Source organism: Cupriavidus sp. R6-3, from assembly GCF_059772245.1.
Genome location: NZ_JCBAJO010000021.1, coordinates 1 through 42052, shown reverse-complemented (window position 1 = coordinate 42052; position 42052 = coordinate 1). Strand labels below are relative to the sequence as shown.

Sequence of the window (42052 nt, the reverse complement as noted above, 5' to 3'; positions counted from 1 at the left end):
GCTGCCGACAGTCTCTTCATCGACGCGGTCCTCGCGCAGACGTACCGGCATTTCTTCGGGCCGACCTCGCAGCCCGCGGTGCCGCCGCGGCAGCAGGTGATCTCCATCGCCGCCCTGATGGAGAAGCTCAATTACCTGAAGCCGGCGGACCAGGCCCTCGTCCGGGAGGCCTTCCAGTTTTCCGACGAAGCCCACCTCGGGCAGTACCGGCAGAGCGGCGAGCCGTACATCACGCATCCGGTGGCGGTCGCCGAGCTGTGCGCCGAGTGGAAGCTCGATGCGCAATCGATCATGGCGGCGCTGCTGCACGACGTGATCGAGGACCAGGGCATCACCAAGAGCGAGCTGGCCGAGAAGTTCGGTCCCAAGGTCGCCGAACTGGTCGATGGCCTGACCAAGCTGGACAAGCTCGAATTCCAGAGCCGCGAGCAGGCGCAGGCGGAGAGCTTCCGCAAGATGCTGCTGGCGATGGCGCGCGACGTGCGCGTGATCCTGGTCAAGCTGGCGGACCGCACGCACAACATGCGGACGCTGGACTTCGTGCCGCCGGAGAAGCGCCGGCGCATCGCGCTGGAAACGATGGAGATCTACGCGCCGATCGCGCATCGGCTCGGCCTGAACAGCACCTATCGCGAGCTGCAGGAACTGTCGTTCAAGGTCGGCTCGCCGTTCCGCTACGCCACGCTGGAGAAGGCCGTCAGGGCCGCGCGCGGCAATCGGCGCGAGGTGGTCTCGCGCATCCTCGAGGCCGCGCAGAGCGCGCTGGCCAACGCGGGCATCGTCGCCGAGCTGTCCGGCCGCGAGAAGACGCTGTACAGCATCTACCGCAAGATGCACGACAAGCAGCTGTCGTTCTCGCAGGTGCTCGACGTGTACGGCTTTCGCGTCGTGGTCGAGACGCAGATGCACTGCTACATGGCGCTCGGCGCGCTGCATGGGCTGTACAAGCCGATGCCGGGCAAGTTCAAGGACTACATCGCGATCCCGAAGATCAACGGCTACCAGTCGCTGCATACGACGCTGGTGGGTCCCTTCGGCACGCCGGTCGAATTCCAGATCCGCACGCGCGAGATGCACCAGATCGCCGAGGCCGGCGTCGCGGCGCACTGGATGTACAAGCACCACGCCGACCAGATCAACGACATCCAGCAGCAGGCGCACCAGTGGCTGCAGTCGCTGCTCGATATCCAGAGCCAGACCGGCGATTCGCAGGAATTCCTCGAGCACGTCAAGATCGACCTGTTCCCGGACGCGGTCTATGTGTTCACGCCGAAGGGCCATATCCGCGCGCTGCCGCGCGGCGCCACGGCGCTCGACTTCGCCTATGCGGTGCACAGCGACCTGGGCAACCAGTGCGTCGCGGTCAAGATCAACAACGAGCTGCTGCCGCTGCGCACGGAGCTCAAGAGCGGCGATATCGTCGAGGTCATCACCGCCCCGTATTCGAAGCCCAATCCTGCCTGGCTGTCGTTCGTGCGTACCGGCAAGGCGCGTGCGGCGATCCGCCACTATCTGAAGACCACCAAGCTCGACGAGGCGATCCAGCTCGGCGAGCGCCTGCTGGAGCAGGCCGCGCGCCAGCTCGGCATCGACCTGAAGGCGGTGCCGCAGCCGGTGTGGGAGCGGATGATCCAGTGGACCGGCAACAAGCAGCGCGACGACATCTTCGCCGACCTGGCGCTGGGACGGCGCGTGCCGGCAGTGGTCGCCAAGCGCATGGAGATCCTGCTGCAGGAGCTGTCGGGCGACTTCGATACCGCGCTGATGGCGGCGGTGCAGACCTTCGCCAGCGAGGACGCGCCCGCGGTGCCGATCACCGGCGACGAGGGCATGTCGATGATCTTCTCGGCGTGCTGCCGGCCGATTCCCGGCGACTCGATCGTCGGGTATCTCGGCAAGGGCGAAGGGCTGCAGATCCATGTGCAGGATTGCAAGGTGGCCAAGCGGCTGCACAGCAAGGATCCGGAGCACTGGATCGAGGTCATGTGGGCGAACAAGACCACGCGCGCCTTCGATGTCTCGATCAAGGTGCTGGTGCGCAACGTCAAGGGCATCGTCGCGCGGGTGGCCGCGGACCTGACCGCCGCCGACGCCAACGTCGCGCACGTCGCGATGGAGCACCAGGACAACGGGCGGCAGGAAGCGACCTACATGCAGTTCGTGATCCAGGTCCACGACCGCCTGCACCTGGCCAACGTGATGCGGGCCCTGCGCCGCAACACCGACGTCATCCGCATCTTCCGCGACCGCAACGACGGCTGACGCGCCGCCGGCAGCGGCGAGGCGCCAGGCCTCAGGCCTCAGGCCTCGCCGCGCTTCGGATAGCGGACTTCCAGAATATCGATCTGTTCGATGCCGTTGGGCGTGCGCAGCGGCACGGTATCGCCTTCGCGGGCCTTGATCAGCGCCTTGGCGATCGGCGAGATCCAGCTGACCCGGTGCGCGTCCAGATCGACCTCGTCCATGCCGACGATGGTGATGGTGTTTTCCTCGCCGGACTGGTTGGCGTAGGTCACCGTCGCGCCGAAGAAGATCTGGTCGTTGTCGCCCTGCAGCGAGGGGTCGACCACCTCGGCCTTGTCGAGCCGGCGGGTCAGGAAGCGGATGCGGCGATCGATCTCGCGCAGGCGCTTCTTGCCATAGAGATAGTCGCCGTTCTCGGAACGATCGCCGTTCGACGCGGCCCACGAGACGATCTGCACGATCTCGGGGCGCTCGACATCGATCAGGTGCATCAGCTCGTCGCGCAGCCGCTGGTAGCCCTGCGCCGTGATGTAGTTCTTGGTGCCGGCCGGCAGCGGCGTCGCGCCTTCCGGGAGGTCGTCGTCTTCGTCGTCCGACGGTTCTTTGACAAAAGCCTTGCTCATGGTACGGATCACTTCCAGGTGGGCAGACATTATAGGAACAGCGGCCGGCGAGGGTGACGCGGAAAAAGATGGTGCAGGGGCTTCCCAAAAACAAAAAACGCGATATAATCTCTTTCTCGCGTGCGGCTGTAGCTCAGTTGGATAGAGTACTTGGCTACGAACCAAGGGGTCGTGGGTTCGAATCCTGCCAGCCGCGCCACCTACATGCAGTACGAACGGCTTGGAGAGTTCTCTCTCCAAGCCGTTTTTGTTTTGGGGTGTCGGTGTCGGTGTCGGTGTCGGTGTCGGTGTCGGTGTCGGTGTCGGTGTCGGTGTCGGTGTCGGTGTCGGTGTCGGTGTCGGTGCTTGGATTCAGCGTAGATGCTTCGGTTCGGCATTGGCCCTTCATTTGGGCGTTGGCCCTTCGGCCGGGCGTCTCGGCACCTTCGCGCTCTGGCTTCTTGTCCCGGCGCTTCGGCTCCGCCATTCTCCGACAGCCACGTCAGTCTCCCTCGCATTGCGTGCACCGGATGGCCGGCCTAGCCTGAACCTGTGTACCCGAGCAATGCAGGAGGCGCGATGCATGACGACGACTGGCGTGTCGAGGACTATCGCGGCATGGACGTCTATGTGCTGGTGTCCGAGCGACAGGGCGGGGGGTCGCCTGGCTGGGCCTACGAGGTCCGCATCGGCCAGGAAGGAGGCGACCCGAGCGATGCCGGCGATGTCGAGATGATCTCCAGCGGCGACCAGGTCTTTGCGACCCGCCATGCCGCGGAGGTCGCGGCGTTCAGCGCGGGCTATGCGCGCGTGGATCGTATTCTTGGGCCGGAGTCCTGAAGCTGGCAGTCGCGGTCGCAGTCGCAGTCACGGTCACGGTCACGGTCACGGTCGCAGTGTGATCGTGGCCGTGGTCGTGGTAGTCGCGGCGCGGGCGATGCCGCCGATCATGTCACGTTGTGATGGATTGGCGCCTGGCGCCCGAGATTGACGCCGACAATAATGCTTGCAATGGCGGCGCGATTGCTGCATAATGTTGTTCTTCCAGACGCGGGGTGGAGCAGTCTGGCAGCTCGTCGGGCTCATAACCCGAAGGTCGCAGGTTCAAATCCTGCCCCCGCAACCAAATTCCCGAGATGTCGCCGTGATTCACGGCAAAACGCACGATCCCCGGTCCTTGAACCAGGTACCGTGCGGACATCTCAGCGGCACGCAGTATCTCTCACGCAGTACCCCCAGTACTCCCGCAATCATCCCCTCTCCGCAGTACCGCCTTCCGCGCAGTACCGTCTTCCGCGCCCGTCTTCCGATATCCCGGCAAACTCGGATATCACCGTTTCCGATCCGCTGGCGCCTTGCCGTGCCCGTGTTCCGCGCCTACCCCGCGGAACCGCCCGCCAGCGCCAGCGCCTGCTCGAAGGTCTCGCGTATCGCCGGCTGATCTTCGCGCTCAGCGGCTTCGGCGCGCTCGCGCAGCCGAGCGACCAGCACCTGCAGGTTGTTGCCGACCGGCGCGGTCTTGCTGGCGTCGCATTCGCTGACCGCCTCGGTCATCAACTGCTGCAGTTCCTCACCGACATCGGCGCCGTCGAACGCGCTGACCGACAGCGCCGAGATGCGCTCGAGGTAAAGGTTGACCAGCGCTTCGTCGTGTACCGGTTCGGGCATGTCCATCTCGGCCTCCGTGCTGTGGGTTGGCGGTGTGATGTCCATTCTAGTGGCGCCCCCCGGCAGGCTGCTGTCGGGACGTCGCCTACAGCGCGCCTGTCCGAGGGACGGTCCGGAGGTCATTGCGCGTCGTCAACCCTCGGGGCGGTCGCGCGCCGGAAAACCCGGCAGCGCGATGCGCGGGCGCGCGGCCTTCAGCGCGCGGGTGGGCCACAGCACGTAATTGGTATGCGGGTCGAGCGGCTTGCCGAAGTACGACACCCACACCTGCACGCCGTGCTCGGTCTCGGCGATGATCGCGGCCACCGCGCGCGCGGCGACCGACGGCGACTTCAGCAGTTCGGCCAGCGCCTCGACGCCCTGGACGACGTGGTGCTTGACTCCCTGGAACCATGCGTACTGCCGCATGGCGGACAACAAACGCTTTGTCATTGTCTGTGCGTCTCCGTTGGAAATGAGAATGAGAACCACGTGTCTGACTGTGGCGCTCGCGCTTCGTTCAGCCCGAATGTCGGGCGCTTTTCTATCGCCGGCCAGGATCGATTCGTGGCGCCAGGCGATGCCCGATGCGAACGGCGCCGTTCTCCCTGCGGCCCGCCGCGGAATTGACAGCCCGGCGCCGTTTGCCGTAGCTTCGGTCGCATGGGCGGCGCGCCCACGGCCGTCGCCGCCGGGTCCCCGAAGGGGCGACTCTCATCATCCCGCAAGGAGCTGCCGATGACCGAGGACATGCTGATGCAACTGATGGTGGAGGTCGAGAAGGAAGATCCGATCGACTATGCCAATCTGCCGTTCGACGACGGCGCGCTGCGCTCCCTGGTCTGCCGCCTGGTGGCCGAGCGCTCGCAGGCGATGGAAGCGGCCGGCATGCCGGTCGACGCGGTGCTGGCCACGATGTGGGCGTCGACCGCCAAGCTGGTCCTCGAGAACATGGTGCTGAACGCGCGCCTGCTGACCCTGCAGGGCGCGCCCGACGATGCCCGCGCGCTGATCGAGCGCATCGCCCGGCAGTCCCGCGGCAACCGCTGATTTCGCCTCTCCTGCGCCGGGCCTGCCGTTTAGGTAAACTACGGTCCTTCATACCTCATCGTGTGCCTTCGCCCGCACGGCGGCAGGCTCGCACGAGGCAGTTCAGGGAGAGTTCGAGGTGGTCAAGTGGATCATTGTCGCGGCCTATCTCGGCGCGATTCTGTATGTGCATTTCCGCGGCAAGGTGCGCCTGCGTATCTGGCGGCAGCTGCTGGATCATTCGGCGCTGGTGGCGCCGGTCAATTGCTTCATGTACGCCTTCTCGGGCGTCCCGCGCACCCCGTACATCCCGGTGGAGCGCTTCCCGGAGCTGGAGAAGCTGCGCGCCGCCTGGCCCGAGATCCGCGACGAGGGGCTGGCGCTGGCCGCGATGCGCAAGATCAAGGCCGCCGAGAAGAACGACGACGCCGGCTTCAATTCCTTCTTCAAATACGGATGGAAGCGCTTCTACCTGAAGTGGTACGAGGCGCATCACCCGTCGGCCGAGCAACTGTGCCCGCGCACGGTCGCGCTGCTGCGTGAGTTGCCGTTCGTCAAGGCCGCGATGTTCGCCGAGCTGCCGCCGGGCGGCAAGCTCAATCCCCACCGCGATCCCTTTGCCGGTTCGCTGCGCTACCACCTTGGGCTGGCGACGCCGAACGACGATCGCTGCTTCATCGAGGTCGACGGCGAGCGGCACAGCTGGCGCGATGGGCAGGGCGTGGTGTTCGACGAGACCTATCTGCACTGGGCCGAGAACCGCAGCGACCAGAACCGGCTGATCCTGTTCTGCGACATCGAGCGGCCGATGCGCTATGGCTGGGCCGGCAAGGTCAACCGCTGGCTGGGCCGCAAGGTCATGAGCGCGGCCAGTTCGCCGAACGACGAGAACGACCAGACCGGCATGATCAACAAGCTGTTCCGCATCGTCTGGCTGGGCGGGCAGTATCGCCGTCGCCTGAAGGCGTGGAACCGCCAGGTCTATTACGTGGTCAAGTTCGGCCTGATCGCCGCCGGCGTCGCGCTCATCGTCTTCCTGTAAGCCGGCAGGCTTGCAGGCCTTAAAGCCTGGAACAGCCCTGCAACAGGTCTGCAAGCCATCGCTGCACGGACTGCAAGGACTGCACGGACTGCACGGACTGCACGGACTGCACGGACTGCACGGACTGCACGGACGCGGTGCCCCCGGCACCGCGTTCCACCCCTCCCGCTAGCGCGGCTCCGGTCGCGCCACCCCCTGCGCCACCACCCGGGCCACCACGCCGGCCAGCTTCCGATACGCCTGTTCCAGTGCAGTCGAGCGGGGCGCGCCGATATTGATCCGCAGGCAATGGTCGAAGCGGCTCGAGTTGGAAAAGACCACGCCGGGCATCACCCGCACGCCGGCCTCGAGCGCCTGCTCGAACACCGCCTCCGACGACAGCCGGTCCGGCAATTCCACCCATAGATGCATGCCGCCCTGCGGCGCCGACAGCCGCGTGCCGGCCGGAAACAGGGCCGCGATCGTCTCGGCGGCCCAATGCCGCTGATGGCGCAGCCGCGCGCGCAGGCGCCGCAGGTGCCGGTCGACATCGCCCGATGCCATCAGTTCGGCCACGGCGATCTGCGACAGCAGCTCATTCGGCCGCGACTGGCTGAACTTCAGCATCTCGACCCGAGCCTGCCATTTGCCGGCGGCAATCCAGCCCAGCCGCATGCCGGGCGCCAGATTCTTGTGCAGCGACGCGCAGTAGATCACGTTGCCGCCGCGGTCCCACGCCTTGGCGGCGGCCAGCGGCGCATCGTCGTCGGCCAGCGTGGAGAAGCAGTCGTCCTCGATCAGCGCGATGCCGCGCGCCTCGCACCATTGCACCAGCCGGGCCTTGTTCGCGTCCGGCATGATGCTGCCCTGCGGATTCTGCAGGTTCGGCACCACCACCACCGCCCGAATGTTGTCGTAGGTCTGCGCCGCCAGCTCCAGCGCTTCCAGCGACAGGCCGGTCTGCGGACTGCACGGGACTTCGAGCGCGCGCATGCCCAGACTTTCGAGGATCTGCAGCAGCCCGTAATAGGTCGGCGATTCGACCGCAATGACATCGCCCGGGCCGGCGACCGCGCGCAAGGCCAGGTTCAGCGCCTCGGTGCAGCCGTGCGTGATGGCGATCTGCTCGGGGGCCAGCGTCATGCGGGCCTGAAGTGCCTGGCGCGCCAGCGCGGCGCGCAGTGCCGGATGCCCGTCGGGCTCGACCGCGCTGCCCAGCAGATTGGGATGGCGGCGCAGCGCACGGCCGGCTGCCTGGCGCAACGCTTCGACCGGATAGAGCTCGGGGGGCGCGCAGGCGCCGGCCAGATTGACCGCGTCGGGATACCGACGGCCGCGCGCGATGATGGCCGAGATACGGGCGTGGATGCCGACGTACTGCGCGGGATCGGGCAGCGAGGCCGAGGGTTCGGCGATCGGCGTGCCCTGCGGCGCCGGCGGCCGCACGAAGTAGCCGGAGCGCGGACGCGCTTCGAGCAGCCCTTGCGCCTCCATCTCCCGGCACGCCTGCAGCGCGGTCGACAGGCTGACGCCGTGGCGCTCCATCAGGGCCCGTATCGAGGGCATCCGCTCGCCTGGCAGCAGCGTGCCCGCGGCGATGGCTTGCCGATAGTGGCCGGCGAGTTGGCGGTACAGCGGGGCGGAGTCCATGCGGCATGGTGGCGCATCCGGCCGATGCGCAACAGATACAGAAAAGTTTCGGCCGTATCGTAACAGAGCGAAGGATGGGGCTCTGTTCTGCTGTCCGTTCCGGTGCGGTGTGCCTGCCGCGCCGCGACGGCGGCCGGTACGCTGCGTTCATTCGATTGCTGCGCTGACTTGCGCCACTGACCGCGCCACTGATCGCGCCACTGATCGCGGTACTGATCGCGGCACTGATCGCGGTACTCCCGATACCGGCCGGTCTTTCCCGCTGTGTCGGTGACACGCAGACGCAGCCGAACCTGCCGAGGCCATCATGTCCATCCTCTCCCTGCTGCCCCATCCCATCTACCTGCACCGCGCGCTGACGCTGCGCGCCGGGCAATCGTTCGCCTTCCATGCCAAAGCCGGCACCGAGCTGCATGTCACGGATGGCGACGTGGAATTGATCGAGCCGCCGCTGCTGCTGGCCGAGACGCTGCACTGGCCGCGGCGGCCGCTGCCGCCGGGCAGCGTGGTCGCGCTGTCCCGCTCCGGCTGGTTCACCCTGCGAGCGCGGCGCGATACCGCGGTGCGGCTGCGCCAGCGTACCCGGGTATTCTCGCGGACCCGTATCGCGCGCATACTTTCCGGCTGGCGCCGCCGGCGCCTCGCGCATTGAAGCCGAGCCGACACCTTTCCCTTCGAAGTTCGTACGTCTTTCCCTGCAAGGAGTGCTGTCCCATGACGCAATTGGCCATCTCGTTCACCGATGTCGTGGAGGCGCATCGCCGCATCAGTGGCGTCGCGCACCATACGCCGGTGCTGACTTCGGCCACCGCCGACGCGCAGACCGGCGCGCGGCTGTTCTTCAAGTGCGAGAACCTGCAGCGCATGGGCGCCTTCAAGTTTCGCGGCGGCTACAACGCGATCGCGCAGCTGTCCCCCGAGCAGCGCGCCGCCGGTGTCGCGGCGTTTTCTTCGGGCAACCACGCGCAGGCGATCGCGCTGTCGGCGCGGCTGTTCGGCACCCGCGCGGTGATCGTGATGCCCAAGGACGCGCCCGCAGCCAAGATCGCCGCGACGCGCGGCTATGGCGGCGAAGTCGTGCTGTACGACCGCTATACCGAGGACCGCCAGGAAATCAGCCAACGGCTGGCCCGCGAGCAGGGGCTGACGCTGATCCCGCCGTTCGACCATCCGCACGTGATGGCCGGGCAGGGCACCGCCGCCAAGGAGCTGTTCGAGCAGGCCGGCCCGCTCGACGTGCTGCTGGTGCCGCTGGGCGGCGGCGGGCTGCTGTCGGGCAGCGCAGTGGCCGCGCGGGCCATGCATCCCGGCTGCAAGATCATCGGCGTCGAGCCGGAAGCGGGCAACGACGGCCAACAGAGCCTGCGCGCCGGACGCATCGTCGAGATCCGCACGCCGGACACCATCGCGGACGGCGCGCAGACCCATCATCTGGGCCACTACACCTTCCCGGTGCTGCAGCAGCTGGTCGACGACATCGTCACGGTCAGCGATGCCCAGCTGGTGGAGGCGATGCGCTTCTTTGCCGGCCGCATGAAGCTGGTGGTCGAGCCCACCGGCTGCCTCGGCGCCGCCGCGGCCTTCGCGGGCAAGGCGCCGATCGCCGGCAAGCGGGTCGGCATCATCCTGTCCGGCGGCAATGTCGACATGGCGCGCTACGCCGCGCTGCTGGGGCAGGTGCCGGCGCAGGACTGACGATCTTCCGGGGCGGGGCGTGGCGGCCGCCGCAAGGGGCCGCCGCGGCCGAAAGGCTTTAGAATTGCGGTCCGGCCATCGGACCCGCCGTTCGGCCGCCGAATACATTGCCCCCCATGCTACGCCTCAGTGAACTCAAGCTCCCCCTCGACCATTCAGAAAGTGACCTGGAGGCCGCCGTCCGTGCGCGGCTGATCGAGATCGGGGTCAAGGGCGACGGCATGGTGTCCTTCACCGTGTTCCGCCGCGCGCACGACGCGCGCAAGCGTTCCGATATCAAGCTGACCTACATCGTCGATATCGAGGTAAAGGACGAGGAGGCGGCGCGCAAGCGCATGGCCGGCAAGCCGAACTGGAGCGTGACGCCGGACATGACGTACCGCTTCGTCGCGCAGGCGCCGCAGCATGCGACGACGCCGCGTCCGGTGGTGATCGGCATGGGCCCGTGCGGTCTGCTGGCCGGGCTGATCCTCGCGCAGATGGGCTTCCGCCCGATCATCCTGGAGCGCGGCAAGGAAGTGCGCGAGCGCACCCGCGACACCTTCGGGCTGTGGCGCAAGAGCGTGCTCAATCCCGAGTCCAACGTGCAGTTCGGCGAGGGCGGCGCCGGCACCTTCTCGGACGGCAAGCTCTACAGCCAGATCAAGGACCCGAAGCACTACGGCCGCAAGGTGCTGCACGAGTTCGTCAAGGCCGGCGCGCCGGAGGACATCCTGTTCAAGGCGCGGCCGCACATCGGCACGTTCCGGTTGGTCAAGATGGTGGAGAACATCCGCGCCGAGATCTTCGCGCTCGGCGGCGAGATCCGCTTCGGCACGCGCGTCGACGACATCGACATCGATGGCGGCCGCGTGCGCGGACTGCAGCTGTCCAATGGCGACTATCTGCCGTGCGAGCAGGTCGTGCTGGCGGTGGGTCACAGCGCGCGCGACACCTTCGAGATGCTGTACCGCCGCGGCGTGTTCATGGAGGCCAAGCCGTTCTCGCTGGGTTTCCGCATCGAACATCCGCAGGGCATGATCAACCGCAGCCGCTTCGGCAAATTCGCCGGCAACAAGCTGCTGGGCGCGGCCGACTACAAGATCGTCCACCACTGCAGCAACGGCCGTTCGGTATACAGCTTCTGCATGTGCCCGGGCGGCACCGTGGTGGCGGCCGCTTCCGAGCCGGGGCGTGTGGTGACCAACGGCATGAGCCAGTACAAGCGCGCCGAGCGCAATGCCAATGCCGGCATCGTCGTCGGCATCACGCCCGACGACTATCCGGGCGGACCGCTGGCCGGGATCGACTTCCAGCGCCATTGGGAGGAACGCGCCTTCGAACTGGGCGGGCGCAACTACTGCGCGCCGGGCCAGCTGGTCGGCGACTTCCTGGCGCGGCGGCCGTCGACCGCGCTCGGCACGGTCGAGCCGTCGTACAAGCCGGGCGTGACGCCGACCGATCTGAGCACCGCGCTGCCCGACTACGTGATCGAGGCGATTCGCGAGGCGCTGCCGGCGTTCGAGCGCCAGGTGCCCGGCTTCGCGATGGACGACGCCGTGCTGACCGGCGTCGAAACGCGGACCTCGTCGCCGCTGCGGATCCGCCGCAAGGACGACTACCAGAGTGTCAATGTCGCAGGCCTTTATCCGGCCGGCGAAGGCGCGGGCTACGCGGGCGGCATCTATTCCGCGGCGATCGACGGCATCGAGGTCGCCGAGGCGGTCGCGCTCGATATCGTCAGCCGGGTCGGCAAGGCGGCCTGAGCCATGTCGCCGTCGGAGCAGCAGGCGATCCTCGACGCCACGCGCCACTGGCTGACGCGCGCGGTGATCGGGCTCAATCTGTGCCCGTTCGCCAAGAGCGTCCACGTCAAGGAACAGATCCGCTACGTGGTCTGCGAGGCGGCCGATGCCGAGGCGCTGCTGGACACGCTGGAGGCCGAGCTGAAGGGGCTGGCGCAGGCCGATCCCGCGCGCATCGATACCACGCTGCTGATCGTCCCCCGGATGCTGGCGGACTTCGCCGACTACAACGATTTCCTCTATCTGGCCGAGCGCCTGCTCGACAGCCTCGGGCTGGCCGGCGTGCTGCAGATCGCCAGCTTCCACCCGCAATACCAGTTCGCCGGCACCGACGCCGACGATATCGAGAACTACACCAACCGCGCGCCGTATCCGATCCTGCATCTGCTGCGCGAAGACAGCATCGCGCGCGCGGTCGAGGCCTTTCCCGACGCGGCGGACATCTACGAGCGCAACGAGGAAACCATGCGCCGGCTCGGCCACGAAGGCTGGCGGCGCTGGATGGCGGGCGACGAGCCGCGGTAGGTGCGACGCGGTGGGTGCGGCGCGGCAGGTGTGACGCAATGTGTGACGCAACAACTGCGACACAGTGGGCGCGATGCCCAGATCCCAGATGCGAGTGAGCGCGCCCCGGTGAATCTCAGGCGGGCGTAAAGAACCGCTCGCGCATTTCCTCCAGCCCAAGCGTTTCGAGGACGTGGGCCAGCCGCTCGGCGGGCCGCCGGCGCGGCAGGTCCTTGTACTGGGCGACGATCAGCTCGTTCTTCATCGAGTGTTCCCACCCGACCAGCTCGGTCACCGTGACCTGATAGCCGTGCGCTTCCAGCTGCAGGCAGCGCAGCACGTTGGTGACCTGGCTGCCGAATTCGCGCGTATGCAGCGGATGGCGCCAGATCTCGGTCAGCGGATTGCCCAGCGTCTTTGACTTGTTCCTGCGCAGCACGGCGGCGACCTCGGCCTGGCAGCAGGGCACCACCACGATGTATTTGGCGCGCTTGGTCAGCGCGAAGCGGATCGCGTCGTCGGTCGCGGTATTGCAGGCATGCAGCGCCGTGACCATGTCGACCGTGGCGGGTAGCCGCTCCGAGGTGATCGACTCCGCCACCGACAGGTTCAGGAACGACATGCCCGGAAAACCGAGCCGCTCGGCGAGCGCGGTGGACGAGCGCACCAGTTCCTCGCGCGTTTCGATGCCGTAGATATGCGAGCGGTCCTGCTGCGTCTTGAAAAACAGATCGTAGAGGATGAAGCCGAGATACGACTTGCCGGCGCCATGGTCGACCAGCGTCAGGTCGGCATGGTCGCGCTTGAGGTCCTGCAGCAGCGGCTCGATGAACTGATAGAGGTGGTAGACCTGCTTCAGCTTGCGGCGGCTGTCCTGGTTCATCTTGCCGTCGCGGGTCAGGATATGGAGTTCCTTGAGCAGCTCGATCGACTGGCCGGGACGGATTTCGTGGGTGTTCGACATGGGATACGGCGGGGTTGGCCCGGGTCCCGAAGCGCCGCGTCTGGGGAGCGGCGAGGGCCCGGGCGGGCAGGGCGACAGTTTACCGGAAGGCGTCCCGAAAAAATTTTCCTAAAGTTTTGCCGAAATCCGCCGTAGGTGACGGACAGGCGGCATGCCGACTCGGGTGCCGCCCCGACAACAACGATAAATCAAAGGCAGACGGCTGGAGGACGCGATGGGCGACGTAGCAGCTTCGGTTGTACGGGTGTGGGTGGAGAACACGGACAAGTCCGTGCGGGCGCGGTACGAGCCGCCGGCGGAGGCCGATAGGGCCGATAGGGCCGATAGGGCCGATGGGGCCGATGGGGCCGATAGGGCCGATAGGGCCGATAGGGCCGATGGGGCCGGGGGGCCGCCCGATCGCGCTGCCTTGATGGCGGCCCTCGAGGCCCAGGGCTGGGCGCAAGCGAAGCTCGATGAGCAGGCTATCGCGGCCTTCCTGCTGACCTGCCATCGCGATGGCGCGCCGGCCGAGGCGGTGATCGGCGAGCTGGTCGACGGCTATTTCGAGATCGACATCGATGCCGATTCGCTGACGGTGCGGCTGACGCTATGGCCGCCGGAGGGCGGCCGCGCGGTGCAGCCCAACGACGTCCGTATCGTGCTGGCGGGGCGCGGCATCAAGCTGTCCGTCGACGAGCCGGCGCTGGCCGAGGCCTTCGCCGCGGGGCGTTGCGACGATCTGCCGATCGTGCACGGCACGGCGCCGACGCGCGGCACGCCGGCGCGCTTCATCAACCTGCTCGAGCCGCGCCGCGGCGGCGCCGAGGACGACCGCGCCCGCATCGATTTGCGCGACCTCGGCAACCTGTTGCTGGTGCAGCCCGGCACGCATCTGATGCGGCGTATCCCGGCGGTGCCGGGCACCGCGGGGCAGGACGTGTTCGGCCGCGTGTTGCCGGCTCCCGAGGTTGCCGACACGCCGTTCGCCGAACGCCTGAACGGCGTGGCCCAGGACGCAAACGACCCCAATCTGCTGGTGGCGACGGTGGCGGGCTTGCCGTCGGTGCGCGCGCGCGGCGTCAGCGTCAACCCGGTCGTCGCGGTGGACGCGGTCGACATGCACTCCGGCAACATTGCGTTCGAAGGCACGCTGCGCGTCAGCGGCGATATCAAGACCGGCATGTCGGTCCGCGTGGCCGGCGACGTGATCGTCGGCGGCACCATCGAGGCCGCCCATGTCGAGGCAGGCGGCAATGTGGTCGTCAGCGGCGGCATCATCGGCAAGTCCGAGGGACCCCACGATCCGGCCAGCGCCGTCGCGCGGATCCAGTGCAAGGGATCGGTGCATGCCCGCTTCATCGAAAACGCCGTGGTCGAAGCCGGCACCACGGTCACCGTCGACAGCGGCATTCGCCAGAGCGATGTCGCCGCGGGCGAGACCATCACTGCGGGCGATCCAGCCGTCGGCAGCGGCAATATCACCGGCGGCCGCTGCCGCGCCTGGCATGCGGTGCGCACCGGCACGCTCGGCGCGCCGGCCGGCACCGCCACCGCCATCCACGTCGGCCTGAACCCCTATGCCGACGCCGAAAAGGCCGCGCTCGAGGCGGACAAGCGCCGGCAGGAACAGGAGCAGGCCAAGATCCAGCAACTGATGGCCTTCTTCGCCAAGAACCCCGAGCGCGCCACGCCGGAACTGCGCGAGAAGGCGCGGGCCACCCTGTTCAAGTACACGCGCGACATGCTCGACACCGACGCCCATCTGGCCAGGCTGACCGAGCAACTGCACCCGCGCCCGGACGCCGCCGTGGTGGTCGGCAAGAAGGTGCACGGCGGGGTCAGCGTCACCATCGGCCAGAAGGCCATGCGCGTGATGGAGGACATGCCGAAGGTGGAACTTCGGCTGGTCGGCGAGGGGATCGGGGTGGTGCGGGAATAAAAAAAACGGCGCCGCGGCGCCGTTTTTCATCGAGTGGATGGCTTTCCGCGCTTGCCTTATTGCAGCGACGTTGCCGTCTGCACGTAGTGTCGGATATGGCCGGCCGGCTCGATGCCGGCATAGCTGTAGTTGAACTCGCACTTGACCGCGCGGCCAAGTTCGGTAGCCCACCAGCAGCGGTAGTCCATCCGATAGGCAGCATTGCCGGTGATGCCGTTGGACAGGGTGCCGTCGTTCGAATTGGTGAAGGCCACGTCATACTTGATGCGCAGCGTATCGAACGTGTCGCTGCCGACGGCGACTTGCTCGAAGGCTTCCACATTGGCTTGCAAGGCGGCGGTTTCGTGATACGCGCCACACTGATACTGCCAGCCCGAGGTCCAGGTCTTGCCGACGAACATCGGGTATTGGAAATGTTCGCGCTTCGGCGTGAACGTGCAGGTCTGGGTTGGATTGCTTGCCCGAATGCGGGCCGTACGGTTGCGGTCGGCGTCGTTGAGGAAGGTGTCGGTCAGCGTGCCGTCGATGCGATAGCGGTTCATCGTGAATCCACCCTGTGCATCGACCGCGTCCGTCGTATCCCGATAGGTGACGTCGATCGGGGATCCGTCGACAGTCGTTCCCTGCTCGCGCCAGAAGGTGGTTTCACCGACCTTGGCCGCCACCCGCGCATAGCGGTGCGGCGGCACCTCGATACGGATCGTCGCAAGCCTGGTCGCATCTGCAGCGGACTTCGCCACCAGCGTCACCGTGCCGCCTTCCGGGCTGATCAGCACGGCATCCCACACGGCGCTGTTCTGGCTCTTGGGCTGGATCGTGGTCTTTTCCATGCTGGCCGTCCACGTCACGCCGTTGCTGGCGCTCAGACGCACTTCCTGGCCCGACTCGATATTGAGCGTCGTGGTGCCACCATCCTTCAGCGCAAAACCACTGACCGGCGTGCCGTCCAGGCTGGCCGACAGCTGGAAGCCCGTGTCGTTGCCGCCATCATCCCCACCGCCGCCGCCGCATCCGCTCAGCACCATTGCCGCGAATACCGCTGCGGTAAATCCCGTCCAATTTCTCATCTCTTTTCCTTGTTATTCACCGTTGTTTTTATCGGCCGAAGCCGCGCGGGATATTAACAAGGCGTTCCCCAAAAGTGGGGGCCGCAAAGTGGGGTTGACCGGCGAAAGGTAGATGGGATAGGGGCGCCGCGCTTCCAACAAAACAGGTGCCCGGGGCACGGCTCCTAGGCCATCGGCCGCCAACGCCGATTCCGATTGATGGACGCGCAATGACCATCATCCAACGCCGCAAGAGCGCGCCGCAACCATCGCGCTTCGTCCAGCGTTACCGGATAGCGCTGTTCCACGTCGTCGATCGAGCCGAGGTCGAAATAATTTCGCAGCGTTTCGCCGTGGATCGTGACGCCCCAGCTGTCCATTTGCCGCAGGTCGGCGACGCGGAGCGTGACGAAGGCATCGGGATCGTTCGAGCCGGCGCTGCCAATCGCCTGATCCAATCGCATCGCCATCGCGCGCACTGCGGTGCAATCCGGCGGGCCGTTGTCGTCCGCCCAGGCAGTGGGCCTCGGCAACGGAGTGGTCCGAGGCAAGGAGGCAAAGCCGAAGACCTGCGACTGTTGGTGCGATCGGATTGGATTCATGGCGAGCTCAAGCAGGTGGGAAAGGTTCCACCTTAACCTGGGCCAGCGCGGTTTAATTTGAGCGAATTCCGAAAATACAAGAACCGTTTTGGCGCACGTCCCACAGACCCTAAGGACGGTGGACGGCCGCCATATCGGGGCCTGAGCGCGCTCGCAGCGCCTCATACAGCTGGGCCGGTCCCAGCAGGATGTCTTGCAGACCGTCCCGCACCTTCTCTGACGCTAGCGCCTGCGAACTCATTGTGCTGTGGGCCTCGAATGCGTCGATGATCGCTTGCATCAAAGCGTCCTTAAGATCAGGGGAGTTCGCGAACTGCTCCTTGCTGTTGCTCTGGGCTTGACGGACCAGCGTATCGTTCTCAAGGAGCTTGCCCTTGATGACGCCATTAACATACGTCAACTGATCATCATCGGTCAGTTCGCCATCGAACAACCCATTGACTTTTTCGATGATTTCGTCGAGCAGCGCCTTCTGTTTGTCCTGGACCGCGCCGGTGCCCACGCCGTCCATGGGCGGTAGCTTCGGCGCTTCGCCCGCGCTCAGGTTCAATGCCTGACGTCCACTGTTCTTCAACTTGTGGTGCGTCAGAGTAACCTTTGACAGATCCACGGTGTCACGCTCGCGCCCGAATTCCAGCAAGGGAATAAGACGCTTGAAGAACAGGAATCGCTTTTCGATGTCCGTATTGCCGTAGTCGAAAATCTGAGACAGGAACGCATACAGGCGATTGAAAGCCCCCATGTCATTGCGGAACAGCAGCAAAGCCTCAAGAGTATCCTTGGCGGCTTGTACCGCGGTGTCATCCTGCTGGGCAGTTGCATCGCGCAGCTCTTGTTGCGCCTTCTTGTACTGCTTCAGGAGTCGGTCTGCCACTGGCGCGATGGCCGTGCTCAGTTGGGCTTGGGTACTGTTCGGATCCGTCTCGACCTTAGCCACGCGATCGACTTCATAGTCATCGTAGTGACCGCTGGCGTCGAGTTTCGAGCGCAGGTCATAGACCAGATTCGGATCAGTGGTAGCCTCAAGTTGTGCCGTTTCGTAGTAGGTTTTGAATGCCTTCAGGATGTCAGCGGGCTCATTGACGAAATCGAGAATATAGGTTGTGTCCTTGCCGGGATGCGCGCGGTTCAGGCGCGATAGCGTCTGCACGGCCTGGATGCCGCCCAGCATCTTGTCCACGTACATGCCGCACAGCAGCGGCTGATCGAACCCGGTCTGGAATTTGTTGGCGACCAGCAGCAGGTGATAGGTCGGCTCAGCAAACGCCTCGCGGATGTCGCGGCCCTTCAAGCCGGGATTCAGATCCTTGCTTTGCTCGCTGACAGGTGCGGGATAGCTTTCCGGATCGTCGACCTCGCCGGAAAAGGCAGTCAGCACGCCCAATGGATAGTTCATCTTCTCGATGTACGCGCGGATCGCCTTTTGCCAGCGCACCGCTTCCTTGCGGCTGCCGACGACCACCATGGCCTTGGCCTTGCCTTCGAGCAGGGGCTGCACGTTCTCCCGGTAGTGCTCGACCACCACCTGCACCTTCTGTGCGATGTTGTAGGGGTGCAGTCGGACCCATTGCATGATGCCCTTCATCGCGGTGCTGCGCTCCACCTGCTTCTCGTCCAGCTCCTGACCGTTGTGGGCCAACTTGAACGCAAGTTTGTACGAGGTGTAGTTCTTCAGCACATCGAGGATGAAGCCTTCCTCGATGGCCTGGCGCATCGAATAGACGTGGAACGGCAGGGGCAGGCCGTCCGGCCCAGCGCGGCCGAACAGTTCCAGTGTCTTCTGCTTAGGCGTGGCGGTGAAGGCCACATAGGTCAGACCCTTTGCGCCGGTGCGAGCTTCCATTTGCGCCGCCAGCAATGCCTCGGTATCAATTTCCCCACCGTCCTGGAGCGCAGCCCATTCCTCTGCCGACAGCAACTGCTTGAGCTTGGCGGCCGATTCGCCAGTCTGCGAACTGTGCGCCTCGTCGGCGATCACGGCGAAACGTTTGCCCTGCGTGGCCGCCAGTTCCTGCACCGCTTGCAACGCGAAGGGGAAGGTCTGGATGGTGCAGACGATGATCTTCTTGCCGTCCTTCAACGCCTGGCCCAGCATGGCGCTCTTGCTGCCGTACTCACTAGTGATGCTGGCCACCACGCCAGTGGTGCGCTCGAAGTCGAAGATCGCTTCCTGTAGCTGCGCGTCGAGCACGGTGCGATCGGAGACCACCAGTACGCTGTCGAACAGCTTGTTGTGCTTGGCATCGTGCAAGTCGGCCAGAAAGTGCGCAGTCCAGGCGATCGAGTTGGTCTTGCCCGAACCGGCCGAATGCTGGATCAGATAGCGATGACCTGGGCCATTTGCCAGCACATCGGCGGCGATGCGGCGCGTGGCGTCGAGCTGGTGGTAGCGCGGGAAGATAACGCTCTTGAGCTGCTTCTTGTCATCGCGCTTGCCGATCAGATAGCGGTGCAGGATGTCGAGCCAACTGTCGCGGTCCCACACCTCCTCCCACAAATAGGAGGTGGAAAATCCCTCGGGATTCGGCGTATTGCCCGCGCCGCCATCATTGCCGCGGTTGAACGGCAGGAAATAGGTGTCGGGCCCGGCCAGCCGGGTGCTCATCATCACTTCGGCCTGGCTGACGGCAAAATGCACCAGCGCGCCGCCAGGGAAGGACAGCAATGGTTCGGCCATGCCGCCCTTCGGCTGCGGGTGGCGGTCGAAGCGATATTGGTCCACCGCGTCTTGCACGCTTTGGGTAAAGTCCGACTTCAGCTCCGCCGTGGCCACCGCAATGCCATTGACGAACAGCACCAGATCCACCGCATCGAGCGGGTTGTTCAGCGAATGCCGCACCTGGCGTACCACTCGGAGCCGGTTGGCAGCGTAGCGTTGTTGGATCGCGGGATTGATGGCCAGCGCCGGTTTGAACTGCACCAGCGACAACGGCTCCTTCAGACCCACCATTTCCACGCCACGGCGCAGTACGTCCAGCGTGCCGCGTTCGTTCAAGCTCTTGCGCAGCCGCTCGGCCAGCCGCTCATGCAGGGCCGGACCGTGGGTCTTGGTCAGTCGTTGCCAGCTGTCCGGCTGGGTCGCCTCAATCCAAGCCAGCAGGTCCGGCAGGAACAGCGCATGGGTGCGGTCGTAGTGCGCCGCATCGCCCTCCGAATAGAGCCAGCCGTTGCTGGTCAGCTGCTGGCAGATCTCTGCCTCGAAGTGGTGTTCCTGGTGCAGGTTACTCATGCGGGACCCGTTGGTATCTCGTTGTTCTGTGGGCTTGTTGGGAGCGGCATTGCCACTCAGTTTTCTGCGTAGCTGCGTTCCATCAGCGGTTTGGCGCGCTCAAGGTCGGCGGGGGTACGCAACGTCAGTTCAAGGTCGCCGGTTCCCCAATGTCCGAGCTGGCTCATGTCGCGACTGAATCCCTCTTCAAGCGTCACCGTGGCCGGATCGAGCTTGAGCATGACGATGAGGCGAAGCGGGTTCACGATTACGCAGGCGAAATTCTTCAGGCGGCGGAATGCTGCATAGACCTTCAGCCGCTTTTCTTGCACGTCGTCGCCGAGCGAATTCAGGTAGCTGGCAGTTTGGGCATACAGTTCCCGGATTTCCGCAGGAGCGAGTGCCAGTTGCTCTTCCAGCGATCTGTCCTTGCCTTCCTGCCGAGGCTTGGCTGGCGCCTGGGCTAGTTCATCTACTGTCGGTTGCACCTTGGTGGCATCTGGCACGCTAGCGGCATTGACCAGTTCCAGCAGTAGCAAGTCCTCGCCAAACAGCTTGTAGCGGATCAGTTCGATATTCCGCGGAATCTGCTGCACGGCGTATTGGTCGTAGCGCGTGAAATCGGCGGCGATGCAAAGCAGGCGGGTGCCGCTCCATTCGATGCGTTCCGCCACGTCCTTGCCCAGCTTCTCCATCACTAGCCAGCGGAACTCGGCCTGATGGTCCAGCAGCCAGTCCAGGTAGAACAGCCCCTGGTTGATGACGTTCTCGGTGCTGTGGCGCTTGTATTCGATGATGACGGGGCAGCCGTTCTCGTCGAGGCCCAGCGAATCGATACGGCCTTTGTGCGACTTGCCGGTCTGATATTCGGTGGCGAGGAAGCGCACGCCAAGGAAGGTCGGCATTTGCGCTTCAATCAGAGTCTGCAGGTGACGCTCCAGTGCGGCGGCGCGGCTGGGCAACTCGGTAGCGGCACCAGCCGTCAGGCGGAACAGCTGGATGTCGCTCATGCGGCCAGTTCCTCCGGCGCCGTATTGCGCACGTCGATCTTGCCGGTGGCGGCGGCGGTGATCAGGGCGCCGCGGCGTTCGCGGAGAAGTTCGATAGAGTGCGACGCAGCCTTTCGTAATTTGTCGATCTTTTCAGCTTCCGACGCAAGGAAAGTGACGATCTGGGTTTGCTCTTCTATTGGAGGCACGGGGATCCATACGGCCTTCAAGGACTCGCGATTTATCTTTGGCATTGCAACTCGCTCTGACTCGAGCACGGCAAGTGCGGAAAATGGCTCGGAAAGAATGAACCACAATAAGAACTCGTTGGACAGAGACTGATTCCCCCGCAGCGGGTACATATCGGCACTGCATAAACATGCCGTTGGCGCAAGGCACGCCTTCCGTAGATTAGGTCGAATCTTGCTGTATATGACGTCACCTGCCCGGCAAAGATACTTGCCACTCACCGCGCCTTGCTCTTCCGCTGTCTCTAAATCTATTAGTCTTCCCGTCCCTGGTTCGACATGGTTTGGGGCGATGAGCGGCATGGACCGATACGGCTCAACCTCGGGATCAACTTGGCCCTCTTCGATCGAAACGCAGCGCTGAAATGTTACTACGTTCCAGTGTGCTGGCACGTCACCCAGCCATGCCACGCCGGAATCCTTCAGTGGTACGTCAGGATTTAGGCCGCGGGTCACGGCACGTGAAATCGTCGCCTGCCGCTTTTCCGCCAGCAGTGCCAGCAGCTTTTCCTGCTCGGCAATCAACGCGTCGATCTTGGCGGTCTCGTAGTCGAGAAAGCTGACAATTGCTGCCTGCTCGTGGGGCGGAGCCACGGGCACTAACAACTGCCCGATCATGGTCCCATTCAAGTTGGCAAGTCCCGTCGTTGAGTTCGATAGCAAGTCGAACTGCACGCGAGCCAACTCGCTGTTCATGATGTACCACGCGAGCTTTGGGAGAATCGCAGGCCCTACCCGAATACGCTGCATGAAATTTGAGTAGCAACATTCGAGCGCGGCGACCTCCGGGGTGGTTAAGGTTGTCTTCCCGATGTGTAGGGCGCTGCCGCTCGACTTAGTTACTAACAAGTCGCCAACTTCAAGACGACCGACTTGTTTTTCATTGGGAGTCAGTTTTCGCAGCGCGGGTTCATCGATTTTCCAGCGGCCATCAACCGACTGTTCTGTGGAGCGCAGCACGATCGAGTCGTTGGCGCCATCCGGATCGTCGCCCCATACTCCGCCGTCATTTCGCAAAATTAGCCTCTTGAAAGAGAGACATTTCCAATGGCTCGGCAGATTTCCAAGCCAAACGGCTCCGCTTTCGGTGTATTCGGAATATGCACGTAGACTCATTCCGATAATTCCTCCAGCATGCGCATGATGTTGGCCGAGACCGCCTTCAACTCTTCGTCGATTGTGTGGAGGTCCCGGGGCGGCTCGAACACGTAGAAATGCCGGTTGAACGGAATCTCGTACCCCACCTTGCTCTTCTCGTCATCGATCCAGGCATCCGGCGCATGCGGTAGTACCTCGCGCGAGAAGTACGCCTCAATGCCCTCTGTCAACGGCACGTTCTCGGTATCGCGCAGCGCGCTGTCCGCCTGCGGCTTGCCCTTCTGCTTGCCCTTCGTCCCCAGCACAATTTGCCCTTGCTCGTCGCGCAGCGGGCGTTCCACCGTGATGGTCGTATAGCCGAACGCCTCATTGCGGAACAGGCGCGAGATCGGCGCGACCTTGACCCGGCCGCCGGCCGGCGCGTCCGGCGCGCGCTCGGTCGCGGTGATCACCTGGCGGGCGACTTCCTTGCCGTGGGCATCGAACACGGTCGCCAGTTCGGCCTCGGTGAAGTCGCCGAATAGCCGGGTAATGGTCGCGATGTGCTCGTCGCTGAGTTCCTTGCGCTTGCTGCCCAGGCTCTTGCGCATCTTCTGCCAGAAGCCTGAGGCGTCGATCAGTTGCACCCAGCCCTTGCGGTCGGCCGGCTTCTTGTTGGACAGGATCCAGATGTAGGTCGCGATGCCGGTGTTGTAGAACATGTCGGTGGGCAGGCCGACGATGGCTTCCACCAGATCGTTCTCTAGTAGGTAACGGCGGATCTCGCTCTCGCCCGAGCCGGCGCCCCCGGTGAAGAGCGGCGAGCCGTTAAGCACGATGCCGAAGCGGCTGCCGCCTTCCTGGGCAGGGCGCATCTTCGAGAGCAGATGCAGCAGGAACAGCATCGAGCCATCGGAGACGCGCGGCAGCCCGGGGCCGAATCGGCCGTTGAAGCCTCGCTGTTCGTGTTCCTGCCGAACGGCCTTCTCGACCTTCTTCCACTCGACGCCGAACGGCGGATTGGACAGCATGTAATCGAACTTGCGTGCCGCGTGGCCGTCGTCAGATAGCGTGTTGCCGGCGATGATGTTGCCCACATCCTGACCCTTGATCAGCATGTCGGCCTTGCAGATGGCGTAGGACTCGTCGTTGAGCTCCTGGCCGTACATGGTCAGCCGCGCGGCGGGGTTGTGCTCGCGCAGAAATTCGTCGGCCACCGAAAGCATGCCGCCCGTCCCGGCGGTCGGGTCATAGATGGTGCGCACGACGGCGTTGCCGGGGGTCAGCACGTCGTCATCCTCGATAAAAATCAGGTTGACCATCAGCCGGATCACTTCGCGTGGCGTGAAGTGTTCCCCTGCGGTTTCGTTCGAGATCTCGGCGAACTTGCGGATCAGTTCTTCGAACACCAGTCCCATCTGGGTGTTGTCGACCTTGTCGGGATGGAGGTCGATATTGGCGAACTTCTCCGTGACCAAGTACAGCAGGTCGGCCTTGGCGAGGCGCTCGACTTGGGTGTAGAAGTCGAACCGCTCGAAGATGTCACGCGCCGAAGCAGAGAATCCCTGAATATATGAATAAAGGTTCTGGCGGATGTTGTCCTGGTCGCCCAGCAGCTTCACCAGATCGAGCGGTGAAGTGTTGTAGAACGTGTGCCCGGACTTTCTCAGCAAAAACAGATCGGGGTTCAAGCCGGCCCGGGTCTTCGCTTCGAACTCGGCCAACACGGCCGGCTTGGTGGCTTCAAGCACGCAATCTAGCCGTCGCAGCACGGTAAAGGGCAGAATGACGCGACCGTATTCGGACTGCTTGTAGTCCCCGCGCAGCAGATCGGCGACAGACCAGATAAAGGACGATAGGGCTTGGTGATTCATGGCTCGACACGCAAATCCTGGCCTTGCTGCGATAGCAAGGGCAAGAAAATGGACTGCGGAAACACTTCCGCAACAAACGACGGATTCTACGACGTGAGGCGGTGGCTCGGTAACCCGAGAAGAGCGGGGATCGGGCAGGCGACAACAGCCGACGGGTGCACTGATTGGCGTTGTGCGGAAGCGGGGCGAGAAAGCTGGATATGCGGAGAAGACCGTGGGCGCGGTTTCGATAAGCGCCGGGCGCGGCAGGACAAGCGGGGGCAAAACGTGGTGCAACCGGCTACATGGTGGCTACACGGCCCCCAGAAACGACAAAGCCCAACCGCGCGGGCTGGGCTAAGTGTTTGATTCTGTTGGTGCCGAAGAGAGGAATCGAACCCCCGACCTTCTCATTACGAATGAGCTGCTCTACCGACTGAGCTACTTCGGCAACACTACCGGTTTGGAACCGGATAGAGCCCGCAATAATAGCAGCGGATCAGGCGGCTGTGAAGCCCCTCGGCGCACTTTTTTCACCACCCGTGTCGGCGCCGGTCAGCCGAAGGTGCGGTCGGCGGGAGAGGCCGTATTGGCGGGATCGGCGCGATTGGCGGGATTGGCGGCATCGGCGCGATGGGCGGGCATGGGCTCGTCGGGCCGTGTCAGGGTGGCGAGCATGGCGTCGATCGCGGCGACGAATTCGCGCAGGCGGACCAGCGTGACCGGAAAGACGGGGTCCGACGCGTCGATGGTCCACGGATAGAAGTACAACTCGCGCTCCTGGGCGCTGATCGGCACGCCCCAGTTGGCCAGCTGGCGCAGGTCGCAGACATGCAGGTCGATGCCGTCGCTCAGACCGTAATGCAGCGCGACGTCCAGCGTCTCGTGCAGCCGGATGGCGAGGGCCTGCACGGCTGCGCGTTCGAACGGGGCCTCGCCGCAGGGCGGGTTTGCCGGCGTGATGGCGGTGGCCGGCGGGTTGATCGGTGGGGTGATGGCGTAGCGGGCGCCGGCATCCGAGAGGGGGACCATCGCGGTTTCCTTGCTGCTTGTTGGGGGAGAAGTGTGGTGCAGAAAACAGCAGGGTAGGGACGCGTCGAGGCGGGGGAAATGAGCGGATTCTGATTTGCGCTGCCCAAAGAAAAAGGAGCCACCGCATTGCGGTTGGCTCCCATTCAGCGAGGCAAGGCGAGGACGGGCACGTCGAAGCCGGTCCGGATCAGACCGGCCTCTCCCGGAGGCCGGTCACCGTGCAGACACAAAGGCCGGTCCGCAGGCAGGCGCAACGGCCGGCCGCGGTGCAGCCAGGCGTATCAGCCGCCTGCCTGCGCTTCCCGGTGATAGCCGGTCACGCGCTCGACCTCGTTCTTCGAGCCCAGGATCACCGACACGCGCTGGTGCAGTTTTTCCGGCTGGACCTCGAGGATCCGCTGATGGCCGTTGGTGGCCGCGCCGCCGGCCTGTTCGACCAGCATCGCCATCGGGTTGGCCTCGTACATCAGGCGCAGCTTGCCCGGCTTCTCCGGCTCGCGCTTGTCCCACGGATACATGAAGATGCCGCCGCGCGTCAGGATGCGGTGCACGTCGGCGACCATCGAGGCGATCCAGCGCATGTTGAAGTTCTTGCCGCGCGGGCCTTCCTCGCCGGCCAGGCATTCGTCGATGTAGCGGCGCACGGGCGGAGCCCAATGCCGCATGTTCGACATGTTGATCGCGAATTCCTTGGTGTCCTCCGGGATCTTCACGTCCGACTGCGTCAGCACGAAGCTGCCCGCCTCGCGGTCCAGCGTGAACATATGGACGCCGTTGCCGACGGTCAGCACCAGCGTGGTCTGCGGGCCGTACACCGCGTAGCCGGCCGCGACCTGATGCGTGCCCGGCTGCAGGAAGTCGCTCTCGGTGACGGTCTGGCCCGGCTTGGGCATATGCAGCACCGAGAAGATGGTGCCGATCGACACGTTGACGTCGATGTTCGACGAGCCGTCGAGCGGATCGAACAGCAGCAGGTATTCGCCCTTCGGATAGCGGTTCGGGATCTCGTAGAACGAGTCCATTTCCTCCGACGCCATCGCGGCCAGGTGGCCGCCCCATTCGTTGGCGTCGAGCAGCACTTCGTTGGCGATCACGTCCAGCTTCTGCTGCGTTTCGCCCTGCACGTTGCCGGTGCCGGCCGAGCCGAGCACGCCGGCGAGCGCGCCCTTGCTGACGGCGTTGGAGATGGCCTTGCACGCGCGTGCGACCACCTCGATCAGCAGCCGCAATTCGGGCTGGATGGTGTTGTGCTTGCGTTGTTCCTCGACCAGATAGCGGGTCAGGCTGATGCGAGTCATGGGTTTCCTCCTTGAATGGCCGCCATTCTACAGGCCGGGGCGGGCGGCCCACCGATGCCGGTGGGCCTGGACCGCAATGGCCGGTTCGCTATCGCACCCAACTGGCACCCGCCCGAGACCTCCGGCGGGCACCCTGGCGGGCACCCAACCACGCCCCCCAACGGGGAGGCTAACCGCGCCCCCAAACCGGGCACGCGGCTGCGCCTCCAACCGCACCGCCATCGGCCCCAGCGGCCCGCATCACGCCGACAGCGCCTTGCCGACGATCTCGCGCACGTCGCGCGACAGCCTGTCGGCCGCGGCGACCCGCTCCAGCGCGGCGCGCATCCTGTCGCGCAGCGGCAGCGTGTACTTCTGCCAGCGGTCGAGCGCGCGCGCCAGGCGCGCCGCCACCTGGGGATTGATGGCGTCCAGCGCCAGCACCTGTTCGGCCCAGAACTCGTAGCCGGAACCGTCCTCGGCATGGAACTGCGCCGGGTTGCCCGAGCAGAAGCTGAAGATCAGCGCCCGCGCCCGGTTGGGGTTGCGCAGCGTGAAGGCGGGATGCTGCATCAGCGCCCGCACAGTGTCGATGGTGCGCTTGCCCGCATGCGGGCCGACTTCGCCGCGTTGCATGCCCTGCAGCGAGAACCATTTGTCGACCACCAGCGGATCGTGCTCGAAGCGCTGGTAGAAGTCGGCCAGCGCGGCCTCGCGGCCCGGCGCGAAGCTGTTGACCAGCGCGGTCAGCGCGGCGAAGCGGTCGGTCATGTTGTCGGCCTGCTGATACTGCTCGCCGGCCAGCGCATACATCGCGTCGTCGCCGACCTCGACCAGATAGCCGAGCGCGAGATTGCGCAGCGCGCGCTTGCCAGCCGACTCCGCGTCGGGACGATACGGACCGGTGGTCGCGCTGGTCTCGTAGGCCCCGAGCCAGTCGCTCTGCAGCGTGCGGGCGAGGCCGGCGCGCATGAACTGCCGCGCGCGATGGATCGCCGCCGGGTCGGCCACGCCCATGCGCTCGGCCAGATAGGCCTCGGCCGGCAGCATCAGCGCCTGCTCGCGGAACGCGGGGCTCAGCGAGGTGTCGGTCAGTACCGAGCGGAACGCGCCGATCAGCGCGTGGTCCAGCTCGAGCTCACGCCCGGCCTGCACGTCGGCGACCAGCTTCAGCAGCGCGCGCGTGGCCAGCCGCTGGCCGGCTTCCCAACGGTTGAACGGATCGCTGTCGTGCGCGAGCAGGAAGGTCAGCTCGTCATCGCTGTAGTCGACATCGACGATCACCGGCGCCGAGAAGTTGCGCAGCAGCGAGGGCAGCGGCGCGCGCGGACCCTTGGGCAGGTTGACGAAGCGGAAGGTCTGCCGCGCCTCGGTGAAGTTCAGCACGCGCGTGGTGTCGCCCGCGGCGGCCTCGCCGTCGAGCTGCAGCGGCAGGTCCTTGCCGTCGGCGCCGATCAGCCCGAGCGCGAACGGGATATGGAAGGGCAGCTTCTCCGGCGTGCCGGGCTGGGTCTCGATGCCCACCTTCGGGCATTGCTGCGTCAGCGTCAGCGTGAGCCGGCCCTGGTCGGCGTCCCAGTCGGTGTGCACGCCGACCACGGGCGTGCCGGCCTGGCTGTACCAGCGGCCGAACTGCGTCAGGTCGCGGCCGTTGGCGTCGGCCATCGCGGCGAGGAAGTCGTCGCAGGTCACCGCCTGGCCGTCGTGCCGCTGGAAATACAGGTCCATGCCCTTGCGGAAGCCCTCGCGGCCCAGCAGGGTCTGGTACATGCGCACGACCTCGGCGCCCTTCTCGTACACCGTCACGGTGTAGAAGTTGTTGATCTCCTCGTAGCTGTCGGGCCGCACCGGATGCGCCATCGGGCCGGCGTCCTCGGGGAACTGCACCTGCCGCAGCACGCGCACGTCCTCGATGCGCTTGACCGCGCGGGCCGAGCCGTCGTCCGCGCCCTGCTGCGCCATCATGTCGGCGGAGAATTCCTGGTCGCGGAACACCGTCAGCCCTTCCTTCAGCGACAGCTGGAACCAGTCGCGGCAGGTCACGCGGTTGCCGGTCCAGTTGTGGAAGTACTCGTGGCCGACCACCGATTCGATATTGAAGAAGTCGGTGTCGGTCGCGGTCGCCGCATTGGCCAGCACGTACTTGGTGTTGAAGATGTTCAGGCCCTTGTTCTCCATCGCGCCCATGTTGAAGTCGCCGACGGCGACGATCATGAAGCGGTCCAGATCGAGCTCCAGCCCGAAGCGCTGCTCGTCCCAGCGGATCGCATGGATCAGCGAATCCATCGCGTGCTGCGTCTTGTCGAGGTCCTGCGGTTCGACCCAGACCTGCAGCAGCTTCTCCTTGCCCGAGCCGGTGGTGATGCGCTGCTCGATGCATTGCAGCTTGCCGGCGACGATCGCGAACAGATAGGAGGGCTTGGGGAAGGGGTCTTCCCACACGGCCTCGTGGCGGCCGCCGTCCAGCTCTTGTTCGCCGATCAGATTGCCGTTGGACAGCAGCACTGGATAGGCGGCCTTGTCCGCGCGCAGCGTGACGCGATAGGTCGCCATCACGTCGGGACGATCGAGGAAATAGGTGATGCGGCGAAAGCCCTCGGCCTCGCACTGCGTGAAGAAGTTGCCATTGGAGACATACAGGCCCGACAGGGTGGTGTTGGCCTCCGGCTGGCAGGCGCTGACGATCTGCAGCGTGCCTTGCTCGGGCAGCCCGTTCAGCGTCAGGCCGCCGTCGTCCTGGCGATAGTCGGCGAGCGGCTGGCCGTCGACGCTGACGCCGAGCAGTTCGAGCGCCTCGCCCGCCAGCACCAGCGGCGCGCCGGCCTGGCGACGGGCAAAGCGGAGCGTGCTGGTCACCACGGTGCGCTGCGGATCCAGTTCGAACACCAGGTCGACGTGTTCGATCGCGAAGGCGGGCGGGGTATAGTCCTTGCGGTGGACGGTGACGGGGGTATCGGTGCGGAGCATGGATGGTCCTGTCCTGGAAGGCGGTGAGTCGGGCGCGCCGGGCGCCGGGTAATCCATTGTAGCCAAGCACGGCATGGCCGCATGGCGCCAAGGGAATTCCGGCGCACGCGGCCGGTCTGATGCAACGAGAGGGCGGCCCGCCGACCGCCCCCGCGCAATCCGTCGACGTGCGCTCGGGTGGCGCCCTGTCGGCAGGGCCACCCTGTCGGCAGCACCACCCTGTCGGCAGCACCACCCTGTCGGCAGCACCACCCTATCGGCGGGACCATGAACAGAAGGAAGAACATCATGTGGCAATGGCGAAAGGCCTGTGCACGGGCGGGCCAATGGCTGGGCACCGTGGGCGGCCGCGGTGAGGGAGCTGCGCGGGCCGGCAACGCCGGCTCGCCGGCAGGCTGGTCCGGACGATCTTGGGCGCGATGGTGGACCCGATGGACCGGTGCCGCGATGCTCGGCGCCTTGCTGCTGTCGGGCTGCGCCAGCACCGTGACCACCGACGTGACGGCGTTCCGCCAGCCCGGCTGGCAGAACGATCCGCCGCGAACCTACGCCTTCGAGGCCGAGAAGGGCCAGGGCCAGCAGGAGCAGCAGGCGCAGCTGGACCGCGCCACCTATCAGAACTGGATCGCCGACGCGCTGGCCGGCCACGGCTTCACGCAGGTGGCCCGCTCGCAGGCGCGCTATCTGGTCAGCTTCGATTTCGATGCCGATCCGCGCCTGGTGCGCGTGCACGAGACCTACTATCCCGATCCCTGGTACCCGTGGGGCCCTTACTGGGGTCCGTACGGCTACTACCGCCCGTGGGGGCCGTGGGGCTGGGGCCCGGGCTACTGGCCGCCGCAGACGGTGATCCGCGACGTGCCCGCCACGCTGGCCAGCCTGCGCGTCTTCATCCGCGAAGCCGCGGGCAACAAGCGGGTCTACCAGGTCACCGCGCAGAACTTGAGCGAAGGCAGCACGATGCCGGGGCTGATGCCGTATCTGGTGCGCAGCGCCTTCGCGGAATTTCCGATGGAAAGCGGCCGGCCGCGGCGCGTGACGCTGGAGGTCGACAAGAACGCGAGATAGCGCGAAACGGCGCGGTTCCGGTGCGCCGGCATGGACGCCGGCATGCCTTCGCCAAGGGAGGCATGCCGGCGTCTTGTTTTACTGGTGGATCGCGCAGGGCGCATTCGCCTCCGGTTCGCACCGATCCGCCTCTTCCGCTCCATTCGCCATTGACGCTATTCCGGTAAAAGCTCTTTAACCGCAAATTCCCCGCATTTGCGGCCCTGCAGGGCGCCATCGGCGCGACTCGCGCACTGCGGCTGGGCTAGAATAGCTGCTCGATTTTTTCGGCCCTGGCTGTTCGATCGGCATCTGCCGGCATCGCACGGCGCCATGTTGGGCCTCTTTCCGGACGAGCGACATGAGCAGCAAGACCAGCGGTGACGCACCGCAACACGCCCCCAACAGTCCTGAAGCGCAACTGCGCCTCGCCGCGCTGGAATATCACCGCAGCCCGACCAAGGGCAAGATCCAGGTGACCGCGACCAAGGCGCTGTCGAACCAGCGCGATCTGTCGCTGGCCTATTCGCCGGGCGTGGCCTATGCCTGCGAGGAAATCGCCAGGGACCCCGCCACCGCGGCGGAGTACACCTCGCGCGGCAACCTGGTGGCGGTGGTCACCAACGGCACCGCGGTGCTGGGCCTGGGCGACATCGGCCCGCTGGCCGGCAAGCCGGTGATGGAAGGCAAGGGCTGCCTGTTCAAGAAGTTCGCCGGCATCGACGTGTTCGACATCGAACTCGATGCGCGCGACCCGGACCAGATCGTCGAGATCGTCGCCGCGCTCGAGCCCACGCTCGGCGGCGTCAACCTCGAGGACATCAAGGCGCCCGAGTGCTTCTACATCGAGAAGAAGCTGCGCGAGCGGATGAACATCCCCGTCTTCCACGACGACCAGCACGGCACCGCGATCATCTCGGCGGCGGCGCTGCTCAATGGCCTGAAGGTGGTCGGCAAGGACATCGGCAGCGTCAAGATGGCGGTGTCGGGCGCGGGCGCCGCGGCGATCGCGTGCCTGGACACGATGGTGAGCCTGGGCGTCAAGCGCGAGAACATCTACGTGGTCGATTCGAAGGGCGTGATCTTCGTCGGCCGCGACGCCAACATGGAGGCCAACAAGGCCCGCTACGCGCAGGACACCTCGGCCCGCACGCTGGCCGACATCGTCGAAGGCGCCGACGTGTTCCTCGGCTGCTCGACCGCCGGCGTGCTGACCGCCGAGATGGTCAAGACGATGGCCGACAAGCCGATCATCCTGGCGCTGGCCAATCCCGAGCCCGAGATTCGTCCGGAAGTGGCCAAGGCCGCGCGCCCCGACTGCATCATCGCCACCGGCCGTTCGGACTATCCCAACCAGGTCAATAACGTCCTCTGCTTCCCGTACATCTTCCGCGGCGCGCTCGATTGCGGCGCGACCAAGATCACCGAGGAAATGAAGCTGGCCTGCGTCAAGGCGATCGCCGAGCTGGCCGAGGCCGAGACCAACGACGCGGTGGCCGCCGCCTACGCCGGCAAGGAACTGAAGTTCGGCCCCGACTACATCATCCCGACGCCGTTCGACCAGCGCCTGATCGAGAAGATCGCGCCGGCCGTCGCGCGCGCCGCGCAGGAGTCGGGCGTGGCCACGCGTCCGATCCAGGACCTCGAGGCCTATCGCCAGCAGCTGACGCAATACGTCTACCACACCGGCCTGATCATGAAGCCGGTGTTCTCCGCCGCCAAGGCCGCGCCCAAGCGCGTCGCCTATGCCGAGGGCGAGGAAGAGCGCGTGCTGCGCGCGGTGCAGACGGTGGTCGACGAAGGGCTGGCGCGTCCGATCCTGATCGGCCGTCCGCACGTGATCCAGATGCGCATCGACAAGGCCGGCCTGCGCCTGAAGCCGGGCGTCGATTTCGAACTGGTCAATCCCGAGGACGATCCGCGCTATCGCGCCTATCACGAGGCCTACCACGCGCTGCGCGGACGCGATGGCGTGACGCCGGACATGGCCAAGGTCGCGCTGCGCCGCTCGAACACGCTGATCGGCACGATGCTGATGCACATGGGCGATGCCGATGCGCTGCTGTGCGGCACCGTGGGCCGCTTCGAGGCGCATCTGGAGCATGTGCGCGACGTGATCGGCCTGAAGCCCGGCGCCAAGGTGCTGGCGGCGATGAACGCGCTGATGCTGGAGAAGTACACGCTGTTCATCACCGACACGTTCGTCAACGAGGACCCGACCGCCGACGAACTGGCCGCGATCACGCAGCTGGCCGCCGAGGAAATCCGCCGCTTCGGCCTGACGCCGAAGGTCGCGCTGCTGTCGCACTCGATGTTCGGCTCGTCGAACCGCGCCTCGGCGCGCAAGATGCGCGCGGCGCAGGAGATCCTGAGCCAGATCGCGCCCGAGCTGGAAGTCGAGGGCGAGATGCAGGGCGATGCGGCGCTGGTCGAGGACGTGCGCCGTCATTTCCTGCCCGGCACCAAGCTGGCCGGCTCCGCCAATCTGCTGGTGATGCCGACGCTGGACGCGGCCAATATCGCGTTCAATCTGCTGAAGATCACCGGCGGCCAGGGCGTGACGGTGGGCCCGATCCTGCTGGGCGCGGCCAAGCCGGTGCACATCCTGAATCCGCAGGCAACCACTCGCCGCATCGTCAATATGACGGCGGTGGCGGTGGCGGAGTCAGGCGCGCTGCGCTGATCCGACGCACGGTCGGCCGGTGGCCGATCCAAACAAAAAGCCGGGCTGCGTGCCCGGCTTTTTTCATTGCGACATTCGGTCGCGTGTTGCAATCGTCGTTCTGGTGCCGTATTGGTGCCTGTCGTATTGGTGATCGCCGACTTGGTGCTCGATATTCCGGTGCTTGATATTTCGGTGCCGCGGTGCTCTGTTGCGGAGCAGCGTAATCGCTGAAGTCGCGCCGAAGGCAGCGCTATTGCAAGACGTTGTACTGCTGGCGCATGTCGACGATGATCGACTTCGCCGCGCGCAATTGCATCGACACGCTGTCTTCGGCCGCACGGGGAAAGTCCACCTCGGCGCTCCAATTGCATCCCGTATGGTCGGGCTGGTGCACGCGTACCGCATGCAATTCGCACTCGCCGCATTCCGGATTGTTATCGAGGCACTGGTTGAGGATCGCCATCAACTCCGACCGGGTCTTTGCGTATCGCCGCATGAGTCACCTCTCTCGTTTGGCTAATCGTGGTCTGGACGTTCAATGTAGGCACTCGTCCGGGGCCGTGCCAATTGAATGAGCCTATGAGGTGAAGTCGGTCATTCCCGCCGCGGCAGCAGGGAAAAGGTGTTGCGATGCAGCGGGGAAGAAAGGGAAGGGTGCGGGGAAGGAGGGCGGTGCTGCGGCATTGCGCCGCAGCGAAGGGGCTGCCCTCTCCGCCGGAGAGGGCAGGCGAGAGGGCAAACGCGGGCCGTTCAGGCCCGCCCCTCATCAGAACTTGTGGCGAATGCCGACACCGAACGAATCGCCGTGCTCGGCGCCGGTGATCTTGTCGTAGAAGTAGGCGGCATACACGTCGGTGCGCTTCGACAGGTTGTAGTCGTAGGCGATCGCGAACGTGTTGCGCTTGAAGTCGTCGACATTGTTCTCGGCCTTCGCATAGCCATACGAAGCGAGCAGGCTGCCGGCGCCGATGGGCACCGAGGCGCCGATCTGGCCGCTGGTGTGCTTGATGTCGCCGCTGGCATTGGTCACGTCGCTCTTGATGTACTGACCCTGGGCGAACAGCTTGACCACCTTGAAGTCGTACGACAGGCCGGCCAGCACCGCGTTCTGCTTGTCGAAGCCCGCCAGCGTCGCGGGCGAGGTGACATCGCCCGGCACGTTGTTGAACTTGACCTGCTGGAAGGCCACCGTCGCGGCCAGCGGGCCGTTGAAATACATCAGGTTGCCGCCCCACTTGTTGCGGCCGGTGGCACCCGCCTGTTCGCCGAACGAATAGATCAGGTTCGCGGTCAGGCCGCCGAAGGTCGGCGTCGAATAGACCAGCGAATTGCTCCAGCCCGAATCGCCGATGATGCCCGGATCGAACACGGTGCCATTGGTGGCCGTGAAATAGGTGTGGAAGATCGCCGGCGAGAACACGTACGAATCGACCAGCGGGTTGAACAGGATGGTCGAGATGAAATACGGCGTGGTGTTGCGGCCGAGCTTGAGCGTACCGACGCGGTCGCTCTGCAGCCCGACATAGGCATTGCGGCTGAACATCGCATCGCCGTCGAAGCGGCCGGTGCGGCCGTTATCGGTGCGATAGAAACCGTTCAGGTCGAAGATCGCCTTGAGCCCGCCACCCAGATCCTCGGCACCCTTGATACCCCAGTACGACGTTTGCATGCCACCCGAATTGGCGACCCAGGCGCGCTCGCCGGTGCCCGGGTTCTTGACCGCGCCGACGAACATGTCGACCTGGCCGTAGAGCGTGACGCTCGATTGCGCCATGGCCGCGCCGCTGAAAAGGGCCGCGGCCAGTGCCGCCAACTTGAACTGCTTCTGCATGAAAGACCTCCGTGGTTTGATCCTGTTGGAACGTTGTGTACTGGGTCCCTGACGGGTTCTCTTTTTGGTATGACCGCCGGCATCGGTGGCGGGGGTGCAGGCGGCGGACGGCGCTGGCTTCGGGCGCCGTTCATCGTGTCATCGGGCAGGGCGCCGGCGATCCCTTGCCGGGGCCTTGCCCGATGCGCGGTCTTGCTCCATGCGCATGTTCCATGCGAGCGGAATTTCGACTCAGCCGGATACTAAGTCGTCGAGGCGGAACTGGGCAATCCGATGGATCTGGTTGATGCATGTTTGCAACTCATCGGCCGGCGAATTCTCGATGCGTCTTGCGAACTCGTCGATGATGCCGGCGCGATCGTAGCCGCGTACCGCCAGAATGAACGGGAAGCCGAATTTCTCGTTGTAGCGGGCATTCAATGCCTGCAGCCGTTCGAACTCCTGCGGCGTGCATTGATTCAGCCCGGCGCCGCTCTGTTCGCGCGTCGATTCCTCGGTCAGCTCGCCGCGCACCGCGGCCTTGCCGGCCAGTTCCGGGTGGGCGCGCACCAGCTTGAGCTGGGCCGCTTCGCCGGCCTGGTCGACGGCGGCGCGCATCGCCGCGGCCAGCGCCTGGCGATCCGCGAAGGGACGCTGCTCGGCGGCGCTGGCCGCGACCCAGGGCGAGTGTTCATAGATGCCGCCCAGCGCCTGCACGAATTCGGCGGACGGCATCGCGTTCAGTTGGGAGAGGGTGTAGGTCACGTCGGGACTCGGTTATCAGGTTCGGGTTCGCAGGAGAGGGGCATGGCGGTGGGGCATTGCCGTGTCGCACCGCCGTGGCGTATCACCGCGGCGTATCACCGCGGCGTATCACCGCGGCGCACTGGCCGTGTACGGATGCGTCTCGATCCAGTGCCGCGCGATATCGATGCGGCGCGCGATCCAGACCTTGTCGTGCCACTGCACGTAGTCCAGGAAACGCTGCAGCGCGCGAAAGCGCCCAGGGCGGCCGAGCAGCCGGCAATGCATGCCGATCGACAGCATCTTCGGCTGGTTCAGCCCCTGCGGATCGCCCTCGGCGTACAGCACGTCGAAGGCGTCCTTCAGGTACTGGAAGAACTGCTCGCCGGTGTTGAAGCCCTGCGGCGTGGCAAAGCGCATGTCGTTCGAGTCCAGCGTGTAGGGCACCACCAGATGCGGCTTCGTCTCGCCGTTGCTCGTCCGCACCTCGGTCCAGAACGGCAGGTCGTCGCCGTAGTAGTCCGAGTCGTAGACGAAGCCGCCGTGCTCGACCACCAGGCGCCGCGTATTGGGGCTGTCGCGGCCGGTGTACCAGCCCAGCGGCGCGCTGCCGGTCAGCTCGCGGATGATCTGCATCGCGATGCGCATGTGCTCGCGCTCGGTGGCCTCGTCGATGTTCTGGTAATGGATCCAGCGCCAGCCGTGGCAGGCGATCTCGTGGCCCAGCTCGACGAAGGCGCGGGTCAGCTCGGGATGGCGCTGCAGCGCCATCGACACGCCGAAGATGGTCAGCGGCAGGCCGCGCTGCTCGAACTCGCGCAGGATGCGCCAGACACCGGCGCGCGAGCCATATTCGTAGATGCTCTCCATGCTCATGTGGCGGTCGGGATAGGCCGCCGCGCCGACGATCTCGGAGAGGAACTGCTCGGACGCCGCGTCGCCATGCAGCACGCAGTTCTCGCCGCCTTCCTCGTAATTGAGCACGAACTGCAGCGCCACGCGCGCGCCGCCCGGCCATTGGGCATGCGGCGGCTGGCTGCCGTAACCGATCAGATCGCGTGGATAGTTATGGTTTGTCATCAGGGTCACTCGGGTTGTCAAAACAGGCCGCACGGCATCGACCCGGCCCGCGCCGCCACCGAGGCGGCGACGCGGGCGATTGCACGGCTGGCCTTATTCCGTGCCGTGGGTATTGGCGGCCGCGTTGCGCATCGCTTCGTCGGCCGACTGCATGCCGTTGTAGAACAGGTTCAGCGCCACCGCGACCACGGTGCCCAGCACGATGCCGCTGTGCGTGATCGCATGGGTCCAGCTCGGCAGGTACTGGAAGAAGGTCGGTGACAGCGTCGGGATCATGCCGAAGCCGATCGAGATCGCGACGATGAACAGGTTGTGGCGGTTGCGGTTGAAATCGCACGAGCCCAGGATGCGGATGCCGGTCGCGGCCACCATGCCGAACATCACGATGCCGGCGCCGCCCAGCACGAACTGGGGCACCGAGGCAACCACGTGCGCCATCTTGGGGAACAGGCCGAAGGCGATCAGGATCAGGCCGCCCGCCGCCGCGACATAGCGCGAACGCACGCCGGTCACGGTGACGAGGCCCACATTCTGCGAGAACGAGGTGTACGGGAAGGTATTGAACACGCCGCCGATCACCGTGCCCAGGCCGTCGGCGCGCAGGCCGCGCGTCAGGTCGGCGTTGGACAGCCGCTTGCCGGTGATGTCCGCCAGTGCAAGGAACATGCCGGTCGATTCGACCAGCGTGATCACCATCACGATGCACATCGACAGGATCGCCGAGAAGTGGAAGGTCGGCATGCCGAAATGCAGCGGCGTGATGACGGCCACATAGCTCGCTTCGTGCAGGCCTTCGAACGACACCTTGCCCATCGCCATCGCGATCAGCGTGCCGGCGATGATGCCGAGCAGCACCGCGCAGTTCGACACCAGGCCGCGGCCGTACTTGGTCAGCAGCAGGATGATGACCAGCACCGCCCCGGCGATGCCGAGGTTGGTCAGGTCGCCGTAGGCGAGGTTGGGCACTTCCTTGACCACGCCGTCGATCACCGCACGGGTGGTGGGCTGGCCGCCGGCGGCCCAGTTGATGCCGACCCGCATCAGCGACACGCCGATCAGCGTGATCACCGTGCCGGTCACCACGGGCGGGAACAGCCCGAGCATGCGGCCCATCATCGGCGCGATCAGGATGCCGAACAGGCCGGAGGCAATCACCGCGCCGTAGATGCCCAGCAGTCCGATATTGGGATCGGTGCCGATCGCGATCATCGGCGCCACCGAGGCGAACGTCACACCCATCATCACCGGCAGCCGGATGCCGAATTTCCAGAAGCCGAACGCCTGGATCAGCGTGGCGATGCCGGCTGCGAACAGGTCGGCGTTGATCAGGAAGGCCAGCTGGTCCTTCGGCAGCTTCAGCGCGCCGCCGACGATCAGCGGCACCGCCACGGTGCCCGCGTACATCACCAGTACATGCTGCAGCCCGAGCGCGAGCAGCCGCCCCGAGGGCAGGCGCTCGTTGGTCAGGTCCGTGGGGACCGTGGTGCTTGCGCTTGTCATTGTGTTTGTCTCCTCTCCGATGGTTGGACGTTTGCTTGGCGTCCGCATGCCTTCTGGTGCGTCCGGCCAGATCGTTCGGAACGATCCGGGCCTGGGCCCGCTGCCGGCACCTGCGAGGGTGCGCGTGGCTGGGCGGGCTGCGAAAGCTGGGCGGGGCGCCGGCAGGGTGGAACAGCGGGCTAGGTGGAGCGTCCCAGCACGCTGCGAAGATCGAAGCTGCCCGGATCGTCGGGCTGTACGCGGTCGGCGCAGGCGCCGAGATGGTGCGCCATGCGCGATTGCGCCAGGGCGGCGTCGCCCTGTTCCAGCGCATCGAGAATGGCCTCGTGTTCGTCGAAGGAGCAGGCGTTGTTGCCCGGCGCCTCGACGCTGGCGATCATCAGCGTGGTGCGCGACACCAGGCGGCGCATCATCGTGACCAGCAGCGCGTTGCCGGACAGCTCGGCGAGCGCGGTATGGAATTCGGCCGACAGCCGGATCCACTTGGGCCGTTCGTTGTTCAGGAAGGCCTGCCGTTCCTGCTGGACCATCTGGCGCACCGGCGCGATCACGCTGCGGACATTGCGCTGCGCCGCGAGCTTTTCCAGCACCGCGCGCTCGAGCATCTGGCGCAGCTCGAACATGTCGTGCGCCTCGTCGGTGGAAGGGCTGGCGATGAAGGCGCCGCGATTCGGTTCGAGGTCCACCATGCCGTCGGCCGCGAGACGGGCCAGCACCTTGCGCACGGTGTGCCGCGCGGTGGCATAGATCTCGCAAAGCGAATGCTCGGTCAGCTTGGTGCGCGGCGGCAGCCGATGCTCCATGATCGCGTCGTAGATCTCGTGATACATGCGCTCCTCGACCGAACCCTTGCGCGGCTTCGTTTCGTTGGGCGCGGCGCCTTCATCGGCGCCGGCAATCAGCTTGAGAGTCTTGGACATCGTGGGCACCCGCTGGTAGGGGGTTCGGCCGCGCCTCGTCCGAGGGCGCCGATCCAAAAATTGTTGACAATTATTTGGTTGTGCATTCAATATTGTCAACAAAACCGAACCAGGTTTTCGACAACTACGGGTAATCCCGCAGTTGTCATCCGGATTGGTGCAGCGCATTGTCGCCATGCACCAGTTCTGCGCCGGGATGCGTTGAAAAGACGTACCGAGCGGGCACCATACCCACAAATGGTGCTAGTGAAGGCAGCGGCGCCTCTCACCACCCACGTGCTAAGGAACCAGACCATGGGACGCTTGACCACCCACGTTCTCGACACCGCCGCAGGCATTCCCGGCCAAGGCCTGTCGATTACCCTTTCCAAAATTGTTGACAATCGCCGCGAAACGCTGAAGACCGTTGTGACCAATCACGATGGCCGTTGCGATCAGCCGCTGCTCGAGGGCGCCGACTTTGCCGTCGGCGTCTACGAGCTCGAATTCGGTGCCGGGGATTATTTCCGCGCGCGCGGCGTGCAGCTGCCCGAGCCCGCCTTTCTCGACGTGGTGACGCTGCGTTTCGGCATTGCCGATACGAACGCGCATTACCACGTGCCGCTGCTGGTGTCGCCGTGGTCGTATTCGACCTACCGCGGCAGCTGATTCGCGCAGCGAGGGAAACAGGAGACAAGAGATGGAAGGCTACATTCTCGACTGGGCCAATCTGCTGCTGCGCTGGGCCCACGTGATTACCGCGATCGCGTGGATCGGCTCGTCGTTCTACTTCGTCTGGCTGGACAACAGCCTGCAAAAGCCGGTCGATCCCGATCTGGTGGACAAGGGCGTCGGCGGCGAGCTGTGGGCCGTGCACGGCGGCGGCTTCTACAACCCGCAGAAATACCTGACCGCACCGAAGAAGCTGCCAGAGAACCTGCATTGGTTCTATTGGGAGTCGTATTCGACCTGGATGACGGGCTTCGCGCTGCTGGTGGTGCTGTACCTGTTCAACGCCAGCACGTTCCTGATCGACAAGAACGTCTACGACATGTCGCCCGGCGCGGCGGTCGGCCTGGCGGTGGCGTACCTGCTGGTGGGCTGGGTGGTCTACGACTGCATCTGCCGCGTGTTCGGCAAGAACGATCGCGTGGTCGGCATCCTGGTGGCGCTGTACGTGGTGCTGGCCGCCTATGTGGCCTGCCATCTGTTCTCGGGCCGCGCCGCGTTCCTGCTGACCGGCGCGATGATCGCGACCATCATGAGCGCCAACGTGCTGGTGTGGATCATCCCGGGGCAGCGCAAGACCGTTGCGGCGATGCGCGAAGGCAAGCCGGTCGATCCGATCCACGGCAAGAACGCCAAGCAGCGCAGCGTGCATAACACCTATTTCACGCTGCCGGTGCTGTTCGCGATGCTGTCGAACCACTACAGCATGACCTACGCGCACAAGTACAACTGGGTCGTGCTGGTGCTGATCATGCTGGCCGGCGTGCTGATCCGCCAGTTCTTCATCCTGAAGCACAAGGGCAAGATCAATGTCCTGTGGCCTGCCGCCGGCGTTGCCGCGCTCGGCGTGGTCGCCGTGATGATCGCCCCGCAGCCGCGCCAGCCTGTGGCCGCGCAACCGGACGGCGCCACCGCGACCAAGGTCAGCTTCGCCAAGGTGCAGGAGATCATGAACGCGCGCTGCGTGCAGTGCCATGCCGAGGCGCCGAAGATGATGCCGACCGCGGCCAAGGGCATCAAGCTCGATACCGCCGACGAGATCAAGGCGCATGCCCAGCTGATCTATCAGCAGGCCGTGCAGCAGAAGGCGATGCCTCTGGGCAACGTCACGCAGATCACGGACGACGAGCGCGCGCTGCTGGGCCAGTGGTTCGAGTCCGGCGCCAACACGACGCAATAACCCACCGATCGGTGATCGACGGTCCGGTGGCCGCGCAGTCGGCGACCGCAGTACCGGACCGGCGAGGGTTTGAACGGGGCGAAAGCCCCGTTTTTTTATGGGCGGCTGCTTTTTGGGTGCGGCTGGTGGGCGTTCTAGCGCGCGATATCCATCAACGCCACCACGCCCAGCGCGACGAACACCGCCGCGGCGATGCGGTGGACCAGCCGGATCGGCAGCCGGTGGGCGAAGCGTTCGCCGAGCAGCACGGCGGGCACGTTGGCCAGCATCATGCCGATCGTGGTGCCGGCGACCACGGCGAGGATATCGGTGCTGAAGCGGGCGGCGAGGGCGACGGTGGCGATCTGGGTCTTGTCGCCCATCTCGGCGAAGAAGAACACCACGACGGTCGCGCACAGCACGCCGAACGCGCCCTTGACTGCCTTGGGCTTTTCGGTCTCGTCGAGCTTGTCGGGGATCAGCATCCATGCGCCCATCGCGATGAAGCCCAGGCCGAGGATCCAGCGCAGCAGCGCCGGGCCGACCATTTGCGTGATCCAGCCGCCGAGCGCGCCGGCCAGGCCGTGATTGACCAGCGTCGCGATCAGGATGCCGAGGATGATGGGGATGGGCTTGCGGTAGCGCGCAGCGAGGATGAGCGAGAGCAGCTGGGTCTTGTCGCCCATTTCCGCGAGGGCGACGATACCGGTCGAGACGAGCAGGGATTCCATTCGTTGTTATCGGAGCAGCGGGCCGGACGCATCGCGAGATGCCAATGACGTGCGTTTTCCCCGGCCCAGCCGAAAAACGACGTCATCGGTCTCGCCAGGCCCTGGAACAGGCATTGCACCGTTCCGAAGCTGCGCACGCCATAACCGCGAGCGGTCAAGTCTGTTGACGTACGCCCCTGTCGCCAGGCTCGCTGCCGGGCGGCAGGGCGGCTACTCCCCAATGAGGAAGCGCGATTATAGCCAGTCTGCAAGGCGGTCGTCCATACCACGGCTAGCCTGTGACGCACCGGATCGCGCCAGGATCTGGCGCAGACCGGCCTCGGACTGG

General features: G+C 65.3%; 34 protein-coding genes, 3 tRNA genes and 1 riboswitch. Of the genes, 15 read left to right on the top strand and 22 right to left on the bottom strand.

The genetic code is table 11. The features are described 5' to 3' along the window. Positions 1-2262: RelA/SpoT family protein (locus tag AC6EI8_RS06470; RefSeq protein ID WP_498381560.1), on the top strand; the 2262-nt coding region annotated here is incomplete at its 5' end. A gap of 38 nt (positions 2263-2300) precedes the next feature. On the opposite strand, the gene greB is transcribed toward AC6EI8_RS06470, so the two are convergent. Further along, complete coding sequence (gene greB / locus AC6EI8_RS06465) at positions 2301-2867, bottom strand: transcription elongation factor GreB (protein ID WP_187829164.1); 567 nt, start codon at positions 2865-2867, stop codon at positions 2301-2303. A gap of 122 nt (positions 2868-2989) precedes the next feature. On the opposite strand from greB, the gene AC6EI8_RS06460 reads away from it, so the two are divergent. The 3 genes from AC6EI8_RS06460 to AC6EI8_RS06450 all read left to right on the top strand — a co-directional run bounded on the left by AC6EI8_RS06460 (position 2990) and on the right by AC6EI8_RS06450 (position 3972). Further along, positions 2990-3066 (top strand) — tRNA-Arg (locus AC6EI8_RS06460). A 359-nt stretch (positions 3067-3425) separates the two neighbouring features. Next, positions 3426-3686, top strand: coding sequence for a hypothetical protein (locus AC6EI8_RS06455; protein WP_149317961.1), 261 nt, complete (start codon positions 3426-3428; stop codon positions 3684-3686). Positions 3687-3895: 209 nt separating this feature from the next. Next, positions 3896-3972 (top strand) — tRNA-Met (locus tag AC6EI8_RS06450). 251 nt (positions 3973-4223) lie between these two features. Here AC6EI8_RS06450 and AC6EI8_RS06445 read toward each other — a convergent pair. Both AC6EI8_RS06445 and AC6EI8_RS06440 read right to left on the bottom strand, forming a co-directional pair. Further along, entirely contained in the window at positions 4224-4514 is a 291-nt protein-coding gene (locus AC6EI8_RS06445) for a hypothetical protein (protein WP_149317962.1), read from the bottom strand. A 132-nt stretch (positions 4515-4646) separates the two neighbouring features. Further along, positions 4647-4946, bottom strand: a complete 300-nt coding sequence (locus AC6EI8_RS06440; protein ID WP_149317963.1) for a hypothetical protein — start codon at positions 4944-4946, stop codon at positions 4647-4649. Positions 4947-5231: 285 nt separating this feature from the next. Here AC6EI8_RS06440 and AC6EI8_RS06435 point away from each other — a divergent pair, with 285 nt between their 5' ends. Together AC6EI8_RS06435 and lpxO are read left to right on the top strand one after the other, a co-directional pair. After that, a complete protein-coding gene (locus AC6EI8_RS06435) occupies positions 5232-5543 on the top strand; it encodes a hypothetical protein (RefSeq protein ID WP_149317964.1) in 312 nt (103 codons plus the stop codon). Positions 5544-5661: 118 nt separating this feature from the next. Continuing rightward, the gene (gene lpxO, locus AC6EI8_RS06430; RefSeq protein WP_149317965.1) at positions 5662-6564 is read left to right on the top strand and encodes a lipid A hydroxylase LpxO; all 903 of its coding nucleotides are present in this window, start codon (positions 5662-5664) and stop codon (positions 6562-6564) included. A 168-nt stretch (positions 6565-6732) separates the two neighbouring features. On the opposite strand, the gene AC6EI8_RS06425 is transcribed toward lpxO, so the two are convergent. After that, positions 6733-8193 carry an aminotransferase-like domain-containing protein gene (locus AC6EI8_RS06425; protein WP_265632192.1) on the bottom strand — a complete coding sequence of 487 codons (1461 nt, stop codon included), beginning with the start codon at positions 8191-8193 and terminating at the stop codon, positions 6733-6735. A gap of 307 nt (positions 8194-8500) precedes the next feature. Here AC6EI8_RS06425 and AC6EI8_RS06420 point away from each other — a divergent pair, with 307 nt between their 5' ends. From AC6EI8_RS06420 to AC6EI8_RS06405, 4 genes are all read left to right on the top strand, one after another. Further along, positions 8501-8845: a hypothetical protein gene (locus AC6EI8_RS06420; protein ID WP_187829165.1), complete on the top strand. Its 345-nt coding sequence runs from the start codon at positions 8501-8503 to the stop codon at positions 8843-8845. A gap of 62 nt (positions 8846-8907) precedes the next feature. Continuing rightward, a complete protein-coding gene (locus AC6EI8_RS06415; RefSeq protein WP_498381559.1) occupies positions 8908-9888 on the top strand; it encodes a threo-3-hydroxy-L-aspartate ammonia-lyase in 981 nt (326 codons plus the stop codon). A gap of 116 nt (positions 9889-10004) precedes the next feature. After that, positions 10005-11633, top strand: coding sequence for an NAD(P)/FAD-dependent oxidoreductase (locus AC6EI8_RS06410; protein ID WP_265632193.1), 1629 nt, complete (start codon positions 10005-10007; stop codon positions 11631-11633). A 3-nt stretch (positions 11634-11636) separates the two neighbouring features. After that, positions 11637-12197, top strand: coding sequence for a DUF1415 domain-containing protein (locus AC6EI8_RS06405; protein WP_265632194.1), 561 nt, complete (start codon positions 11637-11639; stop codon positions 12195-12197). A gap of 115 nt (positions 12198-12312) precedes the next feature. On the opposite strand, the gene AC6EI8_RS06400 is transcribed toward AC6EI8_RS06405, so the two are convergent. Continuing rightward, a complete protein-coding gene (locus tag AC6EI8_RS06400) occupies positions 12313-13140 on the bottom strand; it encodes a class I SAM-dependent methyltransferase (protein WP_149317971.1) in 828 nt (275 codons plus the stop codon). Between the two features lie 412 nt (positions 13141-13552). On the opposite strand from AC6EI8_RS06400, the gene AC6EI8_RS06395 reads away from it, so the two are divergent. Then, entirely contained in the window at positions 13553-15061 is a 1509-nt protein-coding gene (locus AC6EI8_RS06395; RefSeq protein WP_265632195.1) for a flagellar assembly protein A, read from the top strand. 56 nt (positions 15062-15117) lie between these two features. On the opposite strand, the gene AC6EI8_RS06390 is transcribed toward AC6EI8_RS06395, so the two are convergent. From AC6EI8_RS06390 to pepN, 10 genes are all read right to left on the bottom strand, one after another. Next, positions 15118-16128, bottom strand: coding sequence for a hypothetical protein (locus AC6EI8_RS06390; protein WP_265632197.1), 1011 nt, complete (start codon positions 16126-16128; stop codon positions 15118-15120). Positions 16129-16292: 164 nt separating this feature from the next. Beyond that, on the bottom strand, positions 16293-16709 hold the full coding sequence (locus tag AC6EI8_RS06385; RefSeq protein ID WP_498381558.1) for a hypothetical protein: 417 nt from the start codon (positions 16707-16709) through the stop codon (positions 16293-16295). 109 nt (positions 16710-16818) lie between these two features. Beyond that, positions 16819-19938, bottom strand: coding sequence for a type I restriction endonuclease subunit R (locus AC6EI8_RS06380; RefSeq protein ID WP_498381557.1), 3120 nt, complete (start codon positions 19936-19938; stop codon positions 16819-16821). Positions 19939-19994: 56 nt separating this feature from the next. Further along, entirely contained in the window at positions 19995-20927 is a 933-nt protein-coding gene (locus AC6EI8_RS06375) for a DUF5655 domain-containing protein (RefSeq protein ID WP_498381556.1), read from the bottom strand. Continuing rightward, positions 20924-22270 carry a restriction endonuclease subunit S gene (locus AC6EI8_RS06370; protein ID WP_498381555.1) on the bottom strand — a complete coding sequence of 449 codons (1347 nt, stop codon included), beginning with the start codon at positions 22268-22270 and terminating at the stop codon, positions 20924-20926. Before AC6EI8_RS06370 ends, AC6EI8_RS06375 begins: the two co-directional genes overlap by 4 nt. Then, positions 22267-24105 (bottom strand): type I restriction-modification system subunit M, encoded by a 1839-nt coding sequence (locus AC6EI8_RS06365; RefSeq protein ID WP_498381554.1) that lies wholly within the window; start codon positions 24103-24105, stop codon positions 22267-22269. The genes AC6EI8_RS06370 and AC6EI8_RS06365 overlap by 4 nt, the downstream gene beginning before the upstream one ends. Before the next feature lie 354 nt (positions 24106-24459). After that, a tRNA-Thr gene (locus AC6EI8_RS06360) sits at positions 24460-24535 on the bottom strand. A gap of 104 nt (positions 24536-24639) precedes the next feature. Then, a complete protein-coding gene (locus AC6EI8_RS06355; RefSeq protein ID WP_498381553.1) occupies positions 24640-25116 on the bottom strand; it encodes a hypothetical protein in 477 nt (158 codons plus the stop codon). Positions 25117-25397: 281 nt separating this feature from the next. Beyond that, a complete protein-coding gene (locus AC6EI8_RS06350; protein ID WP_149317977.1) occupies positions 25398-26414 on the bottom strand; it encodes a class 1 fructose-bisphosphatase in 1017 nt (338 codons plus the stop codon). Between the two features lie 240 nt (positions 26415-26654). Beyond that, complete coding sequence (gene pepN / locus AC6EI8_RS06345) at positions 26655-29360, bottom strand: aminopeptidase N (RefSeq protein ID WP_265632204.1); 2706 nt, start codon at positions 29358-29360, stop codon at positions 26655-26657. 447 nt (positions 29361-29807) lie between these two features. On the opposite strand from pepN, the gene AC6EI8_RS06340 reads away from it, so the two are divergent. Further along, complete coding sequence (locus AC6EI8_RS06340) at positions 29808-30428, top strand: DUF4136 domain-containing protein (protein WP_150084589.1); 621 nt, start codon at positions 29808-29810, stop codon at positions 30426-30428. Between the two features lie 340 nt (positions 30429-30768). Continuing rightward, positions 30769-33090 carry an NADP-dependent malic enzyme gene (locus AC6EI8_RS06335; protein ID WP_150084585.1) on the top strand — a complete coding sequence of 774 codons (2322 nt, stop codon included), beginning with the start codon at positions 30769-30771 and terminating at the stop codon, positions 33088-33090. Positions 33091-33322: 232 nt separating this feature from the next. On the opposite strand, the gene AC6EI8_RS06330 is transcribed toward AC6EI8_RS06335, so the two are convergent. The 6 genes from AC6EI8_RS06330 to AC6EI8_RS06305 form a co-directional block, all read right to left on the bottom strand. Then, complete coding sequence (locus tag AC6EI8_RS06330; protein WP_006576013.1) at positions 33323-33568, bottom strand: hypothetical protein; 246 nt, start codon at positions 33566-33568, stop codon at positions 33323-33325. 270 nt (positions 33569-33838) lie between these two features. Continuing rightward, the gene (locus tag AC6EI8_RS06325) at positions 33839-34903 is read right to left on the bottom strand and encodes a porin (RefSeq protein WP_226108196.1); all 1065 of its coding nucleotides are present in this window, start codon (positions 34901-34903) and stop codon (positions 33839-33841) included. Between the two features lie 231 nt (positions 34904-35134). Further along, a complete protein-coding gene (gene uraD / locus AC6EI8_RS06320) occupies positions 35135-35617 on the bottom strand; it encodes a 2-oxo-4-hydroxy-4-carboxy-5-ureidoimidazoline decarboxylase (RefSeq protein WP_149318040.1) in 483 nt (160 codons plus the stop codon). Between the two features lie 138 nt (positions 35618-35755). Further along, a complete protein-coding gene (gene puuE, locus AC6EI8_RS06315) occupies positions 35756-36706 on the bottom strand; it encodes an allantoinase PuuE (protein WP_498381552.1) in 951 nt (316 codons plus the stop codon). Positions 36707-36799: 93 nt separating this feature from the next. Further along, the gene (locus tag AC6EI8_RS06310; RefSeq protein ID WP_149319416.1) at positions 36800-38206 is read right to left on the bottom strand and encodes a nucleobase:cation symporter-2 family protein; all 1407 of its coding nucleotides are present in this window, start codon (positions 38204-38206) and stop codon (positions 36800-36802) included. Between the two features lie 179 nt (positions 38207-38385). After that, positions 38386-39126, bottom strand: coding sequence for a GntR family transcriptional regulator (locus AC6EI8_RS06305; protein WP_006576976.1), 741 nt, complete (start codon positions 39124-39126; stop codon positions 38386-38388). 294 nt (positions 39127-39420) lie between these two features. Between AC6EI8_RS06305 and uraH the strand changes: the two genes are divergently transcribed. Further along, positions 39421-39774 (top strand): hydroxyisourate hydrolase, encoded by a 354-nt coding sequence (uraH, locus tag AC6EI8_RS06300; RefSeq protein ID WP_149319441.1) that lies wholly within the window; start codon positions 39421-39423, stop codon positions 39772-39774. Positions 39775-39805: 31 nt separating this feature from the next. Then, a complete protein-coding gene (locus AC6EI8_RS06295; RefSeq protein ID WP_149319415.1) occupies positions 39806-41014 on the top strand; it encodes a urate hydroxylase PuuD in 1209 nt (402 codons plus the stop codon). A 134-nt stretch (positions 41015-41148) separates the two neighbouring features. On the opposite strand, the gene AC6EI8_RS06290 is transcribed toward AC6EI8_RS06295, so the two are convergent. After that, the gene (locus tag AC6EI8_RS06290; RefSeq protein WP_150083629.1) at positions 41149-41724 is read right to left on the bottom strand and encodes a TMEM165/GDT1 family protein; all 576 of its coding nucleotides are present in this window, start codon (positions 41722-41724) and stop codon (positions 41149-41151) included. Positions 41725-41773: 49 nt separating this feature from the next. After that, positions 41774-41955: riboswitch (yybP-ykoY riboswitch) on the bottom strand. Positions 41956-42052: the final 97 nt, after the last annotated feature.

Excerpts from the sequence above, each read along its gene's own strand:
- AC6EI8_RS06440 (WP_149317963.1), bottom strand. The coding sequence starts at position 4,946 with ATGACAAAGCGTTTGTTGTCCGCCATGCGGCAGTACGCATGGTTCCAG.
- AC6EI8_RS06290 (WP_150083629.1), bottom strand. The coding sequence starts at position 41,724 with ATGGAATCCCTGCTCGTCTCGACCGGTATCGTCGCCCTCGCGGAAATG.
- AC6EI8_RS06365 (WP_498381554.1), bottom strand. The coding sequence starts at position 24,105 with ATGAATCACCAAGCCCTATCGTCCTTTATCTGGTCTGTCGCCGATCTG.
- AC6EI8_RS06310 (WP_149319416.1), bottom strand. The coding sequence starts at position 38,206 with ATGACAAGCGCAAGCACCACGGTCCCCACGGACCTGACCAACGAGCGC.
- AC6EI8_RS06385 (WP_498381558.1), bottom strand. The coding sequence starts at position 16,709 with ATGAATCCAATCCGATCGCACCAACAGTCGCAGGTCTTCGGCTTTGCC.
- AC6EI8_RS06410 (WP_265632193.1), top strand. The coding sequence starts at position 10,005 with ATGCTACGCCTCAGTGAACTCAAGCTCCCCCTCGACCATTCAGAAAGT.
- uraH (WP_149319441.1), top strand. The coding sequence starts at position 39,421 with ATGGGACGCTTGACCACCCACGTTCTCGACACCGCCGCAGGCATTCCC.
- AC6EI8_RS06405 (WP_265632194.1), top strand. The coding sequence starts at position 11,637 with ATGTCGCCGTCGGAGCAGCAGGCGATCCTCGACGCCACGCGCCACTGG.
- puuE (WP_498381552.1), bottom strand. The coding sequence starts at position 36,706 with ATGACAAACCATAACTATCCACGCGATCTGATCGGTTACGGCAGCCAG.
- AC6EI8_RS06295 (WP_149319415.1), top strand. The coding sequence starts at position 39,806 with ATGGAAGGCTACATTCTCGACTGGGCCAATCTGCTGCTGCGCTGGGCC.
- AC6EI8_RS06355 (WP_498381553.1), bottom strand. The coding sequence starts at position 25,116 with ATGGTCCCCCTCTCGGATGCCGGCGCCCGCTACGCCATCACCCCACCG.
- AC6EI8_RS06325 (WP_226108196.1), bottom strand. The coding sequence starts at position 34,903 with ATGCAGAAGCAGTTCAAGTTGGCGGCACTGGCCGCGGCCCTTTTCAGC.
- AC6EI8_RS06445 (WP_149317962.1), bottom strand. The coding sequence starts at position 4,514 with ATGCCCGAACCGGTACACGACGAAGCGCTGGTCAACCTTTACCTCGAG.
- AC6EI8_RS06435 (WP_149317964.1), top strand. The coding sequence starts at position 5,232 with ATGACCGAGGACATGCTGATGCAACTGATGGTGGAGGTCGAGAAGGAA.
- pepN (WP_265632204.1), bottom strand. The coding sequence starts at position 29,360 with ATGCTCCGCACCGATACCCCCGTCACCGTCCACCGCAAGGACTATACC.
- AC6EI8_RS06350 (WP_149317977.1), bottom strand. The coding sequence starts at position 26,414 with ATGACTCGCATCAGCCTGACCCGCTATCTGGTCGAGGAACAACGCAAG.
- greB (WP_187829164.1), bottom strand. The coding sequence starts at position 2,867 with ATGAGCAAGGCTTTTGTCAAAGAACCGTCGGACGACGAAGACGACGAC.
- AC6EI8_RS06455 (WP_149317961.1), top strand. The coding sequence starts at position 3,426 with ATGCATGACGACGACTGGCGTGTCGAGGACTATCGCGGCATGGACGTC.
- uraD (WP_149318040.1), bottom strand. The coding sequence starts at position 35,617 with ATGCCGTCCGCCGAATTCGTGCAGGCGCTGGGCGGCATCTATGAACAC.
- AC6EI8_RS06390 (WP_265632197.1), bottom strand. The coding sequence starts at position 16,128 with ATGAGAAATTGGACGGGATTTACCGCAGCGGTATTCGCGGCAATGGTG.
- AC6EI8_RS06335 (WP_150084585.1), top strand. The coding sequence starts at position 30,769 with ATGAGCAGCAAGACCAGCGGTGACGCACCGCAACACGCCCCCAACAGT.
- AC6EI8_RS06375 (WP_498381556.1), bottom strand. The coding sequence starts at position 20,927 with ATGAGCGACATCCAGCTGTTCCGCCTGACGGCTGGTGCCGCTACCGAG.
- AC6EI8_RS06425 (WP_265632192.1), bottom strand. The coding sequence starts at position 8,193 with ATGGACTCCGCCCCGCTGTACCGCCAACTCGCCGGCCACTATCGGCAA.
- AC6EI8_RS06415 (WP_498381559.1), top strand. The coding sequence starts at position 8,908 with ATGACGCAATTGGCCATCTCGTTCACCGATGTCGTGGAGGCGCATCGC.
- AC6EI8_RS06340 (WP_150084589.1), top strand. The coding sequence starts at position 29,808 with ATGCTCGGCGCCTTGCTGCTGTCGGGCTGCGCCAGCACCGTGACCACC.
- AC6EI8_RS06400 (WP_149317971.1), bottom strand. The coding sequence starts at position 13,140 with ATGTCGAACACCCACGAAATCCGTCCCGGCCAGTCGATCGAGCTGCTC.
- AC6EI8_RS06305 (WP_006576976.1), bottom strand. The coding sequence starts at position 39,126 with ATGTCCAAGACTCTCAAGCTGATTGCCGGCGCCGATGAAGGCGCCGCG.
- AC6EI8_RS06330 (WP_006576013.1), bottom strand. The coding sequence starts at position 33,568 with ATGCGGCGATACGCAAAGACCCGGTCGGAGTTGATGGCGATCCTCAAC.
- AC6EI8_RS06370 (WP_498381555.1), bottom strand. The coding sequence starts at position 22,270 with ATGAGTCTACGTGCATATTCCGAATACACCGAAAGCGGAGCCGTTTGG.
- AC6EI8_RS06395 (WP_265632195.1), top strand. The coding sequence starts at position 13,553 with ATGGCGGCCCTCGAGGCCCAGGGCTGGGCGCAAGCGAAGCTCGATGAG.
- AC6EI8_RS06380 (WP_498381557.1), bottom strand. The coding sequence starts at position 19,938 with ATGAGTAACCTGCACCAGGAACACCACTTCGAGGCAGAGATCTGCCAG.
- AC6EI8_RS06420 (WP_187829165.1), top strand. The coding sequence starts at position 8,501 with ATGTCCATCCTCTCCCTGCTGCCCCATCCCATCTACCTGCACCGCGCG.